Source organism: Sporosarcina sp. G11-34 (assembly GCF_026931025.1).
The window spans coordinates 115,343-173,013 of the sequence record NZ_JAHNZW010000008.1 but is presented as its reverse complement, the minus strand read 5'-3'; the positions used below and the strand labels follow the sequence as shown (position 1 = coordinate 173,013).

The 57,671-nt window shown below is 40.7% G+C and carries 64 protein-coding genes and 1 riboswitch (2 of these 65 running past the window's edge); of the genes, 61 read left to right on the top strand and 3 right to left on the bottom strand.

The genetic code is table 11. The features are described 5' to 3' along the window. The 12 genes from KSU66_RS13565 to KSU66_RS13510 form a co-directional block, all read left to right on the top strand. A protein-coding gene (locus KSU66_RS13565) for an NUDIX domain-containing protein (protein WP_269051996.1) crosses the window boundary here: on the top strand, window positions 1–334 show its 3' portion. The gene continues 212 nt to the left of window position 1, outside the view; 334 of the gene's 546 nt are visible here — the last part of the coding sequence; its start codon lies off the left edge, out of view; its stop codon occupies window positions 332–334. Between the two features lie 54 nt (window positions 335–388). Next, window positions 389–904 (top strand): hypothetical protein, encoded by a 516-nt coding sequence (locus tag KSU66_RS13560; RefSeq protein ID WP_269051995.1) that lies wholly within the window; start codon window positions 389–391, stop codon window positions 902–904. Between the two features lie 94 nt (window positions 905–998). Next, window positions 999–1,451, top strand: coding sequence for a ferric iron uptake transcriptional regulator (gene fur / locus KSU66_RS13555; RefSeq protein WP_269051994.1), 453 nt, complete (start codon window positions 999–1,001; stop codon window positions 1,449–1,451). Between the two features lie 120 nt (window positions 1,452–1,571). Then, window positions 1,572–2,471 (top strand): site-specific tyrosine recombinase XerD, encoded by a 900-nt coding sequence (gene xerD, locus KSU66_RS13550; RefSeq protein ID WP_269051993.1) that lies wholly within the window; start codon window positions 1,572–1,574, stop codon window positions 2,469–2,471. 37 nt (window positions 2,472–2,508) lie between these two features. After that, window positions 2,509–3,699 (top strand): phosphopentomutase, encoded by a 1,191-nt coding sequence (gene deoB, locus KSU66_RS13545; protein WP_269051992.1) that lies wholly within the window; start codon window positions 2,509–2,511, stop codon window positions 3,697–3,699. A gap of 261 nt (window positions 3,700–3,960) precedes the next feature. After that, the gene (locus KSU66_RS13540) at window positions 3,961–5,265 is read left to right on the top strand and encodes a pyrimidine-nucleoside phosphorylase (RefSeq protein WP_269052053.1); all 1,305 of its coding nucleotides are present in this window, start codon (window positions 3,961–3,963) and stop codon (window positions 5,263–5,265) included. 206 nt (window positions 5,266–5,471) lie between these two features. After that, the gene (locus KSU66_RS13535) at window positions 5,472–5,825 is read left to right on the top strand and encodes an STAS domain-containing protein (protein ID WP_269051991.1); all 354 of its coding nucleotides are present in this window, start codon (window positions 5,472–5,474) and stop codon (window positions 5,823–5,825) included. After that, window positions 5,815–6,261 carry an anti-sigma F factor gene (gene spoIIAB, locus KSU66_RS13530; protein ID WP_269051990.1) on the top strand — a complete coding sequence of 149 codons (447 nt, stop codon included), beginning with the start codon at window positions 5,815–5,817 and terminating at the stop codon, window positions 6,259–6,261. Before KSU66_RS13535 ends, spoIIAB begins: the two co-directional genes overlap by 11 nt. A gap of 3 nt (window positions 6,262–6,264) precedes the next feature. Then, complete coding sequence (locus KSU66_RS13525; protein WP_269051989.1) at window positions 6,265–7,053, top strand: SigF/SigG family RNA polymerase sporulation sigma factor; 789 nt, start codon at window positions 6,265–6,267, stop codon at window positions 7,051–7,053. A gap of 4 nt (window positions 7,054–7,057) precedes the next feature. Further along, the gene (locus tag KSU66_RS13520; protein WP_269051988.1) at window positions 7,058–8,497 is read left to right on the top strand and encodes a spore germination protein; all 1,440 of its coding nucleotides are present in this window, start codon (window positions 7,058–7,060) and stop codon (window positions 8,495–8,497) included. Between the two features lie 70 nt (window positions 8,498–8,567). Next, window positions 8,568–9,896 (top strand): diaminopimelate decarboxylase, encoded by a 1,329-nt coding sequence (lysA, locus tag KSU66_RS13515; RefSeq protein WP_269051987.1) that lies wholly within the window; start codon window positions 8,568–8,570, stop codon window positions 9,894–9,896. A 177-nt stretch (window positions 9,897–10,073) separates the two neighbouring features. Beyond that, window positions 10,074–10,439 (top strand): GNAT family N-acetyltransferase, encoded by a 366-nt coding sequence (locus tag KSU66_RS13510; protein WP_269051986.1) that lies wholly within the window; start codon window positions 10,074–10,076, stop codon window positions 10,437–10,439. On the opposite strand, the gene KSU66_RS13505 is transcribed toward KSU66_RS13510, so the two are convergent. Continuing rightward, window positions 10,436–10,921, bottom strand: a complete 486-nt coding sequence (locus tag KSU66_RS13505; RefSeq protein ID WP_269051985.1) for a DUF309 domain-containing protein — start codon at window positions 10,919–10,921, stop codon at window positions 10,436–10,438. The genes KSU66_RS13510 and KSU66_RS13505 overlap by 4 nt on opposite strands. A gap of 74 nt (window positions 10,922–10,995) precedes the next feature. On the opposite strand from KSU66_RS13505, the gene KSU66_RS13500 reads away from it, so the two are divergent. The 12 genes from KSU66_RS13500 to KSU66_RS13445 all read left to right on the top strand — a co-directional run bounded on the left by KSU66_RS13500 (window position 10,996) and on the right by KSU66_RS13445 (window position 23,169). Continuing rightward, window positions 10,996–11,763: a segregation/condensation protein A gene (locus KSU66_RS13500; RefSeq protein ID WP_269051984.1), complete on the top strand. Its 768-nt coding sequence runs from the start codon at window positions 10,996–10,998 to the stop codon at window positions 11,761–11,763. Beyond that, entirely contained in the window at window positions 11,747–12,346 is a 600-nt protein-coding gene (gene scpB / locus KSU66_RS13495) for an SMC-Scp complex subunit ScpB (RefSeq protein WP_269051983.1), read from the top strand. The genes KSU66_RS13500 and scpB overlap by 17 nt, the downstream gene beginning before the upstream one ends. A 14-nt stretch (window positions 12,347–12,360) precedes the next feature. Continuing rightward, window positions 12,361–13,359, top strand: a complete 999-nt coding sequence (locus tag KSU66_RS13490; protein ID WP_269051982.1) for a D-alanyl-D-alanine carboxypeptidase family protein — start codon at window positions 12,361–12,363, stop codon at window positions 13,357–13,359. Window positions 13,360–13,524: 165 nt separating this feature from the next. Beyond that, complete coding sequence (locus KSU66_RS13485; RefSeq protein WP_269051981.1) at window positions 13,525–14,256, top strand: pseudouridine synthase; 732 nt, start codon at window positions 13,525–13,527, stop codon at window positions 14,254–14,256. Window positions 14,257–14,359: 103 nt separating this feature from the next. Then, complete coding sequence (gene resA, locus KSU66_RS13480) at window positions 14,360–14,917, top strand: thiol-disulfide oxidoreductase ResA (RefSeq protein WP_269051980.1); 558 nt, start codon at window positions 14,360–14,362, stop codon at window positions 14,915–14,917. A 13-nt stretch (window positions 14,918–14,930) separates the two neighbouring features. Further along, window positions 14,931–16,583 carry a cytochrome c biogenesis protein ResB gene (gene resB / locus KSU66_RS13475; protein ID WP_269051979.1) on the top strand — a complete coding sequence of 551 codons (1,653 nt, stop codon included), beginning with the start codon at window positions 14,931–14,933 and terminating at the stop codon, window positions 16,581–16,583. Beyond that, window positions 16,580–17,767 carry a c-type cytochrome biogenesis protein CcsB gene (gene ccsB / locus KSU66_RS13470; protein WP_269051978.1) on the top strand — a complete coding sequence of 396 codons (1,188 nt, stop codon included), beginning with the start codon at window positions 16,580–16,582 and terminating at the stop codon, window positions 17,765–17,767. Before resB ends, ccsB begins: the two co-directional genes overlap by 4 nt. 160 nt (window positions 17,768–17,927) lie before the next feature. Further along, window positions 17,928–18,647 (top strand): response regulator transcription factor, encoded by a 720-nt coding sequence (locus KSU66_RS13465; protein ID WP_269051977.1) that lies wholly within the window; start codon window positions 17,928–17,930, stop codon window positions 18,645–18,647. Then, window positions 18,640–20,418, top strand: a complete 1,779-nt coding sequence (locus KSU66_RS13460; RefSeq protein ID WP_269051976.1) for an ATP-binding protein — start codon at window positions 18,640–18,642, stop codon at window positions 20,416–20,418. Before KSU66_RS13465 ends, KSU66_RS13460 begins: the two co-directional genes overlap by 8 nt. Before the next feature lie 45 nt (window positions 20,419–20,463). Then, window positions 20,464–20,991 carry an RNA polymerase sigma factor SigX gene (sigX, locus tag KSU66_RS13455; RefSeq protein ID WP_269051975.1) on the top strand — a complete coding sequence of 176 codons (528 nt, stop codon included), beginning with the start codon at window positions 20,464–20,466 and terminating at the stop codon, window positions 20,989–20,991. Next, window positions 20,992–22,215 carry a hypothetical protein gene (locus tag KSU66_RS13450; protein ID WP_269051974.1) on the top strand — a complete coding sequence of 408 codons (1,224 nt, stop codon included), beginning with the start codon at window positions 20,992–20,994 and terminating at the stop codon, window positions 22,213–22,215. A 77-nt stretch (window positions 22,216–22,292) separates the two neighbouring features. Then, window positions 22,293–22,424, top strand: a riboswitch (FMN riboswitch). Between the two features lie 160 nt (window positions 22,425–22,584). Continuing rightward, a complete protein-coding gene (locus KSU66_RS13445) occupies window positions 22,585–23,169 on the top strand; it encodes an ECF transporter S component (RefSeq protein WP_329958820.1) in 585 nt (194 codons plus the stop codon). Between the two features lie 43 nt (window positions 23,170–23,212). Here KSU66_RS13445 and KSU66_RS13440 read toward each other — a convergent pair whose 3' ends face one another. Next, window positions 23,213–23,464, bottom strand: coding sequence for a ferredoxin (locus KSU66_RS13440; protein ID WP_269051973.1), 252 nt, complete (start codon window positions 23,462–23,464; stop codon window positions 23,213–23,215). Between the two features lie 118 nt (window positions 23,465–23,582). Between KSU66_RS13440 and KSU66_RS13435 the strand changes: the two genes are divergently transcribed. The 5 genes from KSU66_RS13435 to KSU66_RS13415 all read left to right on the top strand — a co-directional run bounded on the left by KSU66_RS13435 (window position 23,583) and on the right by KSU66_RS13415 (window position 28,656). After that, window positions 23,583–24,644, top strand: a complete 1,062-nt coding sequence (locus KSU66_RS13435; protein WP_269051972.1) for a helix-turn-helix domain-containing protein — start codon at window positions 23,583–23,585, stop codon at window positions 24,642–24,644. Then, window positions 24,623–26,059, top strand: a complete 1,437-nt coding sequence (locus KSU66_RS13430; protein WP_269051971.1) for a RecQ family ATP-dependent DNA helicase — start codon at window positions 24,623–24,625, stop codon at window positions 26,057–26,059. The genes KSU66_RS13435 and KSU66_RS13430 overlap by 22 nt, the downstream gene beginning before the upstream one ends. Before the next feature lie 79 nt (window positions 26,060–26,138). Continuing rightward, window positions 26,139–26,828 carry a LysM peptidoglycan-binding domain-containing protein gene (locus KSU66_RS13425; RefSeq protein ID WP_269051970.1) on the top strand — a complete coding sequence of 230 codons (690 nt, stop codon included), beginning with the start codon at window positions 26,139–26,141 and terminating at the stop codon, window positions 26,826–26,828. A gap of 108 nt (window positions 26,829–26,936) precedes the next feature. After that, a complete protein-coding gene (locus KSU66_RS13420; protein ID WP_269051969.1) occupies window positions 26,937–27,656 on the top strand; it encodes a metallophosphoesterase in 720 nt (239 codons plus the stop codon). Between the two features lie 28 nt (window positions 27,657–27,684). Beyond that, window positions 27,685–28,656 (top strand): YpdA family putative bacillithiol disulfide reductase, encoded by a 972-nt coding sequence (locus KSU66_RS13415; protein WP_269051968.1) that lies wholly within the window; start codon window positions 27,685–27,687, stop codon window positions 28,654–28,656. A 49-nt stretch (window positions 28,657–28,705) separates the two neighbouring features. Here KSU66_RS13415 and KSU66_RS13410 read toward each other — a convergent pair whose 3' ends face one another. Beyond that, window positions 28,706–29,641, bottom strand: coding sequence for an asparaginase (locus tag KSU66_RS13410; protein ID WP_269051967.1), 936 nt, complete (start codon window positions 29,639–29,641; stop codon window positions 28,706–28,708). Between the two features lie 64 nt (window positions 29,642–29,705). On the opposite strand from KSU66_RS13410, the gene prsW reads away from it, so the two are divergent. From prsW to KSU66_RS13250, 32 genes are all read left to right on the top strand, one after another. Then, window positions 29,706–30,389, top strand: coding sequence for a glutamic-type intramembrane protease PrsW (gene prsW / locus KSU66_RS13405; protein ID WP_269051966.1), 684 nt, complete (start codon window positions 29,706–29,708; stop codon window positions 30,387–30,389). Window positions 30,390–30,482: 93 nt separating this feature from the next. Then, a complete protein-coding gene (sleB, locus tag KSU66_RS13400) occupies window positions 30,483–31,253 on the top strand; it encodes a spore cortex-lytic enzyme (protein WP_269052051.1) in 771 nt (256 codons plus the stop codon). A 75-nt stretch (window positions 31,254–31,328) separates the two neighbouring features. After that, a complete protein-coding gene (locus KSU66_RS13395) occupies window positions 31,329–32,618 on the top strand; it encodes a PepSY1/2 domain-containing protein (protein ID WP_269051965.1) in 1,290 nt (429 codons plus the stop codon). A gap of 157 nt (window positions 32,619–32,775) precedes the next feature. After that, the gene (cmk, locus tag KSU66_RS13390; RefSeq protein ID WP_269051964.1) at window positions 32,776–33,453 is read left to right on the top strand and encodes a (d)CMP kinase; all 678 of its coding nucleotides are present in this window, start codon (window positions 32,776–32,778) and stop codon (window positions 33,451–33,453) included. Further along, window positions 33,450–34,031, top strand: coding sequence for a lysophospholipid acyltransferase family protein (locus KSU66_RS13385; protein WP_269051963.1), 582 nt, complete (start codon window positions 33,450–33,452; stop codon window positions 34,029–34,031). The genes cmk and KSU66_RS13385 overlap by 4 nt, the downstream gene beginning before the upstream one ends. Before the next feature lie 81 nt (window positions 34,032–34,112). Then, on the top strand, window positions 34,113–35,255 hold the full coding sequence (gene rpsA, locus KSU66_RS13380; RefSeq protein ID WP_269051962.1) for a 30S ribosomal protein S1: 1,143 nt from the start codon (window positions 34,113–34,115) through the stop codon (window positions 35,253–35,255). A gap of 509 nt (window positions 35,256–35,764) precedes the next feature. Beyond that, entirely contained in the window at window positions 35,765–37,075 is a 1,311-nt protein-coding gene (gene der / locus KSU66_RS13375; protein ID WP_269051961.1) for a ribosome biogenesis GTPase Der, read from the top strand. 4 nt (window positions 37,076–37,079) lie between these two features. Next, entirely contained in the window at window positions 37,080–38,102 is a 1,023-nt protein-coding gene (locus tag KSU66_RS13370; RefSeq protein WP_269051960.1) for an NAD(P)H-dependent glycerol-3-phosphate dehydrogenase, read from the top strand. A gap of 81 nt (window positions 38,103–38,183) precedes the next feature. After that, window positions 38,184–38,381, top strand: a complete 198-nt coding sequence (locus KSU66_RS13365; protein ID WP_443028976.1) for a DUF2768 domain-containing protein — start codon at window positions 38,184–38,186, stop codon at window positions 38,379–38,381. After that, a complete protein-coding gene (locus KSU66_RS13360; RefSeq protein ID WP_269051958.1) occupies window positions 38,378–39,091 on the top strand; it encodes a hypothetical protein in 714 nt (237 codons plus the stop codon). Before KSU66_RS13365 ends, KSU66_RS13360 begins: the two co-directional genes overlap by 4 nt. A gap of 83 nt (window positions 39,092–39,174) precedes the next feature. Further along, on the top strand, window positions 39,175–40,653 hold the full coding sequence (gene spoIVA / locus KSU66_RS13355; protein WP_269051957.1) for a stage IV sporulation protein A: 1,479 nt from the start codon (window positions 39,175–39,177) through the stop codon (window positions 40,651–40,653). A 158-nt stretch (window positions 40,654–40,811) separates the two neighbouring features. Further along, on the top strand, window positions 40,812–41,084 hold the full coding sequence (locus tag KSU66_RS13350) for an HU family DNA-binding protein (RefSeq protein WP_269051956.1): 273 nt from the start codon (window positions 40,812–40,814) through the stop codon (window positions 41,082–41,084). Window positions 41,085–41,265: 181 nt separating this feature from the next. Beyond that, complete coding sequence (gene folE / locus KSU66_RS13345; protein WP_269051955.1) at window positions 41,266–41,835, top strand: GTP cyclohydrolase I FolE; 570 nt, start codon at window positions 41,266–41,268, stop codon at window positions 41,833–41,835. A 65-nt stretch (window positions 41,836–41,900) separates the two neighbouring features. After that, window positions 41,901–42,125, top strand: a complete 225-nt coding sequence (mtrB, locus tag KSU66_RS13340; RefSeq protein ID WP_269051954.1) for a trp RNA-binding attenuation protein MtrB — start codon at window positions 41,901–41,903, stop codon at window positions 42,123–42,125. A gap of 52 nt (window positions 42,126–42,177) precedes the next feature. Further along, the gene (locus KSU66_RS13335; RefSeq protein WP_269051953.1) at window positions 42,178–42,927 is read left to right on the top strand and encodes a heptaprenyl diphosphate synthase component 1; all 750 of its coding nucleotides are present in this window, start codon (window positions 42,178–42,180) and stop codon (window positions 42,925–42,927) included. A gap of 18 nt (window positions 42,928–42,945) precedes the next feature. Further along, on the top strand, window positions 42,946–43,641 hold the full coding sequence (locus KSU66_RS13330; RefSeq protein WP_269051952.1) for a demethylmenaquinone methyltransferase: 696 nt from the start codon (window positions 42,946–42,948) through the stop codon (window positions 43,639–43,641). A gap of 27 nt (window positions 43,642–43,668) precedes the next feature. After that, window positions 43,669–44,643: a polyprenyl synthetase family protein gene (locus KSU66_RS13325; RefSeq protein ID WP_269051951.1), complete on the top strand. Its 975-nt coding sequence runs from the start codon at window positions 43,669–43,671 to the stop codon at window positions 44,641–44,643. Window positions 44,644–44,729: 86 nt separating this feature from the next. Further along, window positions 44,730–45,176 carry a nucleoside-diphosphate kinase gene (gene ndk, locus KSU66_RS13320; protein ID WP_269051950.1) on the top strand — a complete coding sequence of 149 codons (447 nt, stop codon included), beginning with the start codon at window positions 44,730–44,732 and terminating at the stop codon, window positions 45,174–45,176. Between the two features lie 243 nt (window positions 45,177–45,419). After that, on the top strand, window positions 45,420–46,601 hold the full coding sequence (aroC, locus tag KSU66_RS13315; RefSeq protein WP_269051949.1) for a chorismate synthase: 1,182 nt from the start codon (window positions 45,420–45,422) through the stop codon (window positions 46,599–46,601). 1 nt (window position 46,602) lies between these two features. Next, window positions 46,603–47,703 (top strand): 3-dehydroquinate synthase, encoded by a 1,101-nt coding sequence (gene aroB / locus KSU66_RS13310; protein WP_269051948.1) that lies wholly within the window; start codon window positions 46,603–46,605, stop codon window positions 47,701–47,703. Continuing rightward, the gene (aroH, locus tag KSU66_RS13305) at window positions 47,700–48,065 is read left to right on the top strand and encodes a chorismate mutase (RefSeq protein ID WP_269051947.1); all 366 of its coding nucleotides are present in this window, start codon (window positions 47,700–47,702) and stop codon (window positions 48,063–48,065) included. The genes aroB and aroH overlap by 4 nt, the downstream gene beginning before the upstream one ends. 17 nt (window positions 48,066–48,082) lie before the next feature. Beyond that, on the top strand, window positions 48,083–49,183 hold the full coding sequence (hisC, locus tag KSU66_RS13300; RefSeq protein ID WP_269051946.1) for a histidinol-phosphate transaminase: 1,101 nt from the start codon (window positions 48,083–48,085) through the stop codon (window positions 49,181–49,183). Then, window positions 49,180–50,280 carry a prephenate dehydrogenase gene (locus tag KSU66_RS13295; RefSeq protein WP_269051945.1) on the top strand — a complete coding sequence of 367 codons (1,101 nt, stop codon included), beginning with the start codon at window positions 49,180–49,182 and terminating at the stop codon, window positions 50,278–50,280. The genes hisC and KSU66_RS13295 overlap by 4 nt, the downstream gene beginning before the upstream one ends. Window positions 50,281–50,304: 24 nt before the next feature. Beyond that, window positions 50,305–51,606 carry a 3-phosphoshikimate 1-carboxyvinyltransferase gene (aroA, locus tag KSU66_RS13290; RefSeq protein WP_443028975.1) on the top strand — a complete coding sequence of 434 codons (1,302 nt, stop codon included), beginning with the start codon at window positions 50,305–50,307 and terminating at the stop codon, window positions 51,604–51,606. Window positions 51,607–51,652: 46 nt separating this feature from the next. After that, window positions 51,653–52,918 (top strand): tetratricopeptide repeat protein, encoded by a 1,266-nt coding sequence (locus KSU66_RS13285; protein WP_269051943.1) that lies wholly within the window; start codon window positions 51,653–51,655, stop codon window positions 52,916–52,918. 1 nt (window position 52,919) lies between these two features. Then, window positions 52,920–53,468 carry a ReoY family proteolytic degradation factor gene (locus KSU66_RS13280; RefSeq protein ID WP_269051942.1) on the top strand — a complete coding sequence of 183 codons (549 nt, stop codon included), beginning with the start codon at window positions 52,920–52,922 and terminating at the stop codon, window positions 53,466–53,468. A gap of 143 nt (window positions 53,469–53,611) precedes the next feature. Next, on the top strand, window positions 53,612–54,061 hold the full coding sequence (locus tag KSU66_RS13275; RefSeq protein WP_269051941.1) for a YpiF family protein: 450 nt from the start codon (window positions 53,612–53,614) through the stop codon (window positions 54,059–54,061). Between the two features lie 179 nt (window positions 54,062–54,240). Further along, window positions 54,241–54,747: a QcrA and Rieske domain-containing protein gene (locus KSU66_RS13270; protein ID WP_269051940.1), complete on the top strand. Its 507-nt coding sequence runs from the start codon at window positions 54,241–54,243 to the stop codon at window positions 54,745–54,747. A 23-nt stretch (window positions 54,748–54,770) separates the two neighbouring features. Next, entirely contained in the window at window positions 54,771–55,445 is a 675-nt protein-coding gene (qcrB, locus tag KSU66_RS13265; protein WP_269051939.1) for a menaquinol-cytochrome c reductase cytochrome b subunit, read from the top strand. Between the two features lie 42 nt (window positions 55,446–55,487). Then, complete coding sequence (locus tag KSU66_RS13260) at window positions 55,488–56,261, top strand: menaquinol-cytochrome c reductase cytochrome b/c subunit (RefSeq protein ID WP_269051938.1); 774 nt, start codon at window positions 55,488–55,490, stop codon at window positions 56,259–56,261. Between the two features lie 206 nt (window positions 56,262–56,467). Next, window positions 56,468–57,064, top strand: coding sequence for a DUF1405 domain-containing protein (locus tag KSU66_RS13255; protein ID WP_269051937.1), 597 nt, complete (start codon window positions 56,468–56,470; stop codon window positions 57,062–57,064). A gap of 74 nt (window positions 57,065–57,138) precedes the next feature. After that, window positions 57,139–57,671 carry the 5' portion of a zinc metallopeptidase gene (locus KSU66_RS13250; protein ID WP_269051936.1) on the top strand. Its footprint extends 136 nt past the window's final position, so 533 of the gene's 669 nt are visible here — the first part of the coding sequence; its start codon is at window positions 57,139–57,141; the stop codon falls past the right edge of the window.

The window sequence follows — 57,671 nt, the reverse complement described above, 5'->3', positions numbered from 1 at the left end:
TGTTGAAATACCAGCTGGCAAAATAGATCACGGGGAAGAGCCGAAAATAACAGCCATAAGGGAACTGGAAGAAGAGACGGGGTACGGGGCGAAAGAATTTACATACATTCAGTCTTTTGCAACTTCACCAGGTTTTGCGGATGAAATCATTCATTTGTATTTAGCTCGGGAGTTATACGAAATTGAGGAGCCGGCATTAGGGGACGAAGATGAGTTCATCGGTCTCTTGGAAGTGACGATTGAAGAAGCAGAGGCAATGGTTAAAAATGAGCAAATATTCGATGCGAAAACTGCATTCGCAATTATTTACGCGAAAAATCTTCTACAAAAATGACCTAATCGTGACCGGACAAGCATAGATTATATAAACTATGCGGAGGTGCAGTCCATGGTCCGTTCTTTGTCTTTCATCCATCTATTTGTCATTCTCGCCGTTGGCTATATTGGTGGAGCACTCTTATTTCGGGAAATGCCAGCGGCTTCTATGGAAAAATTCATCACTATTTTTGATGCCCGGATTATTTATGGCCACGAAGTCGGCATTATAAGGCCCGTTGTCATGACTGCGTTGTTTTTCGTTGTTGCGTATCTTTTTTCATTGGTTAAACAACTCAAGTTTGCGGTCTTATTTTTCGGTGCGTTTAAAGCGGTTCTTTTTGGGTTGTCATCAGCCTATTTACTCGGCTCTGGCATGAAAATATTGGATTACTCAGTTTGGTGGTTTCCTTTTCAATTCGTAACTTGTCTGTTATTTCTAGCGTACTGTGCGCTTTTGAGCCCTCCATTTTTCTTGGGGAAGATCAACCGTCAAAAGCGTAACGAGAAGGCTTTGACCGTGTTAGTTATTGTGACGGTTGTCGTAACAAGTCTTGAAATCGGTATTTTTTACTTTCTTTTGAATTAATCTAACAGTCTAGAAGTTGACTTGACGCTCCCTTTCTGTTGTCATAGGGAAAGCCCATTTGTTATAATGAATACAGTTTGAGGGGGGCGTCTTAATGGAAAGCCGAATCGATCGGATAAAGAAACAATTATATAGTGCCAGCTACAAGCTGACACCACAGCGCGAAGCGACGGTTTTGGTCCTCCTTGAGCATGAGGATGACCATCTGAGTGCGGAAGACGTATTTTTGCTCGTTAAAGAAAAAGCACCAGAAATCGGACTAGCTACCGTGTACCGTACACTTGAATTACTAGCAGACTTAAAGATTGTCGATAAAATTAATTTTGGTGACGGTGTATCGAGATTCGATTTACGACAAGAAGGGGCCGCACATTTCCATCATCATCTTATTTGTATTGAATGTGGCGTCGTTGATGAGATAAAAGAGGACCTTCTTGGAGAAGTTGAAAAAATTGTTGAAAATCGTTGGGAATTTGAGATTAAAGACCATTGGCTTACATTCCACGGTATTTGTAAGCGATGCAAATCAAGTGAAGAAGATAAGTAACGAATAGATAGGGATGGCTTAGTGCTATCCCTTTTGTCGTTGAAGCAGCTACATTTGGAAAAGGTAGGTGGGAATGGGAATGACTTATACAAACAGTCTTAAGGTGATTTTCCGAATGACATGAAAGATGGTCGTTTTGCTCTTGAAGATTATATACATTTTCTAAAAGTTGAGCGTCAATTGGCGGATAACACGATTATTTCATATCGACGCGATTTAGAAGACTATCTTGTATTCATTGAACAGCAAGGTTTTAAAACTATTGAAAGCATCAATCGACAAGAAATTCTTACTTATTTGGAGAAGTTAAATTCAGAAGGGAAGTCATCGCGAACTGTATCCCGTAACATTTCATCGATTCGTTCGTTCCATCAATTCCTTCTGAGGGAAAAAGTGACGACGGGTGATCCAACGGTGCACATTGACCTCCCAAAAATTGAACAGAAACTACCGCGTGTTTTATCGATGGACGAAGTGGAGAAACTGATAGACAGTCCAGACCGTTCCAAACCACAAGGTGTGAGGGATAATGCTCTTCTTGAAATTCTTTATGGAACGGGTATGCGCGTAAGTGAATTAATCGGTTTGGATATAGACGATATTCACCTTTCGATGGGGTTTGTTCGTGTGTTCGGTAAAGGTGGAAAAGAAAGAATTGTTCCACTCGGCAGCCAAGCGATTAAGGCGTGCAACCGGTATATTGAAGAAGCCAGACCTCTTTTCATTGCGAAGCAAAGAGGTGTGGATGCATTATTTGTCAATATGAGAGGTAATCGCATATCGAGGCAAGGGTGCTGGAAACTTTTAAAAGGACATGCACTAAACGCAGGTCTTCGAAGTGAGTTAACGCCTCATATTTTACGTCATTCATTTGCCACGCATCTAATAGAAAACGGTGCGGATTTAAGGGCAGTACAGGAAATGCTCGGACATGCCGATATTTCTACTACACAAATTTATACGCATGTAAGCCGTGCCCGACTTAAAGAAGTATATGTGAAGTTTCACCCACGAGCTTAAAGAAGTTGTAAAAAGAAAAATTTAGGAGGCAATCATTATGGAAAAAAAACAATTTAAACGAGTGCATCTGATTGTGCTTGACTCCGTTGGTATCGGGGAATCGCCAGATGCGCATCTATTTGGTGACGTTGGAGCGGATACGCTAGGTCATACAGCTGAGGCTATGAAAGGTTTACATATGCCAAATATGGCTAAACTCGGTCTGTCCAATATCCGCCCGATTGAAGGGGTACCCGTGGCGGAAGAACCGATTGGTTACTACGGAAAAATGCAAGAAGCGTCTGTCGGGAAAGACACAATGACAGGGCATTGGGAGATTATGGGCCTAAATATCGAAAAACCATTTAAAGTTTATCCAAATGGATTTCCTTCCGAGTTAATCGAACAACTTGAAACGCGTACGGGTCGTAAAGTAATTGGTAATAAGCCGGCAAGTGGGATAGGAATTATTGACGAACTCGGAAAAGAACATATGGATACAGGTGCGCTCATCGTCTATACGTCGGCTGATCCAGTGTTACAAATTGCCGCACATGAAGGAATTATTCCGATTGAAGAGCAATATGAAATTTGCGAAATTGCTCGAGAACTGACAATGGACCCCGAATTTCTCGTTGGACGTGTAATTGCTCGTCCATTTATCGGTGAACCGGGAAACTTTACGCGGACAACGAATCGCCATGATTATGCGCTGAAACCATTTGACCGTACGGTAATGAATGAATTGCTCGATTCAAATTATGATGTCATTGCAATTGGGAAGATTGACGATATTTTTAATGGTGAAGGTGTTTCGGAATCTGTACGAACAGTGAGTAATATGGACGGCGTTGACAAGTTACTTGACGTGATGAAAAAAGACTTTACGGGGATTAGCTTTACAAACCTTGTTGATTTTGATGCTCTTTATGGTCATCGCAGAGATCCGATTGGATACGGTAAAGCGCTTGAAGAGTTCGATGTCCGGCTTGGGGAAATTATGGAAGGGTTACGCGAAGATGATTTACTAATCATTACCGCAGATCACGGCAACGACCCTATTCACGAGGGAACCGATCATACACGTGAATATGTGCCACTTATCGTCTATTCTCCTTCATTCAATGAAGGAGGAGCCATTCCACAAACTGAAACATTCGCCGACATCGGCGCAACAATCGCACATAATTTCAACGTGAAGTTACCGAAGTTCGGGAAAAGCTTTCTTCCAGTACTATATAGAGGTTGAACAAATGGAAATTTATATAAACTAAGCGAAGGCGTCTTCCAAGGGGTAGCCCGAGCCGTAAGACTGGTAGCGGGGCTACTTGGCTTACGGCGGGAGGCCTCCCCAAGCGCCGCAGCGAATTGAATAGGATTTCTTATTTCAGCACACTTGAAAATCGTTGAATAAGGCAACGCCCGCGGAAAGGGAGCCGTTTCAACGATTTTCTTTTTTAGGGAGATTTTTTATTTCAATCCATACAGTAGAAAAGGTGTGATATAGATGTTGAGAATGGTTGATGTAATTGAAAAGAAACGAAATGGCGAAACGCTTACTAAAGAAGAAATTACTTTTTTCGTCGAAGGCTATACGAACGATGTAATCCCTGATTACCAGGCGAGTGCATTTTTGATGGCGATTTACTTTAAAGGGATGACTGCTGAGGAACAGGCATATTTGACAATGGCGATGGTGGAATCTGGAGACCAGATTGACCTGTCCCAAATCGAAGGCATTAAAGTCGACAAGCATTCGACAGGCGGCGTGGGCGATACGACGACGCTAATACTTGTACCTCTTGTTGCGGCTTGCGGCGTTCCCGTTGCTAAAATGAGCGGTCGCGGACTTGGCCATACCGGTGGAACGCTAGACAAGCTTGAAGCAATTGAAGGATTCCACATCGAATTGACGGAAGAACAATTTGTGAAACAAGTGAATGATCTGAAGTTGGCGGTTATTGGTCAAAGTGGTAATTTAACGCCCGCCGACAAGAAATTATATGCACTTCGTGATGTGACGGCAACAGTGGATAGTATTCCTCTGATAGCGAGTTCAATCATGAGTAAAAAAATTGCTTCCGGTGCAGATGCAATTGTTTTAGATGTAAAAACCGGTGAGGGCGCATTTATGAAAACGGAAGAGGATGCGAAAGCACTCGCACATTCGATGGTTGCTATTGGCAATAAAGTCGGAAGAAATACGATGGCGATTCTTTCAGATATGAGCCAACCGCTTGGCAATGCGATTGGTAATTCCCTTGAAATCATAGAAGCCATAGACACGCTTAAAGGCCAAGGTCCAGAAGATTTAACGGAGCTTTGTCTAGTCCTTGGAAGCCAGATGGTTGTCGTGGGTGGAAAGGCGGAGTCTTTAGAAGAGGCGCGTGAAATGTTGAAAGCGGTTATCCAAGATGGCTCCGCGCTTGAGTTATTTGGACGCTTAATAGAAGCGCAGGGCGGAAATCCAGAGATTATCCATAATACCGACCTTCTGCCAACTGCAAAGTATCAGATTGACGTCATTGCTGAACAATCCGGTTTTATTACTAAAATGGAAGCCGATGATATCGGAGTTGCGGCTATGTTACTTGGTGCAGGAAGAGCAACAAAAGATGATGAAATTGATCTTTCTGTCGGTATTGTCCTTCAGAAGAAGATTGGCGATTTCGTAAAAAAAGGTGATCCAATTGCCTTGATTCATTCAAATACGAGAGACGTTGAACAATCTGTCTCAATTATACAGAAGCATGTTTTAATCGAAGAAAAAGAGGTTAAGCCACCGCGTCTCATCGGTGAAGTAATTACGGATTGAATCAAATATTAGTAAGGGGCTACTCAATTACAATGGGTAGTCCTTTTTTTGTTGTCTAAATTTAGCATTAGAAGAGCATACTTTCATCAGCAAGGTGTAGCAATGTCGAAAGTTAAGAAGTTTCCGATGTCTTTGACTAGTTTTGTCATGTGAAAGGAATCTTGATCCGCAATGTTGAATGAAGCGGCATGAAGGAGGGGTTCAGCATGGCTGATATCGAAATTATTGACAACGGAATTCTAGTAGCAACACTGCGCGGGGAACTTGATAATCATGAGGCGAATCGGATTCGTGCTCGCATTTCTTCGTCAATTTTCACAGGGCAAGTTCGAGCAGTTATTTGGGATTTGGAAGGACTTGGTTTTATGGACAGTGCAGGAATTGGATTGATTTTAGGGAGAATGAGGGATTTAGCACCATTAGGCGGAGAAACACTCATATTAAATCCATCCACAACGATGGAAAAAATATTTAGCTTTTCAGGACTCGGACAAAATGTGAGGCATTGCACGGTCGAAACAGCGATCGGGGAAATCGGAGGGGTACTACATGAACAATAAAATGACATTATCATTCGTCGCAATCGAAGAGAATGAAGCGCTGGCGAGAATTGCAATGACCTGCTTCATAACTCCCCTCGATCCTACACTTGAGGAAATTTCAGAATTTAAGACGATTGTGTCGGAAGCAGTTACGAATGCAATTATTCATGGTTACGATTGCGATGGGAAAAGTGTTGTGACGCTCACTGCGACGATTGACGATCATAAGGTAACTATGACAGTAAGTGATGAAGGAGCAGGCATAAGCGACATAGAGCGTGCCATGGAACCTATGTTTACAACGAGACCGTATATGGAGCGGTCGGGGATGGGATTTACGATTATGGAAAGCTTTGCCGACAGTTTGTCAGTCGAATCAGATGTGGGAAAAGGAACAATCGTAAAATTCGAGAAAATATTCTCCCCGGTCACGGCGACGAGCGAAATGAGGTGACCCATGGACACATCCGTTGAGAAACAGCATGCTTTGTTGTCCCAGGAAAAAATGAGAGAACTGATTAAAGTTTCACAAGAAGGCGATAAGGAAGCAAGAAGAATGATGATTGAAGGAAATACGAGACTCGTCTGGTCAATTGTTCAACGGTTTGCTTCCCGCGGGGCTGATCCTGAAGACTTGTTTCAAATCGGCTGTATAGGTCTGATGAAATCAATCGATAAATTTGATTTGTCCTATGAAGTGAAATTTTCAACTTATGCGGTACCGATGATTGTTGGAGAAATTCAACGCTTTCTAAGAGATGACGGAATGGTAAAAGTAAGCCGTTCGATTCGTGAGCTTAGTTTTAAAATCCGTCATGCCACCGATAATTATATAAAAGAAAGTGGAAAGTCTCCTACGTTATCTGAAGTAGCGGCAATACTTGAAGTGACGTTGGATGATGTCATATTAGCGTCTGATGCGCTACGAGATCCAGCATCGCTTCATGAGCAACTATATGAAAATGAAGGAGACAGCTTGACGCTAATGGATCAGTTACGTGATGACAGATCCGAAAGGGTATTCGATCATATACCACTTCGAGACGTCATTTCAAAACTAAATAAACGAGATCAAACAATTATTTATATGCGTTATTATCTCGACTGTACACAAAGTGATATCGCCGAACGGATTGGCATATCCCAAGTGCAAGTGTCACGACTTGAGAAAAAAATTCTGGCCCAATTGAAATTGTGGATGGGTGTTAGTGCAGAAGAAAGTACGGTAAAAGTGAGGACGGATTAAGAACATGCAGAAAATTTTCGGGTCCAAACAAGAGGGCGAAGAGTGGTTTTATTCTCGTTTTAACAAAGACGAAACTTTTGATGCGACGGCAAGAACAATCCATCTTTGGGATATGCCCTCTTTACTCTTATATATTAACGGACTTGTAGACGGCAATGTACTGATGACTTTGTTGACTGAAATGCAAGCTGAGGTAAAAACAGCTGAAGGAAGCGAGGGTGAACGCTTCCTTACGTTTTTTCCTTATCATTCAGTAACGCCTGTAAAAGATGCCGATGAATTGTTAACGTCGATATTAAGTGGTCAAGTTGGATTTGTAACACCGGAGGGTTATGCGTTTACGATCGACGCGCGCTCTTATCCTGGCAGACAACCTCAAGAACCAGACAATGAAAAAGTGATTCGGGGATCAAGAGATGGATTTACAGAAAATCTTATTACAAATACAGCTCTTGTTCGAAGAAGATTGCGTACAGAAAAGTTACGATATGAAATGCATAAGACGACGGTTAATGGGAAAACCGATGTAGTCATCGCATTTATGGAAGGTGCCGCAAGTGAAAAACATCTTTCCTACATAAGGGAAAGGCTAGATGAAATCCATCATGACGGCCTAACGATGACAGATAAGTCACTCGAAGAATTTCTTTTTAAACAAAGATTCCATCCAATGCCATTTGTGCGTTACACAGAACGACCAGATATTTGTGCGGCGCATTTATTGGAAGGACATATTGCGATAATGGTTGACACATCACCTTCTGTTATTTTAGTGCCTACGACATTATTTCATCACCTACAACACGCGGAAGAATACCGGCAAGCACCTTTAATCGGAACTTTTGTAAGGCTTCTTCGTTTTTTTGGTGCGGCATTAAGCCTTTTTCTTTTGCCGTTTTGGTATTTACTCTCCACGCATCAACAGTATTTGCCTGATATGCTAAGTTATATTGGACCAAAAAATATCGGTGAAGTACCACTTCTTCTTCAACTTCTTATAGGCGATATAGGAATTGAAGTACTGCGAATGGCAGCAATCCATACCCCTACACCGATGTCGACCGCGATGGGACTCGTTGCGGCAATTGTAATTGGACAAGTTGCAATCGATGTGGGTCTTTTCACGCCAGAAGTAGTTCTCTATGTTGCGGTAAGTGCAATATTTACTTTTGCGATTCCTTCTTATGAATTGAGCATAACGACAAAAGTTTTTAGAATATCTATTTTATTGGTGACAGGAATTTTTGGGGCCCCCGGATTCTTCTTGTCAATCGCTGTTCTTTTTTACTACTTATGTGCACTAAGGCCAATGGGTACACCGTATTTATGGCCCGCTGTACCTTTTTTTCCTCATGGTTTGTTACGTGTAATCATAAGATTTCCTATGACTTCGGACGAGCCGCGTCCATTCATTACGGATTCGCCAGAAAGGGATCGTGTTTGACAAATTATTGCGTCTCTCCCTCCGTCTGTGATAAAGTTTTAACTAGTCAACATCGGAAGGGGGATGCAGTATGCATCTATATGGTACACAATCAATCAATGAGTTGGGTCATTTGACAATCGGTGATGTCGATACAATTGAGCTTGCACATACGTATGAAACACCACTTATCGTATATGATATCGCGTTATTCCGTGAACGAGCGAATGCATTTAAAGAGACGTTTCGTAAGGCGGGTATCCGAGCACAAGTTGCGTATGCAAGTAAGGCGTTCTCTTCAATTGGGATTTATGAAATTGCTAAAGAACAAGGCTTGTCGCTCGATGTTGTGTCGGGCGGAGAGCTCTTTACCGCTGTTAAGGCAGATTTTCCACGCGAACGAATTCATTTTCATGGGAACAATAAAAGCTATTCAGAGTTAGAATATGCTTTTGAGGAAAAAATCGGTTGCATTGTCATCGATAACTTTTCCGAAATCGCTTTAGTAAAAGAAATTGCAGAGACACGCAAACAAAAAATGAATGTTCTCATGCGAGTGACTCCGGGTATTGAAGCACATACACACGACTATATTACAACGGGTCAAGAAGATTCAAAGTTTGGTTTTGATTTGAAAAATGGCCAGACGGACGAAGCATTCCTTCAGTTGTACGAGCATCCATACGTTAATCTTTTGGGTATGCATTGCCATATTGGATCTCAAATTTTTGAAACGAATGCATTTCGTTTTGCGGCAGAGGCATTGATTGAAAAAATGGTTGCTTGGCGGGACAAGTTCGGATTTGTTTGTGATGTATTAAATTTGGGCGGCGGGTTTGGAATTCGTTATACAGAAGAAGATAAGCCACTCCATCCGTCTGAATACGTTGGCGAAATGGCGAAAGTTGTCTTGTCAATGACGGAAGAAAACAATTATCCGATTCCTGAAATATGGATTGAACCAGGCAGATCGCTCATCGGAGATGCCGGCACAACAGTCTATACGGTCGGTAGCTCCAAAGAAGTACCAGGAATTCGTAGGTACATCGCAGTTGATGGTGGGATGTCCGATAATATTAGACCCGCACTTTACGGCGCAAAATATACGGCAGTTACTGCAAACAGAATGACTGAGACACATTCGGCTAAAGTAACGATTGCTGGGAAATGCTGTGAATCTGGCGATAAACTAATAGAAGAAGCCTATCTTGCGGAACCGGAAGAAGGGGATATCATTGCAACTTTCTGTACAGGTGCCTATGGCTATTCAATGGCAAGTAACTACAACCGTCTGCCAAAACCGGCAGTTGTTTTTGTAGAAAATGGTGCACATAAACTTGTCGTGCGCAGGGAAACGTATGAAGATGTCACTAGACTGGATCTCCCTTTACAAAAAGTGAAACGAGGAGAAACGGTTTGAAAAAGCGTAATGTTACTTTGTTTATCATTTTAGTTCTAGTTACTATCGTATGGGGTGCCGCTTATTGGTATTTTGTCGCACCAGTTATTGACCCAAGATAACGCTTAGTATTGAAAAATCTTACGTATTCGTATAGGATATATGAAGGGTTTTCAGAAAAGAAGGTGTTCAATTATTATGCTTTTACGATATAAGAAAACGTATGAGAAAATTGCGATGGGTTTACTTTCATACATGCCCGGTGAAAAGAATGTAAAGAAATTACAGGAAACGATACACAGATATGAAACAGAATCAAATTGGCAGTTGTTTCTTTTGAAAAAAGACGAAGATTTTATTGGTTTGATTGGTTTGGAAATGGGAGAAGATGCATACACATTGCATCATATATCTATTAATCCATCATTCCGAGGTGAAGGAATCGGTAAGGAAATGGTGTTGAAATTACAAACACTATTCCCTGAAAAAAAGTGCATCAGCACCGAGGATACCGAATCATTTCTAAAAAAATGTGCGCTAAAAGGAGAAGGAGCAGAAGATTAAATTCTGCCCTTCTTTTTTTCTTTGCGTGCGAGAAGAATATCCGTCCGGTCCCGGAGCATATGTTTATGAATAACTGCATCGCTTTCGAAAGGGAGAAGATCCATTGAAAGTTCCATCTTTTTCGTTCGAAGCGCTAGACCTGGTGACGAAACAATAAGAGGAAAAGACTCAAATGATTGACCTGTCTGTAAGCGGTCAATCGTTGCTTCTAAATCGGCACAGAGCCGGCTAATATCCAATCCTTTTGTGAATTCGGGAAAGTCCCTTACTATATGCGTCATTTTGGTCGATGCTTTACGGAGTGTTCGAAGTGCCCCTACAGTATTCCCTCTTCGAAAGTGATATAGTCCCGTTGAGAGTAAAATATAAGCAACGAGTGGATGATTTTTTGTGCTGTTCGGAAGAGATTTCCAATACTCTTCAAGTACTTCGTGGCATTCAAAAAAATCTTCGTTTGTATTAAAATAAACAATAAACTTCATAAATAATGGATTGTGGAGCGGTTGCATGCAATCAGTCCTTTCGAAAGTATAAAACATTAGGTAGGTGAAATTCCTTGTTATATAAAGTGAAACTTGAAGCTTTTGAAGGTCCTCTAGATCTATTATTACATTTAATCAATCGACTTGAAATTGATATCTATGATATTCCGATGAGTGAGCTGACGCAGCAGTACATAGAACACCTACACGCGATGCGTGTGCTGCAACTCGATGAACTCAGTGAGTATCTAGTACTCGCAGCTACATTAATAGAAATTAAAAGTAAAATGCTCCTTCCAGTGCACGAAGGCGAAGAGTTTGGCGATGAGACCGATTTCGACATGGAAGATGACCCACGGGATGAGCTCGTAGCGCGTTTAATTGAATATCGGAAATATAAAGAAGCGGCAATTAGTTTGAAAGAATCCGCCGAGGAACGTTCAGATTATTTTACAAGAACACCGGGGAATTTAGGGCAATTTAGCGAAGTCGTAGCGATAGGTACGGAAGAAAACTTGAACGTATTCGATTTAATAGGAGCATTTCAAAAGATGTTGGATCGAAAGCGATTAAAAGCGCCAACATCTGCAAGTATAATGAAAACAGAGCAATCCGTAGGTGATAAAATGGATGAAATTATGGGCAGACTAGAAAGAAGTGGTGGAAGATGTGATTTCTATTCCCTATTTGATGTCGGTAATACGCCAGAACTTGTGATTACCTTCCTTTCTTTACTTGAACTCATGATGCGGCGAGATGTGATCGTTGAACAGGACGGAAACTTCGACCGACTTACCGTTTCATTTAGGAAGGAGGATGCTGTAAATGGAAATGGAAATTGATGAACGAGTTGTCGGAATGATTGAAAGTTTTTTATTTATCGCTGGCGATGAAGGGCTAACGATTCAACAGTTAACGGTTTTAACCGAAAAAGAAGAATCAGAAGTTGTCAATTCACTTGAAAAACTTCTTTCAAACTACGAGCTTAGAATGGATAGCGGGATTACGGTGAAATTATTCGGTGGTGCTTATCGTCTTGTGACAAAACCGATCTACGCAGATGATATCAAACGATTGCTAGAAAATCCTTCTCCTCAATCGATTACAAAAGCTTCTTTGGAAGTACTAGCAATCGTTGCTTACAAACAGCCCGTAACTCGTGTTGAAATCGATGATTTACGAGGCGTCAAATCGGACGGACCTCTTAATACACTCATTTCTCGGGGCTTTATAATGGAAAAAGGTCGTTCGGATGGAACGGGTCGAGCTATATTGTACGGGACGACCGATTTGTTTCTCGATCGTTTTGGGCTTAGCTCAATTGAGGAACTACCACCACTCATAATTGAAGAAGAAAATGAAGCGGAAGATACGGATCTATTTATGACACAGTTTCAAGAAGCGTTCACAATAGAAAATGATTGAGGAGGAAATCGTTTTTGAAACGGGCACTACTCATTGTTCTATTCATCTCATTATTTCTACTTGTAGGTGCGAAAGACGCATTTGCTAGACAAGCGTGGGCTGTGATTGACGCAAATACTGGAAGGTTATTAATGGGGTCTAATGAACATGTAAGACTACCAATTGCTAGTTTAACGAAAATATGGACTGCATTTACGGTCATTGAAAGTGGTGCACCATTCGGGGAGATTCATATTTCGCCGGAAGCGGCTTCTGCAGAAGGCTCGTCACTTTACTTGCAACAAAATGCAGTTGAAGATGTGGAAGGATTGCTTAACGGACTGATGCTCCGCTCTGGCAATGATGCGGCTTATGCTCTGGCTGAACATGCAGGTGGCTCTTTGGAAGGGTTCGTTGATTTGATGAATGAAAAAGCATTTCTATATAGCTTGAACGATACTGTTTTTACAAACCCATCTGGCTTGCATAACGAAGAGCATTTATCTACAGCATATGATACAGCTCGCATGTTGTATCATGCCATGCAGAATGATACATTTAAAGAAATTGCGACAACCAAAAATTATGTATACGAAAAAGGCGAAACGACATATAATTGGAGTAATAAGCACCGGCTTCTTCATTCTGAACCGACAGCAATTGCCGGGAAGACGGGTTTTACGAAAGTTGCCGGGCGTACACTTGCCACCTTTTTTGAAAAAGACGATAAAAAGATTATTGTAGTGACATTGAATGATGGAAATGACTGGAATACACATAAAAGTCTTGCCAACGAAGTGTTTTCTTCATACAAACTTGTAACGGTTGCAAAAAGTGGTACGTACGATATACTCCCTGGAATTGAAGGGGAACTCCAGTCGCCTATTCAACTTCTTCTGAAAAAAGGTGAAAAAAAGGAGCTTTCTCATATTGTGCATATCCCACGTGGAACGGACACCCGAAGTACGGGAACGTGGACAGTGTCATTTGGTAATGAGGTACTTATAACCTCACCCATTTCAATTAGGAAATAAAACCAAATGGTGAGACAGAGGCGTTAATAAGTTTCAAGCAGATAGCTATGAAATGAATCAAATTATGTCTAATTCAAGAAGACTGCGGCGATACAGGACAGTCTTCTTTTAATTTGACGTAAAGTGTGACATAATTTTTTACAGAATACAGGACGGAGTGACGAAATGGAAAGATTACAAAAAGTGATAGCACAAGCAGGGATTGCTTCTCGAAGAAAATCAGAGGTTTTGATTGCAGAAGGTAAAGTGAAAGTGAACGGGGTCGTTGTTACCGAGCTAGGTACGAAAGTTTCCGGTTCAGATAGAGTTGAAGTTGAAGGAGTTCAAATATCGAAAGAAGAAAATGTCTATTACCTTCTTTATAAGCCAAGAGGTATTATCTCAACGGCCCATGATGAAAAAGGAAGAAAGACAGTTCTTGATTTAATACCACATGTTGAAGAACGAATTTTTCCAGTAGGAAGACTAGACTATGATACGTCGGGCGTCATTATTATGACGAATGATGGAGACTTTTCATATTTAATGACGCATCCGAAATTTGAAATTCGGAAAAAGTACGTTGCGAAAGTAAAAGGGATTCCAATGCGTGAAGACCTTAAAAAACTAGAGCATGGAATTATGTTAGAAGATGGAAGAACAGCACCTGCACAATTGAAGATGCGAACTGTGGATAAGAAAACAAACACGGCACTTATTGAAATTACGATTCACGAAGGTAAAAATCGTCAAGTGCGTCGTATGTTTGATGCGATTGGTTGCCCCGTCGATAAACTAAGAAGAGAATCATTTGCAATATTGACAACACACGGTTTAAATGCGGGAGAATTTAGAGAACTGACAAAACACGAAGTAAAGCAGTTACGTGTACTTGCTGAAACGGGTAAAATCGGTTAAAAACCTCCAAATCGTTCACAGACCTTTCAATTATGCGTCGTATGCATGCAAATCCTTTTGTTATAATTGAGATTGGATTATGGGATGTTAGGAGGTAAGAAATATGTCCAAAGTAAATGACAAGGCAAAATTGATGGCTACTAAAAAAAGAAACCGTCTAATTATAAGAACAATCGTTTTGCTTCTTCTTGTCTCTGCAGTTATATATACACTTATACCAAAAGAAAAATCAAAAGTATTAGCGGTTGGTGATATGGCCCCTGATTTTGAACTTGTTGACCTCGAAGGGAACAAGCAACGTCTTTCAGATTATCGCGGCGAAGGGGTTTTCCTGAATTTCTGGGGAACTTGGTGCCCTCCTTGTAAAAAAGAAATGCCTTATATTGAAAAACTGCATAATGAGTTTGCAGATAAAGGTGTAAAAGTACTATCAATTAACATAAAAGAATCGGATCTGAAAGTTAAAACATTTAGGGACCAATATGGGTTAACATTCCCAATCACAATAGATAAAGATGAAAGTGTAAAGGAAGCTTATAAGTTTATACCGCTACCCACTACATACATCATTAATAAAGACGGTAAAATCGAACAAATCATATCACGGGAGATGACCGAAGATGAAATACGGTCTTATATGGAAAGCATTCAACCCGAGTAAGGAGTACAATTAGATGAGCAAAATCAAATGCCAGTGCGGCCATGAAAATCCATTCGGCACAGTGCTTTGTGAGCAATGTGGTAGACCACAAACAGAAGAAGCTAAAAAAAGCGATGTTGTCGACATGCGTTATGAAGGTTCGGCACGAAGATCACAAACATATAAACGAACAATTATCGATAAAATATGGAACTTCTTCTCAAGCGTTAAAATCGGAATAAGTATTATTATTGCTGTTCTTACTACATCGGCGATCGGGACGCTCTTTCCACAAAAACTATATGTACCCTTTACGACGGATGCAGATATTGCGGATTACTACGAAAGATTATACGGTTTTGCGGGCGTTCTTTATTACAAGCTTGGTTTTTACGATATGTATAGCAGTTGGTGGTTTAAAACACTTATTGGAATGCTCGGTATTTCAATTATCATCGCAAGCGTTGATAGAGTGATTCCGCTTTACAAATCACTGAAACAACAACGTACAAAACGCCATGCATCTTTCATGAAACGTCAACGAGTTTACGGAATAGGAACAGTTGAAAATCCGGATGACTCGCTTGTGAAAGCTGAAGAGAAGTTGAAAGAACTTAAATATAATGTCAAAATGGAAAATGGGGCTATTCTTGCCGAGAAAAACCGGTTTTCTAGATGGGGTCCATACGTCAACCACACAGGCTTAATTATTTTCCTTTTTGGAATTTTACTACGTGGAATTCCAGGTTTTTATGTGGACGAAACGATGTGGCTTCGCGAAGGAGAAACTCGTGCAATTCCGGGTGCTCCGGGCTATTTTATAGAAAACAAGGAATTTATTCTTGAAAACTATACAAAAGAAGAAGCAGACGAAGTATTCGGGAAAGCACTTGACCGAGTGGGCGTTATTGCGAAAAACTACCAGACAGACGTCGCTTTATACAAAAAAGACGAAAATGATTTGCCAGGACAAGATAGAATGATTCATGAAAAAGATTATTCAATTATTGTAAACAAACCATTAAAATTCGATGGGTATAATGTTTTCCAAATGGATTATCGGTTAGATGAATTAAAATCAATGACTTTCCAACTTACCGAAAAGGCAACGGAAAAGTCACTTGGTGAATTCACTGTAGATCTTATTAATCCAGAAAAGTCCTATGTGCTTGGAAACGAAACAATCGTCGAATTGAAAGATTATTATGCGGATTATGATGGAATTGAAAACGGTGAACCTAAATCGAAATCACCAATCCCGAATAACCCTGCATTTATTTTCAAAATGATTACGCCAGCTAAACCAGACGGTGAAATGAGTTTCGTAGCGATACGTCAAACGCTAGAAACCGAAGAAAATGACTATAAGGTGAACTTCCTTAGCGCAGAAACTCGTGATATTTCGGGCTTAACAATTCGTAAAGATAAGACGTTATATATTTTACTTGTTGGTGGAATTATATTCATGATTGGTGTGTCAATGGGTTCTTATTGGAATCACCGGAGAATATGGATTCAAAAAGGCGAAGACGATGAAGTTTTACTTGCAGGGCATACGAATAAAAACTGGTTCTCATTGAAAAAAGAAATCAATCAAGTGAAAGACTACGCAAACTTGCCAGCGTATGAAGATCGGCAAGATACAGAGTCTAATTCGGATGAGAAGGAAGTGGACAAAACAGAATGACACAACTTGCATCGTTAAGCTCGAATTTACTATTTGTTTCATTTGTTGCATACCTTGTCGCAACGCTATTTTTTGGCGGAGCGGTAAAGGGTGCAAAATCTGAAGCGTCGTATAAAAACAACAAGTGGGGAAAAATGGGGATCATTATCACGACAATAGGATTCCTTACGCATCTTGGCTACTTTGCAACTCGGTGGATGGCGTCGGGACATGCTCCATTAAGTAATATGTTTGAATTTACGACGGCATTTGCAATGATGCTTGTAGGAGCGTTCATTTTACTGTTTTATTTATACAGAACGCCTTCACTTGGATTATTTGCATTGCCAATTGCAATTATTATTATTGGATATGCAAGCATGTTTCCTACGGAAATCACGCCACTTATTCCAGCACTTAAAAGTTACTGGTTGTGGGTTCATGTGAGCACGGCGGCACTTGGTGAGGCTATCCTTGCAATTAGTGCGGTTGCGGGACTTGTATTATTACTGAAAAACGTTGACCTGACAAAGAAATCAAAAGAACGCTTTTGGTTGGAGTCGGTTATGTTTACGCTAGTTTTGGTCGTTGGTTTCATTCTGTCATCTTCAGCATTTGCGCTAACGGGGTACGAAGCTGAATTTACTTTCGTTGACAAAAACGAACAAACAGCAAAAATGGTTTATAATTACCCACCGTTATTTGGTATGAATGAGTACGTTGCAGTTACGCCGGATAAAATGACACCTCTTTTTGAAATGCCAGCAATCATTAATGCGAAAACATTAACTACATTTGTTTGGTCAGTTGCAACAGGAATTGTACTTTATCTGCTCATGCGTCTTATTGTACGTCGGCCGATAGCAACATTATTCCAACCGTTTGCTAAAAAGGCAAATACACAATTAATGGACGAAATTGGGTACCGTTCAGTTCTTATCGGTTTCCCGGTCTTCACACTTGGTGCGCTCATCTTCGCAATGATTTGGGCACATGAAGCATGGTCCAGGTTCTGGGGCTGGGATCCAAAGGAAGTATGGGCCCTTATTACATGGCTTTTTTATGCAGCATTCCTTCATTTACGTCTATCACGTGGATGGGAAGGCAAAAAATCAGCTTGGCTTGCGGTAATTGGATTTATCATCATCATGTTCAATCTAATCGCAGTTAACTTGATTATTGCAGGGCTGCATTCATACGCATAAGAAAAGCGTAAGTACCTTTGCCAGCTAGCTTAGTGACAAACTTAAGACAATAACCTAAGACTGCACGGATGTTATCCAACTCCGTGCAGTCTTTTTATTTCAATTTTGTAGGTCCGATTGTACAATGGGTATAGGAACAAGTAGAAAGGGGAAATTTAGAATGGAAGAAAAAGTGACATTACTCGTTGTGGATGACGAAGATAGAATTCGCCGTCTGTTAAATATGTACTTAACACGTGAAGGATATGAGGTCGAAGAAGCTGTGGATGGTGCGGAAGCACTTGAGAAAGCGCTTGCGTATAATTATGATTGTATTTTACTGGATCAAATGATGCCGGAAAAAGATGGTCTTGAAGTGTTAGAAGCACTAAGAGAGCAAAAAAAGATGACGCCGGTTATTATGTTGACCGCAAAAGGGGAAGAATCGGACCGCATTACGGGCTTGGAGTCGGGTGCAGACGATTACATAGTCAAACCGTTTAGTCCTCGTGAAGTTGTTTTACGTGTGAAAGCAATTTTACGAAGATCTGTCGTATTCCCTGGAGCTAATGCATCATCACCGTCAAAAGACTTAGTCGTGTTCCAACAACTTACGATTGACCACGATGCGCATCGTGTAACAGCGGAAGGACAAGAAGTAAACTTAACACCGAAAGAATACGAATTACTATACTTTCTTGCTAAATCACCGGACAAAGTATTTGATAGGGAACAGTTGTTAAAAGAAGTATGGCATTACGAATTTTTTGGAGATCTTCGGACAGTCGATACACATGTCAAACGACTACGTGAAAAACTAAACCGTGTTTCCGAACGTGCAGCAAAAATGATCGTTACAGTTTGGGGTGTCGGATACAAATTCGAGGCTCATAATGAATAGGATATGGAATTCAATCGTCGGGAAGCTATGGGCAACCATATTGCTTCTCGTTACTTTTGTGTTGTTTATTGTAACTGTTTTTTTATTGGAATTTTTGGATAACTTCCACACAGAACAAGCGGAAGATTCACTTGAAAGAGAAGCATTCACGATTTCAAAAATTGTCTGGCAATATGATGGTCAACATTCAATGTCCCCTATCATTCAAGACATTCTTGATGATGAGACGAACGCACTTATAGTAAATGAAGCCGGTGAGATTACCCATAGTTTTCATAATGGATTACATAAAGAAGAAATTCAGAAGAAAGTACTTTCAGAGCCCGCATTTCAATCTATATCTTCTTCAGGCAAACCGATATTCAAAGAAATGATTTTGCCATCAATTACTGACAAAGATGTAATGGGGAAATATATGGTTCTTGCAGAGCCATTTGAAGGAGACACAGGAATAAAAGGAACTGTTTATATTTACCAAAGTCTTGATTCGATCCATCGGACGACTAATCGAACAACATCCATTGTATTTTTATCTGCATTTATAGCATTCATACTAACGACGATTTTTGCATTTTTCTTATCCACTCGAATCACTTCTCCATTAAGGGAAATGCGCCTCGCTGCTTTCGAGTTATCAAAAGGGAATTTCGATACGAAGTTACCAGCTTTACAAAACGATGAAATCGGGCAACTGGCGACTGCATTTAATCAGATGGGAAGACAACTCAAATATCATGTCGAGTTAATAAGTCAGGAAAAAGAGCAACTTTCAAGTATTCTAACATCTATGACGGATGCGGTTATCACTTTCAACCGAGATTACACAATTTTGCTAAGCAATCCGCAAGCAGAAAAACTACTTCAAAATTGGTATTTTAAAAATGATGCAAAAGAACAAACGATACCACCGGAGTTGTATCATATGTTAGATCATGTCTTGACATTTTCAGAGGAAGTTGAAGATGAACTTGAAATCAGCGGTCAATTTTACAATATCTCAATTAGCCCATTGTATAGCGGCAGTAGTATTCGAGGTGCCGTAGCCGTACTACGTGATATGACAGCACAGCATCAGCTTGATAAGCTGAGGTCCGATTTCATAGCTAACGTGTCACATGAACTGCGCACGCCAATTTCGATGCTGCAAGGGTATAGTGAAGCGATTATTGATGGTGTACCGTCAAACGACGAAGAACGTAATGAAATGGTGCAAATTATTCATGATGAATCGAAAAGAATGAGTCGACTTGTCACAGATTTGCTCGACCTAGCTCGAATGGAATCCGGACATATGAGGCTTTATAAAGATTCGTTATCGATGATTCCATTTCTTGAACGGGTCGTCACTAAATTCACGCAAACGGCTAGGGATTCGGATGTTTCGTTATCTTTCGACTTTAAAAAAGATGATGAAATCTTTTTAAATGCGGATGAAGATCGATTGGAACAAGTATTTACAAATCTAATTGATAATGCGATACGCCATACACCCGAATCAGGTTCTGTAACTCTACGTATCGAAAAGTATATAGATACGTGTGAAATCATTGTTTCTGATACGGGTTCCGGTATTCCAGAAGGTGATTTACCGTTTATTTTTGAAAGGTTTTATAAAGCCGATAAAGCGCGAACAAGAGGTAAAGGCGGAACGGGTCTTGGACTAGCGATTGCTAAAAATATTATCGATTCGCATGACGGAATGATTTCTGCCGAAAGAGGGGTTGAAGGGGGAACAATCTTCAAATGTACGCTACCTCTTGAAAAAGTGTAACTGTTTGAAGAGAGACACGACTAATACAATGAACGGGGGGATTTCATGGACGACTCCGTTTTCCACCGGCTTTATGAGCAGTACCACCAAGATGTGTTTAAGTTCCTTATTTACTTGACTAGGAACCGAGATCACGCCGAGGATCTCTCGCATGAAGTGTATGTGAGGGTACTAAGAGCATATGCTGGTTTTGAAGGGAAGAGTTCTGAAAAGACATGGCTTTTTTCAATAGCGAAAAACGTCGCAATCGATCATTTCAGAAAAAGTTCAGTTCGAAAAAAGCATCTTTACGATAAATTCGATTGGGAAAAAAGTGAACTCGTGTCTACGGGAATTTTGCCCGATGAAATGGCAATTATGAGCGAAGAAATGAGAGAGTTGTTGAAAGAACTCGATATGTGTACGGGTGATCAGAAAATGGTCATCGTCATGCGTTACTTCCATGACTTATCTATTGCTGAAACCGCTGAAGTGCTTGACTGGACAGAAGGAAAAGTCAAAACAACACAGCATAGGGCCATTAAATCTTTACAGAAAAAAATGAATGCTCTTCCGGCAGAAGGGAGAAACTAGATGCCCAATAATAACTGGGATAATCAAAAGATTGAAGAACTACTGAAACAAGCGCCGACTATTCAAGATCATCGCCCCAAGTCAGAAGTATTGGCGAAACTTAAACAAGATGAGCGCTTTCGAAAATTGAATCGTAAAAAAGTCGCTTCTAAATGGATTCCGGCATTTGTTGCTGTTGCGGCACTCCTTCTGCTAAGTGTGCTTCTTCCGTCAATGCTGCGTGGGAACGAGGCGAAAATGGATCGGGCAAGTGAGGATAGTGATCTAACAATTACGCGAAACGTCGAAGTCGGGGATTCTTCCAAGGCTGCAAACGAGAATGGTACCGCGATTTCGGATGTTTACGAGGAAAGCGCAAAGGAGTCCTCTTTAGTTTTAGCAAGTAAAAATAATGCTAGCCACATACTTCTTCCGGGTCACCTCGATAGGATGCGGGCATTCCGCATAGGTCTGACTACGGATGCGAATGTTATACCTGTTACATTTCTTATTTCGGAACAACAGATTATTGCAGATTTTCCTGAAGGGGAACCGAGTACTGTTGAACTATACAATATGTATGCGACAGAAATTCCAGAGGAAGAGCTTGGGTTTGATGATTATCATCCGTATAAAGGTAAGTTGACGTTGAAAGACAGTATAATTAGTCATATAGTCCCTGAAGGTCATAACTACGATTTATCCCCTGCTGCATTGGGCGTATACGAAAAGTCAGTCGATGAAACGTTTATTGATTATGACAAGTTTAAAACAGTCGATGACAATGGAGAACTTGTGAATTTTGGTTATGTTGGATTGATGGAAGTGAAAGAGTTATATAAAGGAAAAAGACCTTTACCATATTATAAGTATGTCATGCCTTCGGGGGAAACGTATCTTACACCGGATGGCGGTACTTATTTTGCCACTGTTGAAGAAGCGCTCGTCGCTATGAAGAAAGCGCCAAACGACATGGTTGAAGTGCTTGTCCCCGAACAAACGAATTATGAAGTCCGTGTTGCCGATGGAGTTGCCATCGTCAGCTTTAAAGAAATATTGGATTTATCGCAAATGAATCCAACAGATGCATTGGCAATGATTGAAGGGTTTATGTTGACAGCCCAAAACTACCATATGGTTACGAAGCTCGAAAACGTTCAACAATCGGAGTTTGGCAATTATAATTTAACAGCTAATTTACCAGAACCAGTAGCTGTCAATCCGTATTATTTAACCGGAAATTGAAGTTGAAAGTGTTTTGTAAACAATCAAGTTTACAAAACACTTTTTTTATTATATGATGGGTTCGTAACATAATATTGATTCATCTTCGGGGCAGGGTGTAATTCCCGACCGGCGGTAATGGAAATTGATTTTCCGAGCCCGCGAGCTGCAAGGCTGATTCTGGTGTGATTCCGGAGCCGACAGTAAAGTCTGGATGGGAGAAGGTGAAGGTGCGGTCTTCTATTTGTGTTGTCCACAAAGAGGATGCTTATTTAAGTGTACCTTTCCAACTCCTTAGAGCTTTTTAGCTTTGGGGAGTTTTTTGTCGACATATATAGAGTGGCTAGCCTTTCCTCTTTTGAAGTGAATCGCAAAAGGAGAGAGGAACAATTGAAAAATATTAAATTAAGAAAAATGCTTGTCATCGCAATGCTAGGAAGTATGGCAACAATCTTAATGCAATTCAATTTCCCGTTACCAGCTATACCAGGATTCCTGAAATTTGATTTTGGTGAAATACCTGCAGTATTGGCTATTTTAACGATGGGACCCGTTGCTGGAATTACCGTTGAGGTTATTAAAAACGTCTTGCATTGGTTCTTCACAGGAAGTCCGACAGGCGTTCCGGTAGGAGAAATTGCGAACTTAGTAACTGGAATTTTATTTATTTTACCAATCTACTTTATTTTCAATAAATACCGTAGTAATAAAGGTCTTGCTAGCGGACTAATCGTTGGAACGCTATCTATGGCTATCGGTATGAGCTTCTTGAATTATGTCGTATTCTTACCAATGTACACATATTTCTTGAATATGCCAGCTACAACTGGTGACGCGCTCTATACAATGATTATTTTAGGAATCTTACCATTCAATCTTATAAAAGGTATTATTATTATGGTAATTTCATTACTCCTTTACAATAGTATGAAACAGTGGATTGCTAAACAACGTTCTGAATTAATGGCCAAATAAAAAAGATCGTTTCCGGGATTTCTCGGAAACGATCTTTTTCTATTTAGTCTTCATATTTTAGTGCGTCGCCGTCGAACGGGGCGTCTGCAACTTTTATGGAATCAGTTGGACAACCATCGAATGCGTCCTCCAAGTCTTCTGACAGTTCTTCTGGAACTTGGGCAGTACCCATGTTATCATCTAGGATAACGAAAGCGATTCCGTCATCGTCATAATCGTAAATGTCAGGCGCCGCGGCCCCACAAGCACCACATGCAATGCACGTATCCTGATCAACGATTGTATATTTAGGCATGGTTAAGTCTCTCCTCTTCTTTACGTACAACACAATTTGTCTTCGATATCATTCTAAAGATGTTTCCAAAAGTTTTCAACATAAAAACACTTTTTTTAGAACGGGGGAATGCAAACAAGTGAAACTCTCATCAATACTATTGTCAATTATCAGCAGAATGGACGGGGAACGTACTATTTATGCTGGATTACACTTGTTACGTGGAAAGCGTTCGGGACAAACTTTGTCAGACGTGGAATACTATAACTTGAAAGCTTTCTTTGGGATATTGCCCAAACTAAAAATCGAATTATACGACGAAGCAGCTGGAGTATTGATAAATTCCGGTTATTTGTCAATTACAGAACATTCACTTGTAGTGTTGACAGAAAAAGGACGGTCCTTTGCAACGACTCTACCGACATATTATTTTAATGGGTGGGATTACAGAGGAAATGAAATGATTTTTTACGCTAGATTGTCATTATTTGTGCAGACGATCTCCAATTTTAGACTAGGCGAAAAGTCATTTATGCCTATTGAAAAAGATTATGAAATCCAAACATTTGTAAAATCACTTGTTCACGGGCAACCTATTCATGAGCCTTCTTTTTCTCTTCAATTCATGAAAGAACTTTCCCGTTGTATTGAAAAGAGTAAAATGACAGATATACAAAAAACAATTTTAACCCATCGGTTAGTAGGCGGTGGGTTAACAGGCTGGACATGGAATCAGTTAGCTGACAGTTTGAAACTTAGTATGGACTCTATCCGCCTATTATTTGTAGAAAGCATTCATAGGTTACTTGTTGCAATTGAAACGTCAACTGATGCGCCATTTTTGCGAAAAATGACTAAAGATATCAAAGTTTCATCTTACTTAACTTTATCAGCTATGCAAACAAAAAATATGTTTGACAACGGACTGTCCATGAATGACATAGCGACACTACGAAAGTTGAAAATGAGCACAATTGAAGATCATTTTGTCGAGCTATCTATAAATGACGCGGCATTTCCATTAGATAAATTTGTGTCGGGAAATGATATACAAAATGTGTTAAAAAAAGCAGATGAGTTGGCAACAAAAAGATTGCGTCTATTGAAAGATGAGTTTGAACATCTCACCTATTTTCAATTGCGTCTTATTTTAGGTGCACAGTCGAAAGGAGAAGCAACGTGGATATCCATAAAATCTTAAAAGACAGATTTGGTTTTGAACATTTTAGGCCGGGTCAAGAAGGCGTCATTCGGGATGTTATTACTGGAAACGATACGATTGCTATTTTACCGACTGGATTGGGGAAGTCGCTCTGTTATCAATTGCCGGCTTATGCTTCGAGTGGGACTGTTTTGATCATTTCGCCGCTTGTTTCATTAATGGAGGACCAAGTTGCAAATATGAAAAGAAACGGTGAAAAGTATGTTATTGCCTTAAATTCATTTCTTTCATTTAAAGAAAAAAATCGAGTTTTGGAGGACCTGGCAATATATAAGTTCATTTTTATTTCACCTGAAATGTTGTTACAGCCGATGACTTCTAATAAATTAAAATACATTCAACTGTCACTAATCGTTATAGATGAAGCCCATTGTATTTCGCAATGGGGCTTCGATTTCAGACCAGATTATTTACGCATAGGTGAATTTTTAGAGCAACCTAATCGTCCGAATGTACTCGCGCTTACAGCTACCGCAGACGAAAAAGTAGTTAAGGATATCGTTCGCTATTTAAATTTAAAAAGCCCATCGATTCATAGGCATTCATTGGACCGACCCAATATTACATTTTCTATTATGAAGATGGAGTCGCAAAACGCGAAAACCGCTTGGATTAAAGAACGAATTCAAGGAACAATTGGGCCCGGAATCATTTATGTTTCTTCAAGAAAACGTGCGGATGAACTGACTTCCTACTTATTGGATGAAGGCGTATTAGTCGCTTCTTATCATGCAGGAATGGAACCGACTGACCGCGCATTTATACAGGAACAATTTATAAATGGTGAAATTCAATGGATATGTGCAACTAATGCTTTTGGAATGGGCATACATAAAAACGATATAAGACAAATCATTCATGAGCATTTTTCTTCTACGATTGCTGGATATATTCAAGAAGTGGGTAGAGCAGGGAGGGACGGGGAGCAATCGGCAGCCACATTGCTTTACGCACCTGATGATGAAAGAAAAACTCGATTTATCATTCAAGAGGATATGCCGCACGAAGAAGAAGTTAGAACGTATACTGCTCTTATAGCGAATAAAACAGCAAGTGAAGAAGCGGCTACAATGGCAGGGCTTAGTGAAACTGGAAAACGAGTTCTTGATTATTACTTGGAGCGAATGCAATTGGAAAGTACTGTGCATCGACTAAAAGAGATTGCAAATGAGAAAGAAAAACAATTGCAACAGATGCTTCACATTATCCATTCGGATAGATGTATTAGAAAAAATATTATGTCTTATTTTGATGAGGAACTAATAGATCGACCAAATGCTTGCTGCTCGGCTTGCGGGTTTTCCCTCCCTAATTGGATAGTAGATACTAAAATGAAAAGTTATAACAGACAACCCGAAAAATGGTTGGATAGACTTATAGGCCTTCTAGGCTAAGAAGTGTGTTGTCATTTACTTTTGCGACAAAATTCGTCATAATGAATAGAAAGGTAACATGCGATAGGAGAATCATATAATGAGAAAAGATGATTATCGAGTTAAATTTGAAGAGCATAGACAAGAAATAAGTTTAGAAGACGGTAGTAGTCTACCTTCTCGTGCTGAATTGCACCGAAATGTGCGTAAACCGAAAAAGAAATCTAGTAATGTTATCATTAATGTCATACTTGCACTTTTTACACTGATTCCAGTGGGTATATTGATTTATGTCCTTTCGGATTTTTATATTCCAGATAACAATACATCGGCAAACGTAGGAACTCCAAATACGAGCTATGAGATGAATAAAAATATATCTGCGGGTAAGTCTAATGACCCGGCCGTTGGAGTTATTTCAGATGAAAAGGAAACAAAGAAAGAAGAACCGAAGAAACCAGTGGTCCCGGTAGAAGTACCTGTCGAGAAGCCAGTGGAAAAACCGGTAGAAATACCTGTCGAGAAGCCTGTGGAAAAACTGGTAGAAATACCTGTTGAGAAGCCGGTAGAAAAACCTGTCGAGAAGCCAGTAGAAAAACCGGTTGAGAAGCCGGTAGAAAAACCAGTGGAGAAACCCGTAGCAAAAACGCATATTGTTGCTGCCAATGAGACTTTGTATCGGATTTCGATAAATTATTATAAATCAGATGCGGGAGTTGCGAAGATAAAACAAGCGAATGGGCTATCATCGAATAATATTTCGGTAGGGCAAAAGCTAATTATTCCTTAATACGAAGTAGTTAAATTTAGACAAAGGTTTGTCACTTTGTCTTTTTTTGAAGGGCGGCGCATGATTACGATTAGTATTCTTATGTATTCCTTATTTTCATTACTACTAATGTTTGTTGCTTACATGTTCGTAAGTGCCAAAGGAAGGAATATAGTACATCATAAAATGAATCTAGAAAATGATAAGGAATCCACCTCGTTGCTAAAACTATTTTTTATTTCTGATATTCATCGCAGAAAAATTGATGAAAAGCTCATAATGAAAATAAATACCGATATTGATGCCGTTATTATCGGTGGGGATCTAGCTGAAAGAGGCGTGCCTTTATCCCGGGTATCACAAAATATACAAATGCTAGCTTCCTTAGGCCCAGTCTATTTTATTTGGGGGAATAATGACCGTGAAGCCGGTGAAAAAGAAATCAGAGCAATTATTGCTGAGTATGATGGTAAAATTCTTGATAATGAAAGTGTTTTTGTTGAAGGGCACCCCAAATGGGGAATCTTAGGAGTAGATGATCCTTCTAGCAGAAACGCGGATGTTCCAAAAACACTTAGTGAAGTTGAAAAGTATGAAAAAACAATACTCGTGACACACACACCTTCACTCTTTCGTAAAGTGGAACCTGTTTTCCAACCGGATCTTATGCTTGCAGGTCATACACATGGTGGGCAAATTAGAATAGGTAAATTTGGGTTGTTTGAAAAAGGTTCATGCAAAATGGACGGTAACCGAGCGCAATTAGTTAGTAATGGATACGGTACATCGACTTTACCTTTAAGACTAGGAGCTAGACCAGAGTGTCATATTATTGAGATTATGTATTAGCAATTTATTTTAAAGGAGAGGTCGAGTTTTGGGGAAAGATGTCATTGTTATTGGTGGAGGCCCTTGTGGTCTTTCAGCTGCAATTGAATTGCAAAATAAAGGGCTAGATGTCCTTGTCATCGAAAAAGGAAATATCGTCAACTCAATTTATAATTATCCGACACACCAAACATTTTTCAGTACGAGTTTAAAACTTTCTATTGGAGATATTCCATTTATAACTGCGAAAGACCGACCGGTTAGAAATGATGCGCTTGTATATTATAGAGAAGTTGTAAAGCTGAAAAATATACAAGTAAATAATTTTGAAAAAGTAGAAAGCGTTCGTAAAGTAGATCATGTTTTTACAATTGTGACGGACAAAAGTGAATACAAAGCAAATCAAGTTGTCGTGGCAACAGGTTATTATGATAATCCGAACATGATGGATATTCCGGGGGAAGATTTACCGAATGTATTTCACTATTTCAAAGAAGCACATTCATACTTTCAGAAAAAGGTCGTTGTTATTGGTGGGAAAAACTCTGCCATCGATGCGGCACTTGAGTTGGAGCGGGCTGGGGCATTCGTGACGTGCGTGTACCGTGGTTCGGATTACTCGCAAAGTGTAAAGCCTTGGATTTTACCGGGGTTTGAAAGTTTAGTTCGTGCGGGTGATATCGATATGCACTTTAACGCGAATGTAGTTAAAATAACCGACTCCACCGTTACGATTGCTAAAGAAGGAGAAGCGTTCGACATTCCTAATGACTACGTGTTTGCTATGGTGGGATATCATCCGGATCATTCATTTTTAAAAGAAATGGGTATTCGAATTGATGAAGAAAATGGGCGTCCGGTATTTAATGAGGATACGATGGAGACGAACATTGAAGGACTCTATATCGCAGGCGTTATCGCGGCAGGGAACGATGCAAATAAAATATTTATTGAAAATGGTAAGTTCCATGGCAGCATGATTGCAGAAGCAATCGATTCAAAAAAAAAGGTTAGTGTATGAACAAGCGACTTTATTAACCCGTCAGTACAGGTTAGTAAAGTCGCTTTTTTTATTTTGAACAAAGTGTGAGCAAAAGTTTTAAACGAGCTTTTTGGCCGCTTAGTCCATGTTCAAATTGGACGCCCATTTCTTTTAGCATTTTGCCGCCACCTTCATATGCATAGACATCTTGTGCAATGCCGTTAAAGCAGCGTGAAACGAGAATAACTGGAACTTTTTCTGACAGCAGATGACGGATTCCAGGTAGTAGGGTAGGAGGGACGTTACCCTGCCCAAATCCTTCGAGAACAACACCGTCATAACCCATCGTAGAAGCAGCATGTAGTAAGTCAGATGCCATACCTTCATAGACCTTAAACATCGCGACTTTTTTTGAAATCGCCTGAACAGGTAAAAAAATTCTAGATAGCGGGGCATGGTGGAAATGGATCCCCGACTTTGTCACGATACCAATTGGACCGTATTGCGGACTTTGGAATGTTGAGACATTACTTGCATGGGTTTTCGTTACGTTCGTTGCCGTGTGAATTTCATCATTTAAAACGACGAGAACCCCTTTTCCATGAGCATTTTCATTTGCCGCGACTCGAACGGCGGACATTAAGTTATAGACACCGTCCGAACCGATTTCGTTGGAAGACCGCATGGCCCCGGTTAGTACGATTGGAAGATCGGTTGAAGTTGCCAGTTCAAGGAAGTAGGCGGTTTCTTCAAGCGTATCCGTTCCATGTGTAATTACGACACCATCGAATTCGCCACTTGTAGTCTGTTCGGCGATTAAATCTTTTAGGTTGAGCATATGTTCAGCGGTGATGTGCGGAGACGGTATATTGAATGCTTCAATTTCTGTAATTCGTGCGAATTGTTGAATCTTGTCAATTTCCATTGTAAGAGGATTTGCCGCACTTACAATTACCCCGCCTGTATCCGTATTCAGTTTCATCGCAATAGTACCGCCTGTGTGGATAAGTAAAATATTCTTCAATGATATATCTCCTTCGGCATATAGAATATAGTGGTATAATAAGACCCAGTGGGAGGGCCGCCATATGTTTATATTGCTCACTGTAGCGATTGCGCCTGGATTGGCGCTTTTTAGTTACTTTTATTTAAGGAAAGACATTGCAAAAGAACCATCACGTACATTATTTCATACTTTCATTTACGGTGCTATCATGACATTTCCAATTATGTTCATACAGCATGTGTTTGAAGAAGAAAATGTTTTTTCTTCGTACTTCTTACGAGATGTCGTATTTACAAGCGGATTGGAAGAGTTTTTCAAATGGCTTATTTTACTTTTGGCGATTTATCGTCATGTAGAATTTGAAGATGCCTATGACGGGATTTTATATGGTGCAAGTGTATCGCTTGGATTTGCAACTGTCGAAAATATTCTTTATTTATTTACTTTCGGTACCGATATTGCAATTATGCGTGCATTACTTCCCGTTTCTAGTCACGCATTATTCGGGGTCGTCATGGGGTATTATATTGGTCGCGCGAAATTTGCTGTTGAAGCGAATAAGCGAATGTTTTTATTTACGGCATTGTTAGCAGCATATTGTTTACATTTCATTTATAATAGCATTTTTCTTATACATGACTTTTTTCTATATTTGATTGTTCCTTTCATGCTGTTCTTATGGTGGTTTGGACTAACGAGAGTGAAATATGCACATACGTTTGCGATGCAACAATTCAGACGGAAAGCACGCACGAATTCAGAATGATTCAGCTTATGCTGAATCATTTTTATTTTTAATAAAATCTAGAAATTTGGACAAACTTAATAAAAAGGAGGAATAAATTTGAAGAAAGTTGTCATCCGTATTGTTGCGGTAGTTCTTCTCCTTGGATGTGCATATGCGATATCGCCAGTAAGCACGGGGGCGTTTAGTTCGCAGCAAGTTGCGCGCGGTGCTTTTGGAGATGACGTTATTGAACTTCAGGCGAGGCTACAGTTTATTGGCTTTTATAATGGAGCAATTGACGGGAAGTTTGGTTATGGTACGTACTGGGCGCTTCGTAATTTTCAAGATCAGTATGGTCTTCCTGTAGATGGAATTGGAGGATCGAAAACGAAAAAGAAGCTAGCTGATGTATCAAGTTACGATGAAAAGTTTGTTAAAAATAACATTAAAAATGGAACTAAGTTTACTCATTACGGTGGAAAACCACTTTCCTCGCAAGTTGCAAGTGGGACCGGGGCAACTAATAATGCGCAATTGCCGGCCAAATATTCGAACCAAGATTTAAAACTGTTATCAAATGCGGTTTATGGCGAAGCACGAGGAGAGCCATATGAGGGGCAAGTTGCAGTTGCTGCGGTCATTTTGAATAGAGTTGAGCATTCCGATTTTCCGGATACGGTAGGAGGCGTTATTTTCCAACCAGGTGCATTTACCGCGGTTGACGATGGGCAAATCTGGCTAGAGCCAAATCAGCGAGCTACTGAAGCTGTTCTGGATGCGATTAACGGATGGGATCCATCTGAAAATGCCATTTATTATTTCAATCCGATTACGGCAACGAGCAAGTGGATTTGGTCACGTCCGCAAATTAAAAAAATCGGCTTGCACATTTTCTGTAATTAAAAAAGACTGAAGGGAGGCGGACCGGTGAAGGAAATACTGGGATGCTTACAATTCCGGTAACACTTTTGCCGAATTATGAAAAAAACTGTATTTGTTTTAGTGTATACAATCGCAGCACTTTCAATTTTTTCGTTTGGAAAAGCTTCGGAAAATGAACAACTTGCATTTCTGTTGAATGGCCAATATGCAGAAAAAATGACCGATGCGTCTAAAAAAATGGAAGAGTTAGATACCGCAGTGAAGAAAACGTTATTGTTTAACGAACAGGATGGTTCATCAAAAGCACGCGAAGATATTTGGAGGCTGTCTTCTGATGTTAAAAATTCAGTTGGAGCACTTCCGTTGGATCGTGGTTTTTCAAGTGCTTGGATGAATTATCTTGGTAGACTCGGTAATTTTGCGAAAGAATCTGAACGCACGGGCGATAACGAAGAATATCATCGCGTCATGGCTGAAGCATCAAAAAATCTCGGCGTCATGGCAAATGAATGGGAAGTTGCAACGACTGGTTTGATAGATGGGAAAATGTCTGTGAAAACGTGGGCTAATCAATTGGATTCCGTCGATGCAAAACACGACTGGAAAGGAATGGGTACAGCTGTTAAACAGTATACGGAAAGTGACTTTCCTTTAACGGCGAGTGAATCAGATTCGATGAAAAAGAAAGAATTAAGAGATATGAACGATCATGAAATAACGCGTGAGGAAGCAATCAAAACGTTTAAACAACTATTTCCGGAGATTTCGAATTCATCAATTGTAGTTGAGACTAGTAAACCCGGCTCACCTTATCCGTTTTATCATCTTCGTTTTGCGGAAGGTCAGTCAATTGGTTATATCGATTTAACGGAAAAAGGCGGACATGTATTATCATTTCTGACCGAAAGACCTTTCGGGAAAGAAAGTCTTCGCCATGATGAAATCCGTGAGCGCGCGGAAAGTTTCTTAAAAGATGCGGGATACGGAGATACGGTTTTTCAGGAAGCGAGAGAAAACCATACAGCCTGGCATTTTGTCTATGTAAGGAAAGAATCTCATTACGGAGCTAAAGTGTTGTCAGATACGATCCATTTAAAAGTTGCAAAGGATAACGGGGGCATTATTGGACTGGACGCGATGGAATATATAAGAAAGGAAGCGACGGAACCACAGAAGATAACGAAGAAAGATTGGAGTAGTTTTTTTCATAAGGGCGTAACGGTCGTTGAAGAAGAGCTCGTTTATGTCGAAAATGACAGACTCGATCAAAGGCTTGCACATTACTTACTCGTAAAAATAGAAGAGGAAGGACTAGAAGCCGAAACGTATGTCGTTGTCGTTGATACAGAAACATCCGAAGTGATCAAAACCGAGAAACAGCAATAAGTTGCTAAACTAATGAATGTGAGCCGTTTCAACGACTTTCTTTATTAGTACGAATCTTTACTTTAACATATATACAGTGGGGAAAGTCTGTCGGAACGGGACTTTTCCCATTTCTTTATGTTACAATATTGACGAAGTGAAGTTAGGGGTTGATGAAGTGAAAAAAAGAATAAAAATTGCAATCGATGGTCCGGCAGCAGCTGGCAAAAGTACAATTGCGAAAATGACAGCTGAGAAATTGGGCTATACATACATAGATACAGGTGCGATGTACAGAGCACTTACGCATAAGGCCCTTCAAAAGAACATAGATATTATAGACGGACAACTTCTTGAAGAATTACTGAAAGAAACGGAAATAACGCTAGTCCGATTGGAAGATGATCAGGCGGTGCTCGTTGATGGTCAGGACGTATCCGAAGAAATTAGGTCCCAACAAGTCACTTCTGCTGTTTCTTCTGTTGCTGCACATAGTGGAGTACGCGAGCTGATGGTAGAGAAACAACGTATTCTAGCAGATGGCTTGGGAGTTGTTATGGACGGACGGGATATCGGTACGCATGTGTTACCAAACGCGGAATTGAAAGTGTTTATGACGGCGTCCGTCGAGGAAAGGGCGTTGCGTAGACATAATGAAAACAAGAAGCGGGGTATGATTTCTTCGCTGGAACAATTGGAATTAGAAATTAGTGAACGGGACCGCGCAGATAGTGAACGTATTGTGTCGCCTCTTAAAATGGCGGAAGACGCCGTGCTAATAGACACGACTTCTATGTCAATTAATGAAGTAGCTGAAGAGATTAGCAGGCTTGCCGAAAAGAGGTTAGGCCAATGAACTTATATCCGTTAGGAAAGTTTCTCGTAAGTACAATTTTTTACCCGTTGTATCGAGTGAAAGTGATAGGCAAGGAAAACTTCCCAAAAGAGGGTGGGGTTTTACTTTGCGCAAATCATATCGATAATTTCGATCCTCCAGTTGTTGGAATGACATGTCCTCGAACAGTTCGTTTTATGGCCAAAGAAGAGCTTTTCAAATTACCTATTTTAAAAAGCGTTTTACCAAGTGTTCAAGCATATCCTGTTAAACGCGGGATGAGTGACCGTGAAGCGTTCCGCAATACACTTAAAATTCTCAAAGGCGGAGAAGTTGTTGGTTTGTTTCCGGAAGGGACGAGAAGCACAACTGGTGAACTTGGTAAAGGACTTGCGGGTGCTGGTTTCTTCGCGCTGAAAGGCAATGCGGTCGTAATGCCTTGTGCAATTATCGGTCCATATAAGCCGTTCAGAAGGTTGAAAGTTGTTTATGGCAAACCGATGGATCTTTCGGAACAACGTGAACAAAGAGTTTCGTCGGAAGAAGTTACTGCACTCATAATGGACGAAATTCAGAAATTGATTGAAACAAACAAATGATCTAAGTAAGTGCAATTTTTTGTTTTTATCGGTGGATTCGCATACTATGGTAGTAGGATTCTATTTAGAGGAGGTCTACATATGTCTGAAGAAATGAATTTGGAAGTAGAAAATGCATATAACGAAGGTGACCGCGTAAACGGTATCGTCACAAAGATTGAAGACAAATCGGTAACTGTAGAAATATCTGGTGCACCGTTTGACGGTGTCATTCCTATTAGTGAATTATCTAGCTTGCACATTGAAAAAGCTTCGGATGCAGTAGTCGAAGGCGATAAACTCGAACTCATCATTATGAAAATTGAAGAAGAAAATTATGTTCTTTCAAAGCGGAAAGTCGATGCAGAAGATGCGTGGGATTCGCTTGAAGAAAATTACAATAATAAAAAAACAATTGAAACCGAAGTGAAAGATGTTGTTAAAGGCGGATTGGTTGTCGATCTTGGGGTGCGTGGGTTTATACCTGCGTCGCTTGTGGAAGATCATTTCGTTGAATCGTTTGATGATTATAAAGGACGCACGATGACGTTTAAGATTGTGGAAATGGATAAAGACAAAAACCGTCTTATTCTTTCACATCGTGCCGTTATTCAAGAAGAGAAAGAATCGAAAAAAGGTGAAATCATGGAAGGCCTGAAAGAGGGCCAAGTACTAGAAGGTACTGTCCAACGTCTTGCTGCATTTGGTGCGTTTGTCGACCTTGGTGGTGTGGATGGACTCGTTCATATTTCACAGCTTTCCCATGAACATGTTGAAAAGGTTTCGGATGTGTTAAAAGAAGGCGACAAAGTGAATGTTAAAGTTTTATCGGTCGATCGGGATTCGGAAAGAATCTCATTGTCTATCAAGGAGACGTTGCCTGGACCTTGGGAAGAAATTGAAGTGAAAGCGCCAAAAGGAGCTAAACTTGAAGGTACGGTAAAACGGATTGTATCCTACGGTGCATTCGTTGAACTATTCCCGGGAGTTGAGGGGCTTGTACACATTTCACGCATTTCCCATGATCATATCGGAACACCAGAAGAAGTACTTAAAGAAGGTCAAAAAATCGAGGTTAAAGTTCTTGAAGTGAACCCTATTGAAAGACGTCTATCGTTAAGTATTAAGGATCTTGTTGAGAAAGAGGATAGTAATTCCTACGGTGATTACGAAATGCCCGAAGAAGCATCTGGTTTTTCAATGGGCGACGTTATCGGAGATCAGCTAAAAAGATTTACTGAATGATGCAGAATTCGTAAGTTTTAAACACAAGTTGTTTGGATGATGATGCCCCTTGTGGGTATCATCATCTTTTTTATTGCTAGAATGTATGTGGTATTTATATTAATCAATTTCATAATTCAACATTCAACAAAGGTACGCATAAAATATCGGTTACTTTCCGCGGGCAAGGACCGAGCCGCTTCCTGCGCTTACGCACCGTCCAGGGTCTCGAATCTCTTGCTTTCCCGCTGGGGGTCGCCGCCTTCCACTTCAATCCAATCAACCTAGTTAACACTGCTATATATGTTGAACTTATGATTTTCACCTAATCTCCTGCGGGAGGCACCCCCCTGGCGCTGAGGGAGAGAGAGAAGGATTCTTTAGTTCGGTTTATGCTAGATGACAGTTCAAATTATTAGACTATCAAACCTAAAAATGTTCACAATTAGAATATTTATAGCTGCCTGTTTAGACGGTAGCGCTATTATTGTGTATAATATGCAGAAGATAAGCTGGAAGGGTGTTTTAATATGACGAAACCAACAGTTGCGATTGTCGGTAGACCAAACGTCGGTAAATCGACTATATTTAACCGAATCGTTGGTGAAAGAATTTCAATAGTTGAAGACATTGCGGGGGTTACTCGTGACCGCATATACAGCTCCGCAGATTGGCTTGCACATGAATTCAACCTCATCGATACGGGAGGAATTGAAATGGGTGATGCCCCTTTTCTTGAGCAAATTCGCTCGCAAGCGGAAATAGCGATTGAAGAGGCGGACGTTATCATTTTCTTAGTTAACGGACGCGAAGGTGTTACGGATGCGGACCAGCATGTAGCTAGAATATTGTACAAAACGAAAAAACCGGTTATTCTTGCGGTAAATAAAGTCGACAATCCCGATATGAAAGAGATGATTTATGATTTCTATTCATTAGGATTTGGTGAACCGTATCCAATATCCGGTTCTCATGGACTAGGACTCGGTGACCTTTTGGACGCGGCGGCCGCTAACTTCCCTGAAGATAATGCAGAAAAAGTTGAAGACGACGTCATTCGGTTCTGTTTAATCGGTAGACCGAACGTCGGTAAATCATCACTTGTCAATGCGCTTTTAGGTGAAGAACGCGTCATTGTAAGTGATATAGCAGGTACGACAAGAGACGCAATCGATACACCTTATGTGCACGAAGGTCAAAAATATAAAATTATTGATACGGCCGGGTTGCGTAAAAAAGGAAAAGTATATGAAAGTACAGAAAAATATAGTGCAATGCGTGCGCTAAAAGCAATTGACAGATCCGATGTCGTCCTAATCGTTATTAACGGTGAAGAAGGAATTCGCGAAATGGACAAACGTGTCGCTGGATTTGCTGAAGATGCTGGTAAAGGTGTCATGTTTGTTGTGAACAAATGGGATGCGGTCGAGAAAGATAATAAGACAATGAATAATTTCATTGATGAAATTAGAGATAATTTCATGTTTCTTTCCTACGCACCGATTGCGTTTGTATCAGCAAAAACAAATCAGCGCGTCAATACGCTTTTTGATCGAATTCGTACAGTCAGTGAAAATCATGCGCTACGTATACAATCAAGTGTGTTAAACGAAGTTGTAGAAGACGCGGTTGCACGTAACCCTGCGCCTTCTGACAAAGGGAAAAGATTACGTATTTATTATGCAACTCAAGTTGCGGTTAAACCGCCAACGTTTGTCGTATTTGTCAACGAACCTGAATTAATGCACTTTTCATATGAGCGCTTTTTACAAAATCGTCTACGTGAGTCATTTGGCTTTGAAGGGACTCCGATTCGTCTCATAACGAGAGCTAGGAGCTGATTGAATGAGAAAAGTATCCGTTATTGGTGCGGGAAGTTGGGGGACGGCGATTGCCTTCGTACTCGCGGAAAACGGTCATGACTGTTTACTTTGGGCAAGACGTGAGGAACAGTCGGCTGAAATAACAACTAATCATACGAATAACACTTATTTACCTAATATTAAGTTGCCGAAAAACTTAAAAGGGACTTCCAATATGCAAGAAGCAATTGATCATTGCGATATATTAATTCTTGCGGTTCCAACTAAAGCAATTCGTAACGTTTGTTCTGAGATTGATACGCTAATTTCAGAACCGAAGTTAATTGTTCACGTTTCAAAAGGAATTGAACCGGATTCATTGAAGCGAATCTCCGAAATGATAGCGGAAGAGCTCTCACAATCAAATGTGAAGGCGGTTGTGGCACTTTCTGGACCAAGTCATGCAGAAGAAGTAGTGTTGCGCCATCCAACGACAGTGACCGCTGCATCTAGCGATATTAAAGCAGCTGAAGAAGTTCAAAGCATGTTTATGAACAACTATTTCCGAGTCTATACGAATTCGGACATTGTTGGCGTGGAAATAGGTGCCGCATTGAAAAATATCATTGCGCTTGCTGCGGGTATGTCAGACGGAATTGGTTACGGTGACAATGCGAAAGCCGCACTTATTACGCGTGGCTTAGCAGAAATAACTAGATTAGGTGTAAAAATGGGGGCGCATCCTCTTACTTTTTCAGGTTTAACTGGGCTCGGTGATTTAATCGTCACGTGTACGAGCGTTCATTCACGCAACTGGAAAGCGGGTAACATGCTTGGTAAAGGCAGTAGCTTAGAAGATGTTGTTGCTGGAATGGGAATGATCATAGAAGGCGTCAGAACAACAAAGGCGGCCTATCAGCTGGCGGAGAAGTATGACGTTGCGATGCCTATTACAAAGGCGCTATATTCCGTGTTATTCGAAGAAGTACCACCGAAAGAAGCGGTTGATAATCTGATGAATCGTGTGAAAAAGCAAGAAGTCGAAGATTTGTTCGGCAGTCATTAACTTTTAAATTCATACAGTAGGTACCACTATTTATAGTGGTACCTACTGTATGTAAGAAAGGTGGACTTTTCTGTGTCCTCGATGGATAAAATGTGGTTATCTTTCTACGCGATGGGATTCATGGTTATTTCCATGGGCCTTATTTATGCGAGTAGACATAAAATAAACAACCGAGTGATAAAATTTGTTTTAGCGTTAGTAGCTTATGTATTACTCATACTTTCGTTCTTCGCCCTAATCTATCTGGTCTTTAATGGACCGACTGGAGGAGGCCGATGAAGGTAACAATAAAAACATTATACTTATTTTTATTGGTCTCGCTTTCACTTGTCTTAACGGGGTGTATGTATCCGACGGAAAAAGATGCAGGTTCGAACATACCGTATGCAGATCAAGTTGAGGCTGTCCAAAAAGCTGTGGATCAGTATAAAGAAAATGCGGGTGGACTTTTACCTATAAAAACTCGTGAAGCAGAAACAGATATGTATATTAAATACCCAATCGATTTCACAAAAGTTGTTCCGGCATATACAGAGAAAATCCCATCGAACGCCTACGAAAAAGGTGGAATTTTTCAATACGTCCTGATGGATGTAGAAGAAAATCCTACGGTAAAGTTGGTCGATCTACGGATTGCAGAACGTATCCGTGATTTGAATTTAAGGAAAACGATTAATGGATCCGTACAATATAAAGATTCGGTCGGCGAAGGCGTTTTTGAAATAGATTTCAAAAAGATGGGTTTTAAAGAGCCTTTGACTGTACAAAGTCCTTATTCAGATGTTCAACTTCCTTTAATTGTCGGGGGAGATGGCATATTTTATGTAGATTATTCGATTGATTTGAATCGTATACTACAAGAAGAAAAGCCTGATGTGAAGCAAGGGGAAGATATCCGTTATCTTCTTTCAGAGGAGCATCCCGTATTACCGGCTTACTCGAAACCTTATACGGTAAACGAAAACAATGAACCAATATTTTTAAAATAGTAAAAAAGAAAAACGTTTCATGCCTACGTGCATGAAACGTTTTTCTAATACATAAAATAAGATGAGAAAAAGGAGGACGATGGATGAAAGAAGAGCTGTATGAGAATTTGGCTAGACGGACAGATGGTGATATTTACATCGGTGTCGTCGGTCCCGTACGTGTTGGAAAGTCCACGTTCGTGAAGAGGGTAATGGAAGAGGTTGTCATTCCTAATATGACGGATGCATCTGACCGAATTCGTGCACAAGATGAACTTCCGCAAAGTTCACCTGGCCCCGTAATCATGACGTCGGAACCGAAATTTGTACCTGCACAAGGGACGATGGTTGCAATTGGCGATGGAGAATTAAAGTTTCAAATACGACTAGCCGACTGTGTGGGCTATGTCATTGACGGCGTGAAGGGCTATGAGGACGAAGACGGACCTAAGTTGGTCCATACCCCTTGGCATAACGAACCGATACCGTTTGAAGAAGCAGCACGCATTGGTACGGACAAAGTAATTCGGGACCACTCAACAATAGGAATACTCGTCACTACGGATGGCACGGTGAACAATATTCCTAGGGCAGCTGCTGAAAAAGCAGAGGAAGAAATTGTCGGCAAGCTACGGGATATAGGAAAGCCATTTGTTATCGTATTAAACTCGAAAATGCCGGCTAATGCGAACACGGTTGCATTAAGAAATGAGTTGCATGAAAAGTACGAAGTGCCGGTTATTGCAATAAGTGCCGATCAATTGAATGCGCAAGAAATTCAGCTCATTTTAAAAGAAGCGCTTTATGAATTTCCAATCTCCGAAATTGAATTGCAAAAACCAGATTGGATGGACGTGCTCGGCAGTGAACATGAGTTGAATTCGTCAATCGACAAAGTAATCAGTGAAGGGTTCTTGGGAGCTTCGAAAATTCGCAAAGTGCAAGAACTTTCGGAACAAATTAAAGACGAGAAACATGTTAAGCATGCTGAAGTAGTTGAAGTAGATGCTGGACTAGGAAAAGCAATCATTAAAATCGATATGGATGAACAAGCTTTCCGTGAAATCTGTGAAGAAATAATGGGGCAGGAAATTGGTACGAAAAAGGATTGGCTTCTTTTCGTTAAAGAATCTGCAAAAGCGAAGAAATCTTATAATTTATATTCAGAAGCGATTGCGATGGCTAAAAAAGATGGATATGGAGTTGCATTGCCTACCATTGAAGATTTTAATCCTTCCGCTCCGGAACTGATTAAACAAAATGATTTCTTCGGAGTGCGAATGAAAGCAACCGCACCATCTCTCCATATTATTCGAGTGAATATGGAAGCGGAATTTTCACCACTTATTGGCTCGGAATTTCACAGTCATCATTTGTTGAAAGATTTGAAAAACGCTTATTTACATGACCGAGAAGCGCTATGGGAAACCCAACTTTTTGGGACGCCATTGCATGAAGTGATGAAAGAAAGTATTCGATTTAAAACAGAGTCCGTGCCAAAAAATGCTCGAAAAAGGCTTCGAGAAACGATTGAACAGATGGTAAATGACGGAAATAAAGGGATGATTACATTTATTGTTTAACGAAGAAAGATCCGTAAAAAGCGGATCTTTTTTTGGTTTTTGGATATATTATGCGTTATTATGGCATATCGACGCAAATATTGTTGCATAGCGGTTTTTCTTGTGATACTCTTTTTACAGTATTGCAATCGACATCCCATTGAGAGGAGGTGAATGGTGTGAATAAATCAGAATTAATTAACTCGGTAGCAGAGGCAGCAGGTCTTTCTAAGAAAGATGGTACAAAAGCTGTTGAAGCTGTATTTGATACAATCCAGTCTACTCTTGCAAATGGTGATAAAGTTCAAGTGATTGGTTTCGGTACATTCGAAGTACGTGAGCGTGCTGCACGTAAAGGACGTAACCCACAATCAGGAGAAGAAATTGATATCGCTGCAAGTAAAGTTCCAGCTTTTAAAGCAGGAAAAGCGCTTAAAGACGCGGTGAAATAATTTTTCGATTACATAAGAAGTCTGTCCGTCGAATCTACTTATAGATGTCGCGGATAGACTTCTTTTCTATTGGAGTTGAAATGTGAAAAAGTGGCAAGTCCATGAACTGTACGGAAATGAGGTAGTATGCTACTATTTTTGATGAAATAGCTTTCATTTTGAATTGAGGAGGATTTGTTACATGCATGAAGTTGATTTTGAAAAAATGGAAAAAGCAGTTACGATGATTCTAGAAGCAGTCGGAGAAGATCCAAGCCGCGAGGGACTCGTAGATACACCAAAACGGGTTGCGAAAATGTACGCAGAGATGTTTGAAGGTTTACATAAGGATCCAAAGGAATATTTTAAAACAGTTTTTAACGAAGATCATGACGAGGTTGTCCTTGTGAAGGATATTCAATTCCACTCGATGTGTGAACATCATCTTGTACCGTTTTACGGTCATGCACATGTTGCGTATATTCCGCGTAATGGTGTTGTTGCAGGGTTAAGTAAATTAGCTAGAGCGGTCGAAACGACTGCGAGAAGGCCACAGCTACAAGAGCGAATCACTTCGACTGTTGCAGATGCCTTAATGGAAATGCTCGATCCCGTTGGTGTATTTGTTGTTGTTGAAGCCGAGCATATGTGCATGACGATGCGTGGTATTCGTAAACCGGGTGCAAAGACGATGACAATGGCTGCACGTGGGGTTTATGAACAAGACGATGTATTGCGCTCGGAAATTTTAACACTTATAAAAATGTCCTAAAGCCTTTGCCCGTACGTCCTTATCTATGATATGATTAAACAAATGAATAGACAGGAGTGGTGAGGATGACAACACAATCCGACTATATCGTTATTAAAGCGAAAGAAGATGGCGTAAATGTCATCGGACTGACGCGTGGAAATGATACAAGGTTCCACCATACAGAGAAACTCGATCGCGGAGAAGTAATGATTGCCCAGTTTACCGAGCATACATCGGCCATGAAGATAAGAGGCAAAGCTGATGTCCATACCGCATTTGGTGTTATAACTAGCGAAGGTAAAGAGTAATTTAATTACTTGACGAGCCTATTCCTAAGATGTTTTGAATGGAGAACCTATGATGGATAGACAAAATCTTGAACGATATATTAAAAATTATATAAGTGAATTAAATCATGAGATTGCTCAACCGATTTTGGAAAGGGATACCCAACAAGTCAAAATCGATTCGGCAAAGGTCTTTTTTCTACTTCTCCCGTTGTTGAATGGGGAAAGGTGGACGGCCGAAATGAATACATCTGCAATTGCCGTAGGTGCTGTTCACGTTGCCTTTGATGCGCATGATTTAATCGATAGAAATGATGCAACGTCTAGGCAACAACAACTTACTGTGTTGTCGGGTGATTATTATAGTGGGATCCATTATAAATTACTTGCATCTATGTCAGATTTTAGTTTTGTAAAAACTTTGTCTACAGCTATTGGACGTATTAACGAAGTGAAAACGGAGTTTTATGGACGTACGCCGTCGACCTCGAAACAACTTATGGACACAGTTCAAATCATTGAGTCGGGATGCATTGTAGAATTTTTACGGACATTTGGTTTTTCGCGTTATGCGCCTCTTGCGGAGTTGGCGTTACCACTTCTCCGAATAGATAAGAATAGGACGAGCAATAAATCGTTGGTGACAAAACAAACTATACATAGTGACTACGGTTGGAATGAGAATGTCGACATAGTGGAACAACTCACTAGCGAGTTGGAAGTGAAATTGTTCGAAGCACTTAACGAAGCGAATTTTATTGAGCCATTTTTAAAAGAGGAAATTCGTGGAATGATGACACCGCTTCTTGGGAAGCCAATCTGAAGAAATGGGGTATGACTTTTGGCTTTATCAAAAGAAAAGAAAGTCCACGAAGTATTCGAGAAAATATCTACTGATTACGATAAAATGAATTCCGTTATCAGTTTCAATCAACATAAAAAATGGCGAGACGATATGATGCGCCGCATGGCAGTCCGGAACGGGGCAATAGCACTTGACGTCTGTTGTGGGACTGCCGACTGGACGATTGCCATTGCAGAGGCGGTAGGGTCCACAGGCAAGGTTACAGGTCTTGATTTTAGTGAAAGTATGCTAGAGGCGGGAAAGCCAAAAGTTGAAAAGCATCCAAATATAACACTTGTACACGGAAATGCGATGGAATTGCCATTTCCCGATAATACATTCGATTATGTAACGATTGGATTTGGACTGCGCAACGTTCCCGATTACAGTACAGTGCTAGAAGAAATGTATCGTGTAGTTAAGCCGGGTGGAATGATTGCGTGTTTAGAAACATCACAGTCTGAAGTGCCTGTATATAAGCAGTTATTTCGTTTTTATTTCAAATTTATTATGCCTTTATTTGGAAAGCTGTTTGCGAAAAGTTATAAAGAATATTCATGGCTTCAAGAATCAGCCGATGATTTTCCAGGAAGAAAAGAGCTTGCGCAACTTTTTACAGAAGCGGGCTTCTCTGAAGTGTCATATAAATCATATAGCGGTGGTGCGGCGGCAGGCCACGTCGGGTTTAAATAATACAAACCGCAGGGGAAGGGTATCGTTGTGGAGAAATTAAAGTTAATGTCACTGTATGCCGAATTCAAGAAAGATCTTGATTATATAGAAAAAGAACTTGAACAATCCGTGGATTCCGACTCCCCAATTATTCGCCAAGCATCGCTACATCTTCTTCGGGCGGGCGGTAAAAGAATTCGCCCGATATTTGTAATTCTAGCTTCCAAGTTCGGTGACTATTCGTTGGAAGATGTTTCAAAGGTAGCGGTTTCGCTTGAACTTATTCATATGGCGTCACTCGTCCATGATGATGTGATTGATGATTCGGACATGCGTCGGGGTCTTCAGACAGTGAAGGCGAAATGGGACAATCGGATTGCCATGTACGCTGGTGATTATATATTCTCCCGTGCGCTGATCTCGATTGGGGAATTTAAAATTCCAGAGGCTCACCGACTGCTATCGGAAACGATGTTGGAAATTTGCAGAGGTGAAATCATGCAAATTGAATACCAACGAAAATATGATCAGAACGTGCGCGACTATTTTCGTCGGATTAAACGTAAGACCGCTCTTCTACTTGCCACAAGTTGCGAGCTAGGTGCTCTCGTTTCGGGGGCAGATGAATCGGTCATAAGAAAAATGGGCCGCTTCGGCTATTTTACGGGTATGTCATTCCAGATTATCGATGACATTCTAGATATTACTTCGACGGATAAAGAATTAGGTAAACCGGCTGGAAGCGACTTGTTAAATGGACATTTAACATTGCCAATACTATACATAAAAGATGATGAGAAGTTTCAACCATTTATGGAGCGCGCATTTAATGGAACATTAACAGATAAGGAACGCGATCTTATGTTAGTGTATATACGAAATTCGGGTGCAATACAACAAGCCAAAGCAGTAAGTGATCTATATTTGCAAAAAGCATTGGGTGAATTAGATGGGTTACCCGATAGTAAGGCCAAGGCTGCATTCGTTCAAATAGCTAAGTTTATTGGGAAGCGCGATTTTTAACAGTAATTTTAGTTGAAAGAACACGTGCTGAATGGTACGATCGAAAAGGGATAATCCTGATACATATAATGAAGGAGTGTTTATTAATGGAAAGAACGTTTTTAATGGTAAAGCCTGATGGTGTCCAACGTAATCTAGTTGGTGAAATTGTTGGTCGTTTTGAAGATAAAGGTTTCAATCTGGTAGGCGCGAAACTTATGCAAATTTCACAAGAACTTGCAGAGCAACATTACGGTGAGCACAAAGAGCGTCCATTTTTTGGCGAGCTTGTAGATTTCATCACTTCTGGTCCTGTATTTGCAATGGTTTGGGAAGGCGAAAACGTCATCTCCACTGCACGTCTATTAGTTGGAGCAACAAACCCAACTGAATCGGCTCCTGGCACGATTCGCGGCGACTTCGCGGTTACTGTTGGTAAAAACATTATTCACGGATCAGATGCACCTGAATCAGCAGTTCGAGAAATTGCTTTATTCTTCAATGAAGATGAGCTAATCTCTTACGACAAGTCAATGACTAGCTGGATCATCTAATTTTTTAAAAAAGCAGCCTCGCGTATAACGCACGGCTGTTTTTGTTATTCCGGAAACTCACAAGATTCAGTATACTAGAGAAGTAGCTTCCTTTGGTGGCTATAAGGTAATAACCTTAGCCGGATTTTTTATAGGCAAGTATAAAATATCCGGACAATTATCCGGATATTTTAATACATAGATATAGGCGCAAGATGCTTCTTTTGGTATAGTGCAAAGAAACAATAATGAGGGGGAAACGAAATGAGATTTTTTACAGCTGGAGAATCACATGGTCCACAACTAACTGCAATTATTGAAGGATTACCCGCACAAATGGAATTGACAGCAGAAATGATAAACGGAGAACTATCTAGACGCCAAGGTGGACATGGCCGAGGAAGGCGTATGCAAATTGAAAAAGACCAAGTTGTCATTTCGTCGGGTGTTCGCCACGGGAAAACAATCGGTTCACCGGTTACGCTTACAGTTGTGAATGACGATTGGAAACATTGGACGAAAATTATGGGAGTAGAACCATTAGAAGAGGGCATGAATCCAGAAGATGTCAAACGACAAATTTCACGTCCAAGACCGGGTCATGCGGATCTCGTTGGTGGGATGAAATATGGTCATAGAGATCTTCGAAACGTGCTAGAGCGTTCGTCTGCACGCGAGACGACGATGCGCGTTGCTATTGGTGCAGTAGCGAAACAGTTTCTTCGTGAGCTAGGCATTCATACAGTGGCACATGTAACAGAGATTGGTGGTGTGAAGACGAATCCAGAGACATATGCCGGGTTGAATGTAGCAGAGCTAAGAGAAATTATAGAAAATGATTCCGTCTACTGTGCAGACCCCAACGCAGCGAAGCTAATGGTAGAAGCGATTGATACAGCTAAAGCGAATGGCGATACAGCTGGTGGCGTCGTAGAAGTGATTGTTGAAGGTTGTCCTCCGGGAATTGGAAGTTATGTTCAATTCGATCGAAAAATGGACGGTAAGCTCGCGGGTGCCATGATGAGCATTAATGCGTTTAAAGGTGTGGAAGTCGGCCTTGGATTTGAAATGGCACAAATGCCAGGCAGTGAAGTACATGACGAAATTTTCTGGGATGAAGAGCAAGGATACTACCGGAAAACAAATCGTCTTGGTGGACTTGAAGGTGGAATGACTTCGGGAATGCCGATTGTAATAAGGGGCGTTATGAAGCCGATTCCTACATTATACAAACCTCTTGAAAGCGTTGATATAGATACAAAAGAGCCGTTTGTTGCAACTATTGAGCGTTCAGATCCATGTGCAGTACCGGCGGCTTCGGTAGTTGCTGAGCATGTCATCGCGACAGAAGTAGCGAAAGCGATTATGGAAGAATTCCGTTCTGATACGATGGATGGCTTGAAAAAAGAAGTGTCCGAATACAGAGAATATGTAAAGGGGTTTTAATATGGGGAAGCTAACGGTCGATATTTTAAATCATGAATACGACGTTCATATTGGCCAACATACGTATGGACTTTTTGAAAGTCATTATGCGGATCTTTTGCACAGCGCGGATCGTGTTGCAATCATTGCCGATGAACATGTTGCTTCACTTCATTTGCGACTTTTGCAGGAAGCCTTACAATTTACGAACCACGAAGTCCTAGTGAAAACAGTACCCGCAGGTGAAAGTTGTAAAACATCCGCGGTTTACGTAGACTGTCTGTCATTTTTATTGAATGAAGGGTTTACAAGAAACTCACTTGTTATCGCATTCGGTGGAGGGGCTTGTGGTGATCTTACGGGATTTGTCGCGGCTACCTTCATGAGAGGAATTCGTTATATTCATTGCCCGACAACCATTTTGGCACATGACAGTGCGGTTGGAGGGAAAACGGCGATTAATATGCCTGAAGGAAAAAACATGGTAGGCGCTTTCCATCAACCAGTCGGTGTAGTATTTAACACATCGATTTTCGAAACGCTGCCACCAACTGAAATTAGGTCGGGTATGGCAGAGTTGTTAAAACACGCACTTATTTCGGATGAAAAGTGGGCAAAAGAGTTATTGGCCAACCCATCTTTTTCTAAGCCTTCGATTGATTGGTTATCTGAGGAATTATTGCAAGGAATTCGTGTGAAAGCAGAAATTGTTGCGGAAGATGAATTTGAACAATCAACACGAAAGTATCTTAACTTTGGACATACTTTCGGACATGCAGTCGAGTCTGTGTGTGGATTCGGTGGCTTAAGTCACGGGGAGTCTGTCATGATTGGTATGGCGTTTAGTCTTATTTTAAGTGAAGAGCATGGCAATACCGACGAGCAGTTTACACGTGAATTCATTCAATTTGCTATCGTGAATGGCTATACATTTAACCCAATTCATGAGCACTCTTTTCAAACGTTTTTGGACTATATGGTTAAAGATAAAAAGGCGTCATTTGGAAAAATGAATTTTGCGTTGCTTCATACGATTGGAGATCCATACATACAAGAAATATCGGACATCCAGTGTGAAAAAGCCTTTGAAGAATTAAAGAAAAGAACGGGGGAATTTCAATGACGGTTAGAGGCTTAAGAGGAGCAACAACAGTAGAGAAAGACGAAGAACAGGCCGTTTTAAGTGCAACAGAAGCGCTTGTTATTGAAGTGGCTGAAGCAAATGGGGTTCGTCCGGAGGAAATCGTTTCTGTGCTTATTTCTACAACACCGGATATTAAATCGACATTCCCGGCAAAAGCTGTTCGTACAATAGAAGGATGGAAGTACGTACCGGTTATGTGTACCCACGAAATGGACGTACCGGGGGCAATGCCGCAATGCATTCGAATTCTTATGCATGTGAATTCAGAAATCCCACAAAAAGATATCAAACATATTTATCAAAATGAAGCGATAAAGCTCAGACCAGATTTACAAAAATAATGACTGGGGGAATAGGCATGCGCTGGAAAAAAGTACTGGATGATATGAAACCTTATAAACCAGGCAGATCGATTGAGGAAGTTAAAAAACAATATGGGCTAAAGGAAGTTATAAAGCTAGCTTCAAACGAAAATCCGTATGGCTGTGCACCGTCAGTTCAAACATTTATAGAAAATGCTGGCATTGAACCGCAAATTTATCCGGATGGCTATGCGGGTAGTTTACGCAAAAAGTTATCTGAAAAGATCGGCGTGAAAGAAGAAGCGCTAATGTTTGGGAATGGTTCCGATGAAATTGTTATGATTATTTCACGCGCACTTCTCGGTTCGGGAACGAATACGATTATGGCTACGCCAACGTTCCCACAATATGCCCATAACGCAAAAATAGAAGGCGCCGAAATTAGGGAAATACCTTTGCAAGACGGTCAACACGACCTGGAAGAGTTTGTAAAGGCAATTGACGACAATACATCTGTCGTGTGGTTGTGTAACCCGAATAATCCAACGGGTAACCTTATTCCGAATGACGACTTACTCGGATTTTTGAAGCGAGTACCCGATAACATCCTAGTTGTTCTTGACGAAGCATATTTCGAATATATCACCGAAGAAGGCCATACTGATTCTCTAACATTACTGGAAGAGTTTCCAAACGCTATCGTTTTGCGTACATTTTCAAAAGCGTACGGCCTAGCAGCATTCCGAATTGGCTATGCGGTTGGGGAACCAAAAGTAATTTCGTATTTGAATACGGTTCGAAGTCCATTCAACGTAACATCACTTAGTCTTGCGATTGCGGAAAAAGCACTCGAAGCGGATAAGTTCATCAAAAAATGTAATTTATTGAATGGCAACGAGAAAAAAAGATTTATAGCATATGCTACAAACAATAAATTACATCTGTTCGATTCGGAAGCAAACTTTGTACTTATTGAAGTGCCGGGAAATGCGGACGAAGCATCGGAAAAACTTTTGACACACGGATTTATCGTTCGAAGTGGAGAGGCGCTCGGAACACCGGGATATGTAAGAGTGACAATTGGGACGGAAGAACAGAACACTGGATTTTTCGCTGCATTTGATTCGCTGTTAACTGATGCCAAATTGAAGCTATGAAAATACATGTAACGATTGTCGGTTTAGGATTAATTGGCGGTTCTCTTGGACTGGCCATAAAGCGGAACCCTTTGGTAGAAGTAAAAGGGTTTGACAGTTCACTTGGGACGATGGAAGAAGCCTACCGCCGAGGAATTATAGATACAACTTCAGCCTCGCTTAAGGCTGCTTGTGAACATGCAGATATTATTGTTTTTGCGACACCAGTGAATACAACGGTAATTATGATGCAGCAAGCTGCAAATTGGAATTTGAAAAATGGCGTAATCATTACAGATACGGGCAGTACAAAAGGTCCAATTATGGAAGCGGCGACAGGTTTAACTGAAAAAGGCGTTACGGTTGTAGGGGGGCACCCAATGGCGGGGTCTCATAAAAGTGGGGTTTCGGCGGCAAAAGAGCATTTATTTGAGAATGCCTATTATATTTTAACGCCGGAATCGACGGTTGATACGGAAGCCATCGAGCGTCTACGCTTTTTACTCGAACCTACAAAAGCAAAAGTGAGCGTTCTTGACGCAGAAGAACATGACCGGATGACTGCAATTGTTAGTCATTTTCCACATTTGGTCGCTTCCTCACTTGTCGGTATGTTATCGGATCAAGAAACGGAACAACCATTTATTAAAAATTTAGCGGCCGGTGGATTTCGTGACATTACGCGGATTGCTTCTGCGGATCCGATTATGTGGCGTGATATTACGACTCAAAATAGAGCGGAGCTGCTAACGCAGTTGGATGGTTGGCTCGGTGAAATGGGAAATGTTAGGGAAATGCTTATTCATAATGATCCTTCGGAAATTTATGAGTATTTTTCAAGAGCGAAAAAGTATAGAGATGAATTGCCAATTACAACGCAAGGTGCGCTTTATATGACGTATGATTTACATGTCGATGTACCCGATCACCCTGGGGTTATTTCTGAAATTACTAAAATTCTTGCGGACGAACGTATTAGTTTAACGAACATCCGAATCGTTGAAACACGAACGGATGTATTCGGAATACTTGTTATTAGCTTTCAAACAGCCGAAGACCGAGAAAATGCAAAATCTGCAGTTTCTAAAGTAACAGATTATGGTATGCATATCGTTTGATGGGAGAGGATTTTTTTGGGGGAAATGAAACAAGTCGAATTCAACAAACCCGTTCTAAGTGGTGAATTATTAGTGCCGGGAGATAAATCAATCTCGCATCGCGCTGTTATGCTCGGGTCGATTGCTAAAGGAAGGACCCATATAACAGGGTTTCTTAATGGGGACGATTGCCTGCGCACGATTGAGATGTTTAAACAACTTGGTGTGTCGATTGAAAGAAAGGGTACCGAAGTCACTGTTGAAAGTCCGGGAATGCAAAACTGGAAAACACCGGACGACCAGCTATATGCGGGAAATTCGGGTACAACTGCCCGTCTTATGCTTGGCATACTTGCGGGCTCAACAATCACTTCGACATTAACAGGCGATGAGTCACTTTCCCTACGTCCGATGAATCGAGTGACGATACCGCTTCAAATGACAGGTGCAAAAATTACTGGTAAGAAGGATGCGAACCTTCTACCACTTACAATTAAGGGTTCACCTCTTACAGCAATTGATTATGTAATGCCTGTAGCAAGTGCACAAGTAAAGTCGGCCATTTTATTTGCCGGATTAAATGCGGATGGAACAACGACTGTTACGGAAGATAAGGTGTCACGTGATCACACGGAACGCATGCTCATGCATTTTGGTGCGAAAGTGGATTCGCTTGAAAAGAAAGTCAGCATTACAGGTGGTCACGCGCTTGAAGGAATCGACGTACACGTTCCGGGTGATATTTCATCTGCTGCATTTTTCATGGTCGCTGCTGCAATGATTGAAGGTAGTTCAATTACGTTTGAAAATGTCGGACTCAATCCAACAAGGACAGGTATTATCGATGTTCTTCAAGAGATGGGTGCTTCAGTAGAAATTCTTAATGAAACGAATGAAAATGGTGAACCAGCTGCTACTGTGAAAGTCACACAGGACAATCTACGGGGGACTACGATTGGTGGAGCACTTATTCCACGCCTAATCGATGAACTACCCGTAATTGCCCTCCTAGCGACACAGGCGAAGGGAACAACAATCATTAAAGATGCAGAAGAACTTCGCGTAAAAGAAACAGATCGCATCGCCGCGGTAACAACGGAGCTTAAAAAGCTTGGTGCGAATATTGAGGCGACGGATGATGGAATGATTATCCACGGTCCTACACCGCTAAGAGGCAGCGTGATGGACTCCTACGGCGATCATCGGCTCGGTATGATGGCCGCAATCGCTGCTCTTGCAACATCGGGTCCTGTTTCTATTAAGGACTCAGAATGCATCAACATCTCCTATCCGAATTTTTTCGAAGACCTAGACACACTTGTTGGAAATGGCAGTCGAAATAACTAAGTGGGAAACGTAAGAATGTATATAAAGTGAAAGAACAGGTGAAAATATGGAACAGTTACAAGCTATTGAACGCCATATCCAAGATGGTGATGTAGAAGCGCTTGGCCAAGTAATCGACAAACTAAGCAAGTCGACGGATTTCGATATGCTTTATGAATCTGCGACCCTTTTGGCGTCCTATGGATTTATGGAAGAAGCAGATCGTTTATTCGCAACCTTGCTCATGCATTTACCCGATGAAGCCCAATTGAAAATCGACCGTGCTACGACGTTGATGGAACTTGGCAATGAAGACGAAGCGCTATTACTGCTTACGGAAGTAGGTCCTGAAAAAGAAGAGTACGTTCAGGCACTTCTTGTGCTTGGCGACTACTATCACATGACGGGATTAGCCGAAACAGCGCTGGAGAAAGTAAAGGAAGCGTATGCCCTGTTACCTAATGAGCCAGTAATTCGTTTTGCGTATGCGGAACTTCTTCTTGATTCGGGTAAATATGGGGAGGCGGCACGGCTTTATTTGGATTTAAAAGAAGACGTTCAAGAGATGGGCGGCGTCAGCATTATTTCGAGGCTTGCAGAAACGTATAGTGCAGGGGCTGCGTATGAAGAAGCAATCCCGTACTATGAAAAAATGTTGAAAGAACGAACCGTACCGGATACTCTTTTTTCTGCGGCATTCGCCTATTACCAATGCCGAAATGCGGAAAGAGCCATCTTGCTACTTGAAAACCTTATTGAAATCGACCCCGATTACTTCTCGGCATATATGCTAGCCGGGCAGGCTTACTCTTTATCGGGAGAAGACAAGTTGGCCTATGAGATGTATATAAGCGGTATAAAAAGAGATGAATATGATAAAGAACTTCAGCTTACAGCCGGGAAAACAGCTTTAAAAATGGGGCTTCCGAAAGAAGCGGAGTTGCATTTAAAAGAAGCTCTTGTGCTCGATCCTGAATATAGTGAAGCGTTAATTACGCTTGCCTCACTATACAATGAATTGGAGTATGATGAAGAATTGGGTGAACTGTTGACTCATGCAACGGATGAGTTGGACAATAATTCATTGTTGGAAAGCTTCAAAGCCTATTTAGATGAACGATTAGAACGTTATAAAGAGGCATATGAGTCATATAGTAAGGCATATGTTGGAATGAAGGATGATTACGACTTTCTTGCAAAATATGCAAACTTTCTTGTAGAAGAAGGAAAACGAAGTGAGGCAATTGAAGTAGTAAAGAGATTGGTAAGTCTATTTCCTGAAGATCAGTATTGGAGAGCTTTTCTTGAAGCGCAAACCGACGAGGAGGTGTGAAATGACGGCCATGATTCCTGTCGCTGCAAAAAAAGATTTTGTCCGGTGGTTTTTAAAACGGTACAAAATGAAACGACGTGAATGTGTGTGGATATTGAACTATCTTCTTAGCCATGAGCATCTTCTTCAAAATGTTCATTTTACAGACGAGGCCCATTATTGTCCACGAGCGATGGTAATGTCAACAACAGAATCTGAAAGTGTTCCATTTCGTTTTTATAAAGGAAATCTTATGACCGCCGATGCCGAAAAATCTTTTCACGATTTAAGACTTTATCCGAAGGAAAAGATGTATATTCAACTCGATTTTCCGAATCATCACATATGTTCGGAATATGCAAGTGTATGTGAAGAAAATCCATTCCTTCCAAATTACTTAAAAGTGAATGATAATGATCGGGAAATTGCTGAGCAATTGCTAGCTGAAAGTATGGTTTCGACAACCGAAAAAATACTTATGAAAGAATTGGATGAGGCGCTAGATACAAATGATAAGGAGCGTTTTATCCTATTATCTGCTATGCTAAATGACACAGTGGTGAAAAGGTAGTAATGACCCCATCTGACTAGATGGGGTTCTTCACTTATTTTATCTATACACGTGGAACTAATAGTTTATAACAGTGATCTAGCGCGGGCGCCTTACACGGGTACTGAAGCGGTTAGAGGGACAACCTATCTAGGAGGAACGACATGAACTGGACTGCGAAAGATATGGATACATATTTACAACAGAAAGAATATATTGATACCCTTATCGTTCCACTTCTAAAAGTGGAAACCAATCCCGAACAGATGAAAAATAGCTCATCATCGGCAGAATTTCTTATGCATCTCACCGCATTTATTGAAAGTCAATTTAAGGGGAGAATTATGCTACTACCGCCGTTTTCTTATACGGGAACGACAAAGTTAGAGGAAATGAGCGCAACAATATTGCGTGATTTAGAAAAAATGCCCTTCAAACATATATTTTTCTTGACGACTGATTCGGCATGGACAAGCGTTGAAGTAAGCGGCCAAGTGATTTGGTTGCCATCGATTCCACTTGAAAGTATGGACAAGCAATTAAGGCAATCCATCATCGAAGATCAACTTAAGCAAGTATTGCCACGTTTTACAAAGAAGTGGTCGGAAGGTTAAGATTCGCTAAAATATTTAGCTAAATGCAGTTAAACTTCAATAATTGTTCACAAAATGTATTTTTGATTGAATGCATGATTGAAATTCTTTTATGATTGATATATCATAGATATGTCCTAGTATTACTATTAGCAAAAATATGTCCGTTGGACTGACCTTTAAGTTAGAGGAGGGAAATGATGAGCAAGAGTCGAGTGTCAAGACGCCAATTCCTAAGTTATACGTTAATGGGTACCGGCGGGTTTATGGCTTCCGCAATGTTAATGCCGATGGTTCGTTTTGCAATCGATCCGGTATTACAGCAAACTTCAGGTGGAGACTTCATTCCAACCAAACAAAAAGCGGCTGATCTTACAGAAATTCCTGTACGTGTCGACTATACAGTTAAAGATCGTAAAGATGGTTGGTATAAATCCGACGTATCGAATACGGCTTGGGTGTATAAAGACGGCGAAACAATCATTGCGCTTTCTCCTGTATGTAAGCATCTTGGGTGTACAGTGAACTGGGCAGGGGATGAAAGTCATCCTAGCCAATTTTTCTGTCCATGTCACCAAGGACGTTACGAGAAAAATGGAGATAACGTACCAGGAACACCGCCGATTGGTCCATTGGATGAATATGAACATCAAATCGTCGATGGATTCGTTTATCTTGGAGGAACAAAACCGAACACATTAGTTTAATATTGTAAGGGGGTACGACCGAAGTGCTAAATAAAATATACGATTGGGTTGACGAACGGTTGGATATCACCCCGATTTGGCGCGATATTGCCGACCATGAAGTGCCTGAGCACGTAAACCCTGCACATCACTTTTCCGCATTCATTTATTGTTTTGGAGGACTGACATTCTTTGTAACAGTTATCCAAATTCTTTCTGGAATGTTCCTTACAATGTATTACACTCCGGATATCGAAAATGCATGGAAGTCCGTTTACTATCTTCAAAACGAAGTAGCATTCGGTGAAATTGTGCGTGGGATGCATCACTGGGGAGCTTCACTCGTAATTGTTATGATGTTCTTACATACGCTACGGGTATTCTTCACAGGTTCTTACAAAAAGCCACGTGAGCTGAACTGGGTTGTCGGAGTGCTTATCTTCGTCGTTATGCTTGGTCTAGGTTTCACAGGTTATTTACTACCATGGGATATGAAAGCATTGTTCGCTACGAAAGTAGGAATCGAAATTGCGGGATCCGTTCCGTTCATCGGTGACTCGATAAAAATTCTTCTTGCAGGGGATACCGAGATACTTGGTGCACAAACATTAACACGCTTTTTCGCGATACATGTATTCTTCCTGCCAGCCGCTTTGCTTGGGTTGCTTGCGGCACACTTTGTATTTATCAGAAGGCAAGGGATTTCTGGACCGCTATAAGATTGATTGGCGTCCAATGATTTTAAAAAAGGAGGGGACATTATGCAACGCGGAAAAGGGATGAAATTTGTCGGAGATTCGCGCATTAAGGCTAATAACAAAATGCCGAACGTCCCAAAAGACTACTCTGAATATCCGGGTAAAACGGAAGCTTTCTGGCCAAACTTTCTACTGAAAGAATGGATGATTGGTGCCATTTTCCTAATTGGATATTTAATTTTGACAGTCGCCCATCCGTCGCCGCTTGAACGTGAAGCGGATCCGGCGGATACGATGTATATTCCGGTACCTGACTGGTATTTCTTATCAATGTATCAGTTACTGAAATATCAATTTGCTTCGGGACCATTTAACATTATTGGAGCACTTGTTATGCCAGGTATTGCGATTGGTGCTTTGATGCTTGTTCCATTCATGGACACTTCAAAAGAGCGCCGTCCATTTAAACGTCCACTTCCAACGGCATTCATGCTTCTAGCATTTGCTGCTATGTTCTTCCTAACGTGGGAAGCTGTTGAAAACCACGACTGGGAAAAAGCGAAAGCTGCTGGAGCAATCGTTGCAGAAGTTGAATTTGATATGGAATCAGAAGGCTATCAAATCTACGCTGGGGCATCTTGTATAAGTTGTCACGGTGACGCATTTGAAGGTGGACTTGGTTTACCGCTTATAGATACGGGTCTTTCAGCTGACGAAATTGCTCACATTGCCGTTAACGGTACTGAGAGCGGTGGAATGGCAGCTGGTCTATGGGAAGGTACAGATGAAGAGCTCGCAACTTTATCTGAGTTTATCGAAGGTCTAAAAAGCGAGTAAATAAAATCTTTAAAGGTTAAAACGAAAAGAGTCAGGAAACTGACTCTTTTTTGTATACATATATAGATTAAGCTAATAAATATGAACAGTAGGTATTTTAATGGAAACACCCGCAGAAAGGGAGCCGTTTCAACGATATTCTTTTTTAGTTATATTCTTTATATCAATATATAGGGTAACAAGATTCTGCAACTAGAGAGGTGTCTATGATGTCATTTGCAAATCGAATTTGGTTTATTCTATCCCATAAATCATTACTTTGGTTGCTTCTTTACGTGAACTTATTTGGGACGGTTTATGGATACTACTGGTACAAGTGGCAACTAGTTATTACAGAACCAAAGTTTTGGATTTTCGTTCCAGATAGTCCGACAGCGAGCTTATTTTTTACACTGGCAATTATCGGTTGGTTGATTGGTCGTAATTTTAAGTTGATTGAAGCACTGGCACTAATCACACTTGTGAAATATGGCTTATGGGCAGTCGTTATGAATTTATTGACGCTTGTTGAAACCGGTTCAATCGGCTGGATAGGCTGGATGCTTGTTGGATCCCACTTTGCCATGGCGGTACAAGCAGTGCTTTACAGTAAACTGTATAAATTTACTGGTATTCATATCGTTATTGCCGCGATTTGGACATTACACAATGATGTCATCGATTATGTCTTTGGACAAATGCCGATTTACAGTAATTTGATGCAGCATATGGACCAAATTGGCTACTTCACATTCTGGCTTTCAATTGCATGTATTGCTCTTGCTTATATCGTATGGAAGAAAAGAGTACCGAAAACTATTTGATAATAGTAAATAGTTGCGAAGAGGCTCTATGCCATATAAAATAAGAGTATAGATAAAAAGGGAGGAAATTGAAGATGTTTTTTCTGTACTTAGGGCTTATTATATTGTTGCCTATTTACGCTCAATTTAAAGTGAAAAGCACGTACAATAAATATTCAAAAGTCCGTTCCACATCGGGAATGACGGGTGCCCAAGTTGCTCGACTAATTCTAGATCAAAATGGGTTACAAGATGTGAAAGTTGTAGAGTCCGAAGGTTTCTTGAGCGATCATTATAACCCTATGACAAAAATTGTTGCCCTATCACCGAATAACTACCGTGAGGCGTCTGTAGCAGGGACCGCGATTGCTGCCCATGAAGTAGGACATGCGATTCAAGACAAGGAAGCTTATGCATTCCTTCGTATTCGCCACCGTCTTGTTCCAGTAGCAAATATTACATCTAAAACGTCATGGATTTTCATTATGATTGGTATTATCTTTTCAAGCATGAATTCACTGCTTGGAATTGGGATTGCGCTTCTAGCTGTCGGTGTACTATTCCAAGTTGTAACGCTACCTGTTGAATTCAATGCTTCAAGTAGGGCGATGAATCAAATCGTTTCCTT

Bases quoted from the DNA above. Each gene is read 5' to 3' on its own strand.
- KSU66_RS13560 (WP_269051995.1), top strand. From the start codon at position 389: ATGGTCCGTTCTTTGTCTTTCATCCATCTATTTGTCATTCTCGCCGTT.
- fur (WP_269051994.1), top strand. From the start codon at position 999: ATGGAAAGCCGAATCGATCGGATAAAGAAACAATTATATAGTGCCAGC.
- xerD (WP_269051993.1), top strand. From the start codon at position 1,572: ATGAAAGATGGTCGTTTTGCTCTTGAAGATTATATACATTTTCTAAAA.
- deoB (WP_269051992.1), top strand. From the start codon at position 2,509: ATGGAAAAAAAACAATTTAAACGAGTGCATCTGATTGTGCTTGACTCC.
- KSU66_RS13535 (WP_269051991.1), top strand. From the start codon at position 5,472: ATGGCTGATATCGAAATTATTGACAACGGAATTCTAGTAGCAACACTG.
- spoIIAB (WP_269051990.1), top strand. From the start codon at position 5,815: ATGAACAATAAAATGACATTATCATTCGTCGCAATCGAAGAGAATGAA.
- KSU66_RS13525 (WP_269051989.1), top strand. From the start codon at position 6,265: ATGGACACATCCGTTGAGAAACAGCATGCTTTGTTGTCCCAGGAAAAA.
- KSU66_RS13520 (WP_269051988.1), top strand. From the start codon at position 7,058: ATGCAGAAAATTTTCGGGTCCAAACAAGAGGGCGAAGAGTGGTTTTAT.
- lysA (WP_269051987.1), top strand. From the start codon at position 8,568: ATGCATCTATATGGTACACAATCAATCAATGAGTTGGGTCATTTGACA.
- KSU66_RS13510 (WP_269051986.1), top strand. From the start codon at position 10,074: ATGCTTTTACGATATAAGAAAACGTATGAGAAAATTGCGATGGGTTTA.
- KSU66_RS13505 (WP_269051985.1), bottom strand. From the start codon at position 10,921: ATGAAGTTTATTGTTTATTTTAATACAAACGAAGATTTTTTTGAATGC.
- scpB (WP_269051983.1), top strand. From the start codon at position 11,747: ATGGAAATGGAAATTGATGAACGAGTTGTCGGAATGATTGAAAGTTTT.
- KSU66_RS13485 (WP_269051981.1), top strand. From the start codon at position 13,525: ATGGAAAGATTACAAAAAGTGATAGCACAAGCAGGGATTGCTTCTCGA.
- resA (WP_269051980.1), top strand. From the start codon at position 14,360: ATGTCCAAAGTAAATGACAAGGCAAAATTGATGGCTACTAAAAAAAGA.
- resB (WP_269051979.1), top strand. From the start codon at position 14,931: ATGAGCAAAATCAAATGCCAGTGCGGCCATGAAAATCCATTCGGCACA.
- ccsB (WP_269051978.1), top strand. From the start codon at position 16,580: ATGACACAACTTGCATCGTTAAGCTCGAATTTACTATTTGTTTCATTT.
- KSU66_RS13465 (WP_269051977.1), top strand. From the start codon at position 17,928: ATGGAAGAAAAAGTGACATTACTCGTTGTGGATGACGAAGATAGAATT.
- KSU66_RS13460 (WP_269051976.1), top strand. From the start codon at position 18,640: ATGAATAGGATATGGAATTCAATCGTCGGGAAGCTATGGGCAACCATA.
- sigX (WP_269051975.1), top strand. From the start codon at position 20,464: ATGGACGACTCCGTTTTCCACCGGCTTTATGAGCAGTACCACCAAGAT.
- KSU66_RS13450 (WP_269051974.1), top strand. From the start codon at position 20,992: ATGCCCAATAATAACTGGGATAATCAAAAGATTGAAGAACTACTGAAA.
- KSU66_RS13440 (WP_269051973.1), bottom strand. From the start codon at position 23,464: ATGCCTAAATATACAATCGTTGATCAGGATACGTGCATTGCATGTGGT.
- KSU66_RS13425 (WP_269051970.1), top strand. From the start codon at position 26,139: ATGAGAAAAGATGATTATCGAGTTAAATTTGAAGAGCATAGACAAGAA.
- KSU66_RS13420 (WP_269051969.1), top strand. From the start codon at position 26,937: ATGTTTGTTGCTTACATGTTCGTAAGTGCCAAAGGAAGGAATATAGTA.
- prsW (WP_269051966.1), top strand. From the start codon at position 29,706: ATGTTTATATTGCTCACTGTAGCGATTGCGCCTGGATTGGCGCTTTTT.
- KSU66_RS13395 (WP_269051965.1), top strand. From the start codon at position 31,329: ATGAAAAAAACTGTATTTGTTTTAGTGTATACAATCGCAGCACTTTCA.
- KSU66_RS13385 (WP_269051963.1), top strand. From the start codon at position 33,450: ATGAACTTATATCCGTTAGGAAAGTTTCTCGTAAGTACAATTTTTTAC.
- rpsA (WP_269051962.1), top strand. From the start codon at position 34,113: ATGTCTGAAGAAATGAATTTGGAAGTAGAAAATGCATATAACGAAGGT.
- der (WP_269051961.1), top strand. From the start codon at position 35,765: ATGACGAAACCAACAGTTGCGATTGTCGGTAGACCAAACGTCGGTAAA.
- KSU66_RS13370 (WP_269051960.1), top strand. From the start codon at position 37,080: ATGAGAAAAGTATCCGTTATTGGTGCGGGAAGTTGGGGGACGGCGATT.
- KSU66_RS13365 (WP_443028976.1), top strand. From the start codon at position 38,184: ATGGATAAAATGTGGTTATCTTTCTACGCGATGGGATTCATGGTTATT.
- KSU66_RS13360 (WP_269051958.1), top strand. From the start codon at position 38,378: ATGAAGGTAACAATAAAAACATTATACTTATTTTTATTGGTCTCGCTT.
- spoIVA (WP_269051957.1), top strand. From the start codon at position 39,175: ATGAAAGAAGAGCTGTATGAGAATTTGGCTAGACGGACAGATGGTGAT.
- folE (WP_269051955.1), top strand. From the start codon at position 41,266: ATGCATGAAGTTGATTTTGAAAAAATGGAAAAAGCAGTTACGATGATT.
- mtrB (WP_269051954.1), top strand. From the start codon at position 41,901: ATGACAACACAATCCGACTATATCGTTATTAAAGCGAAAGAAGATGGC.
- KSU66_RS13335 (WP_269051953.1), top strand. From the start codon at position 42,178: ATGGATAGACAAAATCTTGAACGATATATTAAAAATTATATAAGTGAA.
- ndk (WP_269051950.1), top strand. From the start codon at position 44,730: ATGGAAAGAACGTTTTTAATGGTAAAGCCTGATGGTGTCCAACGTAAT.
- aroC (WP_269051949.1), top strand. From the start codon at position 45,420: ATGAGATTTTTTACAGCTGGAGAATCACATGGTCCACAACTAACTGCA.
- aroB (WP_269051948.1), top strand. From the start codon at position 46,603: ATGGGGAAGCTAACGGTCGATATTTTAAATCATGAATACGACGTTCAT.
- aroH (WP_269051947.1), top strand. From the start codon at position 47,700: ATGACGGTTAGAGGCTTAAGAGGAGCAACAACAGTAGAGAAAGACGAA.
- hisC (WP_269051946.1), top strand. From the start codon at position 48,083: ATGCGCTGGAAAAAAGTACTGGATGATATGAAACCTTATAAACCAGGC.
- KSU66_RS13295 (WP_269051945.1), top strand. From the start codon at position 49,180: ATGAAAATACATGTAACGATTGTCGGTTTAGGATTAATTGGCGGTTCT.
- aroA (WP_443028975.1), top strand. From the start codon at position 50,305: ATGAAACAAGTCGAATTCAACAAACCCGTTCTAAGTGGTGAATTATTA.
- KSU66_RS13285 (WP_269051943.1), top strand. From the start codon at position 51,653: ATGGAACAGTTACAAGCTATTGAACGCCATATCCAAGATGGTGATGTA.
- KSU66_RS13280 (WP_269051942.1), top strand. From the start codon at position 52,920: ATGACGGCCATGATTCCTGTCGCTGCAAAAAAAGATTTTGTCCGGTGG.
- KSU66_RS13275 (WP_269051941.1), top strand. From the start codon at position 53,612: ATGAACTGGACTGCGAAAGATATGGATACATATTTACAACAGAAAGAA.
- KSU66_RS13270 (WP_269051940.1), top strand. From the start codon at position 54,241: ATGAGCAAGAGTCGAGTGTCAAGACGCCAATTCCTAAGTTATACGTTA.
- KSU66_RS13260 (WP_269051938.1), top strand. From the start codon at position 55,488: ATGCAACGCGGAAAAGGGATGAAATTTGTCGGAGATTCGCGCATTAAG.
- KSU66_RS13255 (WP_269051937.1), top strand. From the start codon at position 56,468: ATGATGTCATTTGCAAATCGAATTTGGTTTATTCTATCCCATAAATCA.